Annotated in this window: 44 protein-coding genes and 1 tRNA gene (2 of these 45 cut by a window edge); 15 read left to right on the forward strand and 30 right to left on the reverse strand. The window is 56.5% G+C overall.

What is annotated here, in order from left to right; translation table 11 throughout:
• Nucleotides 1–1,595, forward strand: partial view of a penicillin acylase family protein gene (locus tag LNA76_RS13125; RefSeq protein ID WP_230019232.1) — the 3' portion only. 841 nt of this gene lie to the left of the window's left edge; 1,595 of the gene's 2,436 nt are visible here — the last part of the coding sequence; its start codon lies beyond the left edge, outside the window; it ends in the stop codon at nucleotides 1,593–1,595.
• A gap of 73 nt (nucleotides 1,596–1,668) precedes the next feature.
• On the opposite strand, the gene LNA76_RS13130 is transcribed toward LNA76_RS13125, so the two are convergent.
• Together LNA76_RS13130 and LNA76_RS13135 are read right to left on the reverse strand one after the other, a co-directional pair.
• Nucleotides 1,669–2,781 (reverse strand): GGDEF domain-containing protein, encoded by a 1,113-nt coding sequence (locus LNA76_RS13130; RefSeq protein ID WP_230019459.1) that lies wholly within the window; start codon nucleotides 2,779–2,781, stop codon nucleotides 1,669–1,671.
• A gap of 115 nt (nucleotides 2,782–2,896) precedes the next feature.
• Nucleotides 2,897–3,811, reverse strand: a complete 915-nt coding sequence (locus tag LNA76_RS13135) for a LysR family transcriptional regulator (RefSeq protein WP_094197622.1) — start codon at nucleotides 3,809–3,811, stop codon at nucleotides 2,897–2,899.
• Between the two features lie 106 nt (nucleotides 3,812–3,917).
• Between LNA76_RS13135 and LNA76_RS13140 the strand changes: the two genes are divergently transcribed.
• Complete coding sequence (locus LNA76_RS13140) at nucleotides 3,918–5,507, forward strand: sulfatase family protein (protein ID WP_230019233.1); 1,590 nt, start codon at nucleotides 3,918–3,920, stop codon at nucleotides 5,505–5,507.
• A 37-nt stretch (nucleotides 5,508–5,544) separates the two neighbouring features.
• Nucleotides 5,545–6,516 carry a Bug family tripartite tricarboxylate transporter substrate binding protein gene (locus LNA76_RS13145; RefSeq protein ID WP_094197624.1) on the forward strand — a complete coding sequence of 324 codons (972 nt, stop codon included), beginning with the start codon at nucleotides 5,545–5,547 and terminating at the stop codon, nucleotides 6,514–6,516.
• A 1,198-nt stretch (nucleotides 6,517–7,714) separates the two neighbouring features.
• On the opposite strand, the gene LNA76_RS13150 is transcribed toward LNA76_RS13145, so the two are convergent.
• From LNA76_RS13150 to LNA76_RS13160, 3 genes are all read right to left on the reverse strand, one after another.
• Nucleotides 7,715–8,689 carry a Bug family tripartite tricarboxylate transporter substrate binding protein gene (locus LNA76_RS13150; RefSeq protein ID WP_094197625.1) on the reverse strand — a complete coding sequence of 325 codons (975 nt, stop codon included), beginning with the start codon at nucleotides 8,687–8,689 and terminating at the stop codon, nucleotides 7,715–7,717.
• Nucleotides 8,690–8,711: 22 nt separating this feature from the next.
• Nucleotides 8,712–9,605 carry an MBL fold metallo-hydrolase gene (locus LNA76_RS13155; RefSeq protein WP_230019234.1) on the reverse strand — a complete coding sequence of 298 codons (894 nt, stop codon included), beginning with the start codon at nucleotides 9,603–9,605 and terminating at the stop codon, nucleotides 8,712–8,714.
• Between the two features lie 179 nt (nucleotides 9,606–9,784).
• Nucleotides 9,785–10,531, reverse strand: a complete 747-nt coding sequence (locus LNA76_RS13160; protein WP_094197627.1) for a GntR family transcriptional regulator — start codon at nucleotides 10,529–10,531, stop codon at nucleotides 9,785–9,787.
• A 195-nt stretch (nucleotides 10,532–10,726) separates the two neighbouring features.
• Between LNA76_RS13160 and LNA76_RS13165 the strand changes: the two genes are divergently transcribed.
• Entirely contained in the window at nucleotides 10,727–14,338 is a 3,612-nt protein-coding gene (locus LNA76_RS13165; protein ID WP_230019235.1) for an AAA family ATPase, read from the forward strand.
• 93 nt (nucleotides 14,339–14,431) lie between these two features.
• On the opposite strand, the gene LNA76_RS13170 is transcribed toward LNA76_RS13165, so the two are convergent.
• Nucleotides 14,432–16,036 (reverse strand): phospholipase D family protein, encoded by a 1,605-nt coding sequence (locus LNA76_RS13170; protein ID WP_094197629.1) that lies wholly within the window; start codon nucleotides 16,034–16,036, stop codon nucleotides 14,432–14,434.
• Nucleotides 16,037–16,188: 152 nt separating this feature from the next.
• On the opposite strand from LNA76_RS13170, the gene LNA76_RS13175 reads away from it, so the two are divergent.
• Nucleotides 16,189–17,112, forward strand: a complete 924-nt coding sequence (locus LNA76_RS13175) for an EamA family transporter (protein ID WP_094197630.1) — start codon at nucleotides 16,189–16,191, stop codon at nucleotides 17,110–17,112.
• Between the two features lie 3 nt (nucleotides 17,113–17,115).
• Here LNA76_RS13175 and LNA76_RS13180 read toward each other — a convergent pair whose 3' ends face one another.
• From LNA76_RS13180 to LNA76_RS13215, 8 genes are all read right to left on the reverse strand, one after another.
• A complete protein-coding gene (locus tag LNA76_RS13180) occupies nucleotides 17,116–18,600 on the reverse strand; it encodes an NAD(P)H-hydrate dehydratase (RefSeq protein ID WP_108728610.1) in 1,485 nt (494 codons plus the stop codon).
• Between the two features lie 188 nt (nucleotides 18,601–18,788).
• Nucleotides 18,789–19,811 carry an XdhC family protein gene (locus LNA76_RS13185; RefSeq protein WP_230019236.1) on the reverse strand — a complete coding sequence of 341 codons (1,023 nt, stop codon included), beginning with the start codon at nucleotides 19,809–19,811 and terminating at the stop codon, nucleotides 18,789–18,791.
• 15 nt (nucleotides 19,812–19,826) lie between these two features.
• Nucleotides 19,827–21,503 carry a TRAP transporter large permease gene (locus tag LNA76_RS13190; protein ID WP_094198425.1) on the reverse strand — a complete coding sequence of 559 codons (1,677 nt, stop codon included), beginning with the start codon at nucleotides 21,501–21,503 and terminating at the stop codon, nucleotides 19,827–19,829.
• An 11-nt stretch (nucleotides 21,504–21,514) separates the two neighbouring features.
• Nucleotides 21,515–22,123 carry a TRAP transporter small permease subunit gene (locus LNA76_RS13195; protein ID WP_162988186.1) on the reverse strand — a complete coding sequence of 203 codons (609 nt, stop codon included), beginning with the start codon at nucleotides 22,121–22,123 and terminating at the stop codon, nucleotides 21,515–21,517.
• Between the two features lie 255 nt (nucleotides 22,124–22,378).
• Nucleotides 22,379–23,566: a xanthine dehydrogenase family Fe-S subunit gene (locus tag LNA76_RS13200; protein WP_230019237.1), complete on the reverse strand. Its 1,188-nt coding sequence runs from the start codon at nucleotides 23,564–23,566 to the stop codon at nucleotides 22,379–22,381.
• A 3-nt stretch (nucleotides 23,567–23,569) separates the two neighbouring features.
• Complete coding sequence (locus LNA76_RS13205; RefSeq protein WP_094197635.1) at nucleotides 23,570–24,406, reverse strand: FAD binding domain-containing protein; 837 nt, start codon at nucleotides 24,404–24,406, stop codon at nucleotides 23,570–23,572.
• On the reverse strand, nucleotides 24,403–26,805 hold the full coding sequence (locus LNA76_RS13210; protein ID WP_230019238.1) for a xanthine dehydrogenase family protein molybdopterin-binding subunit: 2,403 nt from the start codon (nucleotides 26,803–26,805) through the stop codon (nucleotides 24,403–24,405). Before LNA76_RS13210 ends, LNA76_RS13205 begins: the two co-directional genes overlap by 4 nt.
• A gap of 24 nt (nucleotides 26,806–26,829) precedes the next feature.
• On the reverse strand, nucleotides 26,830–27,927 hold the full coding sequence (locus LNA76_RS13215; RefSeq protein WP_094197637.1) for a TRAP transporter substrate-binding protein: 1,098 nt from the start codon (nucleotides 27,925–27,927) through the stop codon (nucleotides 26,830–26,832).
• 380 nt (nucleotides 27,928–28,307) lie between these two features.
• On the opposite strand from LNA76_RS13215, the gene LNA76_RS13220 reads away from it, so the two are divergent.
• From LNA76_RS13220 to LNA76_RS13235, 4 genes are all read left to right on the forward strand, one after another.
• Nucleotides 28,308–28,622, forward strand: coding sequence for a non-heme iron oxygenase ferredoxin subunit (locus LNA76_RS13220; protein WP_094197638.1), 315 nt, complete (start codon nucleotides 28,308–28,310; stop codon nucleotides 28,620–28,622).
• 29 nt (nucleotides 28,623–28,651) lie between these two features.
• The gene (locus LNA76_RS13225; protein WP_094197639.1) at nucleotides 28,652–29,929 is read left to right on the forward strand and encodes an NAD(P)/FAD-dependent oxidoreductase; all 1,278 of its coding nucleotides are present in this window, start codon (nucleotides 28,652–28,654) and stop codon (nucleotides 29,927–29,929) included.
• A gap of 66 nt (nucleotides 29,930–29,995) precedes the next feature.
• Nucleotides 29,996–31,285 (forward strand): aromatic ring-hydroxylating dioxygenase subunit alpha, encoded by a 1,290-nt coding sequence (locus LNA76_RS13230; protein ID WP_094197640.1) that lies wholly within the window; start codon nucleotides 29,996–29,998, stop codon nucleotides 31,283–31,285.
• 13 nt (nucleotides 31,286–31,298) lie between these two features.
• Nucleotides 31,299–31,817 carry an aromatic-ring-hydroxylating dioxygenase subunit beta gene (locus LNA76_RS13235; protein WP_230019239.1) on the forward strand — a complete coding sequence of 173 codons (519 nt, stop codon included), beginning with the start codon at nucleotides 31,299–31,301 and terminating at the stop codon, nucleotides 31,815–31,817.
• 1,128 nt (nucleotides 31,818–32,945) lie between these two features.
• Here LNA76_RS13235 and LNA76_RS13240 read toward each other — a convergent pair.
• The 4 genes from LNA76_RS13240 to LNA76_RS13255 form a co-directional block, all read right to left on the reverse strand.
• Nucleotides 32,946–33,569: an N-carbamoylsarcosine amidohydrolase gene (locus tag LNA76_RS13240; protein WP_230019240.1), complete on the reverse strand. Its 624-nt coding sequence runs from the start codon at nucleotides 33,567–33,569 to the stop codon at nucleotides 32,946–32,948.
• On the reverse strand, nucleotides 33,556–34,608 hold the full coding sequence (locus LNA76_RS13245) for a 2,5-dihydroxypyridine 5,6-dioxygenase (protein WP_094197643.1): 1,053 nt from the start codon (nucleotides 34,606–34,608) through the stop codon (nucleotides 33,556–33,558). Before LNA76_RS13245 ends, LNA76_RS13240 begins: the two co-directional genes overlap by 14 nt.
• A gap of 80 nt (nucleotides 34,609–34,688) precedes the next feature.
• Nucleotides 34,689–35,513, reverse strand: coding sequence for an alpha/beta fold hydrolase (locus LNA76_RS13250; RefSeq protein ID WP_230019241.1), 825 nt, complete (start codon nucleotides 35,511–35,513; stop codon nucleotides 34,689–34,691).
• Between the two features lie 2 nt (nucleotides 35,514–35,515).
• Nucleotides 35,516–36,487 carry an amidohydrolase family protein gene (locus LNA76_RS13255; protein ID WP_094197645.1) on the reverse strand — a complete coding sequence of 324 codons (972 nt, stop codon included), beginning with the start codon at nucleotides 36,485–36,487 and terminating at the stop codon, nucleotides 35,516–35,518.
• Nucleotides 36,488–36,777: 290 nt separating this feature from the next.
• Here LNA76_RS13255 and LNA76_RS13260 point away from each other — a divergent pair, with 290 nt between their 5' ends.
• Nucleotides 36,778–37,338: a MarR family winged helix-turn-helix transcriptional regulator gene (locus tag LNA76_RS13260; protein ID WP_094197646.1), complete on the forward strand. Its 561-nt coding sequence runs from the start codon at nucleotides 36,778–36,780 to the stop codon at nucleotides 37,336–37,338.
• A 15-nt stretch (nucleotides 37,339–37,353) separates the two neighbouring features.
• Here the strand turns inward: LNA76_RS13260 and LNA76_RS13265 are convergent, their stop codons facing one another.
• The 4 genes from LNA76_RS13265 to LNA76_RS13280 are packed head-to-tail and all read right to left on the reverse strand — an operon-like array spanning nucleotide 37,354 to nucleotide 42,295.
• On the reverse strand, nucleotides 37,354–38,121 hold the full coding sequence (locus LNA76_RS13265) for an ABC transporter ATP-binding protein (protein ID WP_094197647.1): 768 nt from the start codon (nucleotides 38,119–38,121) through the stop codon (nucleotides 37,354–37,356).
• On the reverse strand, nucleotides 38,118–39,134 hold the full coding sequence (locus tag LNA76_RS13270; protein WP_230019242.1) for a FecCD family ABC transporter permease: 1,017 nt from the start codon (nucleotides 39,132–39,134) through the stop codon (nucleotides 38,118–38,120). Before LNA76_RS13270 ends, LNA76_RS13265 begins: the two co-directional genes overlap by 4 nt.
• Nucleotides 39,131–40,210 carry an ABC transporter substrate-binding protein gene (locus tag LNA76_RS13275; protein WP_230019243.1) on the reverse strand — a complete coding sequence of 360 codons (1,080 nt, stop codon included), beginning with the start codon at nucleotides 40,208–40,210 and terminating at the stop codon, nucleotides 39,131–39,133. The genes LNA76_RS13270 and LNA76_RS13275 overlap by 4 nt, the downstream gene beginning before the upstream one ends.
• Nucleotides 40,211–40,249: 39 nt before the next feature.
• On the reverse strand, nucleotides 40,250–42,295 hold the full coding sequence (locus tag LNA76_RS13280) for a TonB-dependent receptor plug domain-containing protein (protein ID WP_230019244.1): 2,046 nt from the start codon (nucleotides 42,293–42,295) through the stop codon (nucleotides 40,250–40,252).
• Nucleotides 42,296–42,653: 358 nt separating this feature from the next.
• On the opposite strand from LNA76_RS13280, the gene LNA76_RS13285 reads away from it, so the two are divergent.
• Nucleotides 42,654–43,967 carry a short-chain fatty acid transporter gene (locus LNA76_RS13285; RefSeq protein WP_094197650.1) on the forward strand — a complete coding sequence of 438 codons (1,314 nt, stop codon included), beginning with the start codon at nucleotides 42,654–42,656 and terminating at the stop codon, nucleotides 43,965–43,967.
• A 318-nt stretch (nucleotides 43,968–44,285) separates the two neighbouring features.
• Here the strand turns inward: LNA76_RS13285 and LNA76_RS13290 are convergent.
• From LNA76_RS13290 to LNA76_RS13315, 6 genes are all read right to left on the reverse strand, one after another.
• A tRNA-Val gene (locus LNA76_RS13290) sits at nucleotides 44,286–44,360 on the reverse strand.
• 95 nt (nucleotides 44,361–44,455) lie between these two features.
• Nucleotides 44,456–45,181, reverse strand: a complete 726-nt coding sequence (gene dnaQ, locus LNA76_RS13295) for a DNA polymerase III subunit epsilon (RefSeq protein ID WP_094197652.1) — start codon at nucleotides 45,179–45,181, stop codon at nucleotides 44,456–44,458.
• Nucleotides 45,182–45,267: 86 nt separating this feature from the next.
• Nucleotides 45,268–48,345, reverse strand: a complete 3,078-nt coding sequence (locus tag LNA76_RS13300) for an efflux RND transporter permease subunit (protein WP_094197653.1) — start codon at nucleotides 48,343–48,345, stop codon at nucleotides 45,268–45,270.
• 9 nt (nucleotides 48,346–48,354) lie between these two features.
• Nucleotides 48,355–49,401 carry an efflux RND transporter periplasmic adaptor subunit gene (locus tag LNA76_RS13305; RefSeq protein WP_230019245.1) on the reverse strand — a complete coding sequence of 349 codons (1,047 nt, stop codon included), beginning with the start codon at nucleotides 49,399–49,401 and terminating at the stop codon, nucleotides 48,355–48,357.
• 99 nt (nucleotides 49,402–49,500) lie between these two features.
• Nucleotides 49,501–49,944, reverse strand: coding sequence for a ribonuclease HI (gene rnhA / locus LNA76_RS13310; protein ID WP_042486244.1), 444 nt, complete (start codon nucleotides 49,942–49,944; stop codon nucleotides 49,501–49,503).
• Complete coding sequence (locus tag LNA76_RS13315; RefSeq protein ID WP_094197655.1) at nucleotides 49,941–50,702, reverse strand: class I SAM-dependent methyltransferase; 762 nt, start codon at nucleotides 50,700–50,702, stop codon at nucleotides 49,941–49,943. Before LNA76_RS13315 ends, rnhA begins: the two co-directional genes overlap by 4 nt.
• Before the next feature lie 23 nt (nucleotides 50,703–50,725).
• Here LNA76_RS13315 and gloB point away from each other — a divergent pair, with 23 nt between their 5' ends.
• The 3 genes from gloB to fabI are packed head-to-tail and all read left to right on the forward strand — an operon-like array spanning nucleotide 50,726 to nucleotide 53,774.
• Nucleotides 50,726–51,535: a hydroxyacylglutathione hydrolase gene (gene gloB, locus LNA76_RS13320; RefSeq protein ID WP_442778988.1), complete on the forward strand. Its 810-nt coding sequence runs from the start codon at nucleotides 50,726–50,728 to the stop codon at nucleotides 51,533–51,535.
• Between the two features lie 10 nt (nucleotides 51,536–51,545).
• The gene (locus LNA76_RS13325) at nucleotides 51,546–52,955 is read left to right on the forward strand and encodes a transglycosylase SLT domain-containing protein (RefSeq protein ID WP_199827837.1); all 1,410 of its coding nucleotides are present in this window, start codon (nucleotides 51,546–51,548) and stop codon (nucleotides 52,953–52,955) included.
• 33 nt (nucleotides 52,956–52,988) lie between these two features.
• Complete coding sequence (fabI, locus tag LNA76_RS13330) at nucleotides 52,989–53,774, forward strand: enoyl-ACP reductase FabI (protein WP_108728595.1); 786 nt, start codon at nucleotides 52,989–52,991, stop codon at nucleotides 53,772–53,774.
• Between the two features lie 165 nt (nucleotides 53,775–53,939).
• Here fabI and LNA76_RS13335 read toward each other — a convergent pair whose 3' ends face one another.
• A complete protein-coding gene (locus LNA76_RS13335; protein ID WP_230019247.1) occupies nucleotides 53,940–55,280 on the reverse strand; it encodes a sigma-54-dependent transcriptional regulator in 1,341 nt (446 codons plus the stop codon).
• Between the two features lie 2 nt (nucleotides 55,281–55,282).
• Nucleotides 55,283–57,139, reverse strand: a complete 1,857-nt coding sequence (locus tag LNA76_RS13340; protein ID WP_230019248.1) for a sensor histidine kinase — start codon at nucleotides 57,137–57,139, stop codon at nucleotides 55,283–55,285.
• A gap of 267 nt (nucleotides 57,140–57,406) precedes the next feature.
• Between LNA76_RS13340 and LNA76_RS13345 the strand changes: the two genes are divergently transcribed.
• Nucleotides 57,407–57,671, forward strand: partial view of a dicarboxylate/amino acid:cation symporter gene (locus LNA76_RS13345; RefSeq protein WP_230019249.1) — the start only. 1,127 nt of this gene lie beyond the right edge of the window; 265 of the gene's 1,392 nt are visible here — the first part of the coding sequence; its start codon is at nucleotides 57,407–57,409; its stop codon lies beyond the right edge, outside the window.

Consider the following 57,671-nt stretch of genomic DNA (forward strand, 5'->3'; position numbering starts at 1 on the left):
CCGTGCTGTACAACGGCCCGCAACAAGGCTGGTACACCCCATCCATTACCTATAGCGTCGGCTTGCACGGTGCCGGCTACGACCTGACCGGCAGCACCGCCGTTGCCCTGCCCGCCATTCTGTTCGGCACCAATGGCCAGATTGCCTGGGGTTCCACAGTGGGTTCACTGGACACCAACGACGTTTACCAACTGCGTTTGAAAGACGGTGATCCGCATAGCTACTGGTACAACAATGCCTGGCGCCCCATGGAGCACAAGCAGGTGCGCATCAAAGTGCGTGATCAGGACGATGTGACGCTGGACGTCTACCGTGCGGCTCAAGGTTATGTCAGCAGTTGGGATACGAAAAACAACACGGCCTACGCCAACCGCCGTAGCTGGCAGGGCCGGGAAATTGAAACCCTGCTGGGCTGGGCCCATGCGGCCAAGGCCAAGAACTGGGATCAATTCATGGCCCAGGCAGCCCACGTCAGCGCCTCCATTACCTGGTTCTATGCCGACACCCAAAACAATATCGGTGCTGCTGCCTTGGGACGGTTGCCCCAGCGCCCGACCAATCAGGCCATCCAGTTCCCGGCCGCAGGCGACGGCAGCATGGAATGGCAAGGCTTTCTGAGCTTTGAGCACAACCCCAAAGTGCTGAACCCACAGCAAGGCTATATCGCCAGCTGGAACAACAAGGCCTACAGCGCCCTGCTGGCTGACAATGCCAACTTCTCTTACGTGGATCGAGTGCAGGAACTGCTGGCACCGCTACAAGCCAAGCAGCGCCTAAGCGATGAGGAAATCTGGGGCATCGACTCCCTGGGTGCGCGCTCGGATCTGAATGCGCGCTACTTCGCCCCCATCATCCAGCAAGCCGCCAAGCTGCCACATGCCAGTGCCCTGGCCCGTCAGGCTGCCGAGCAGTTGAAAGGCTGGGACTACAAGCTGCACGTCGCCAGCAACGGCAAGCATTACGAAGGTAGCGCCCCGGCTGTGATGCAGGCCTGGATGCAAGCCGCAGTCCCTGTATTCCTGAAAGGTCGTTTGCCTGACAGCGTCTACCAGACCTACACGCAAGGCCTGTACCCGGCCATGAATGACCCGCGTAGCGCCCAGCCAGCCGCTGCGGCCAAGCTGATCTGGAACGCTATCCAGGGCCCGGCGGCCGGGGTGCCACAAACGATTGATTTCCTGCAAGGTCGTCCCGCCCAGGAGCTGGTGCTGGACGCACTGGAACAAGCAGCCGCCTCCTTGCAGAAATCACAAGGCGCGCAAGCCCAGCAATGGCGTGCCCCCTCTGTTTCCATGCTGTTCGCGGCACGCAATGCGATTGGGGTGCCCTGGTCCGACCCTGCGTACGAGCGCCGCATCATGCCTTATCTGAACACCGGCAGCGCCCGCTTCCAGTACGTGCTTGACCCTGCTGGCGTGCGTATGTGCTCGGTGATGGCGCCGGGACAAAGCGGTTTCATCAATCCCAAAGGCCAAGCCGACGTCCATCATTCGGATCAGCTTGAGATGTTTGCGGCTTTCAAGTGCAAGAGTGATGCCATCAGCGCTCAGGACATCGACCAGGCCAGTCAGGGCAGCCAAACCCTGCGCTACTAAGTAGTCCATCACAAACGGGGCCTGGAGCATTTGCCGCTCCAGGCCCCGTCTCTTTTTACGCAGTCCAGCACGCCTAATCCTTCGTCACCACCTGATTGCGACCAGCGCGCTTGGCGTCATACAAGCGCTGGTCAGCCTGCACCAGCGCCTCTTCAATGACCTGACCGGGTTGGCACACCGCCAAGCCCATACTGGCCGTAATCTGGAAAGACTCGCGGTCATGGTTGTAAAAGGTTTGTTCCTGCACCTGGCGCAAGAGCAAATCCGCAAAGCGCAACGCCTGCTCATCACTACGCCCGGCCAGAATCAACACGAACTCCTCGCCACCATAACGGGCAGCCAAGTCATGGGGTCCCAGATGCGCCTTGAATAAAGACGCGGTACGCGTCAAGACATCATCCCCTACCGAATGGCCGTGGGTATCGTTGATCTGCTTGAAATGATCCAGATCCACCATCAACACATGCAGTTTTTCCTGGACTGGCCCCTGCCCCAACTGACGACTGACCGCGCCCCGGTTCAGCAAGCCGGTCAAGGTATCGTGGGTAGCTTGTCGATATAAACGCAACAAAAGCCCCAGATGAAAATAATTGGCGGTCAGGGCAACAACCAGCAAGGCACTCAACAGCCAAAGATCCTGCAAACCTTTCGCGGTCATCCAGGTTCCCGAGCTGACGCTGGCCAAAATTTGCAAGGCAATCAACGCGCCCCCTACCAACGCAGATTCCAGCAAGGTAAAGGGAAAAATACTTAAGGTCGCGACCAACAGGAAAGGGATAAAACCGTAACCCAGAACCACGTAATGCCCAGCCCCCGAGAGCGTCAGCAGCATATACGCGTAAAAAGAGGCTGGCAAAATAAAGACTAGGCCACTCAACACATAAATACGGGTAATGCGCTGATGGCCATTAAACGCTAGCCATACACACGCGATCAGTCCCCCCAGGCTTAACACACGCACCGCCATTAAATGTGTAGGCCAGCCGGGCAAAACCAGCCAATCCATCAAAGTCCAAAGGGGAGTCAGCAAGGCAAATAGCAAGCCAACTAATACGACACGGCTGCGTAAATATTCCATTCGGGCATGAATGAAGTCACGAGAATGGTATTTCCCGCTCAGTGTGTCGCGCACCGAGCTGATACTGATCGCTTGCAAGTTTTTCCAACCTTCCAGAACAGTTCCCATCAATCAATTCGCCAAGAAGAAACAAAATAGCATGATGGCAATTTTTAGTTACATGCATTTAAAAAACAAGCTGTCAGTTCTTTCAGGGTCAGCCCATGCTGACCCCGGCTTACCATCACACCGTGTGAGGCTGCTTGCTCATCCAGCTAATGACCTCCTCCAACATCGGTTCACCCGAATCCTGGGGGCGCCACAACAAACCGAGCTGACCATGCAAACGCGGGTCGCTCCAGTCCAGCTCCAAGATACACAGCTCCGGGTAGACCGGCACCATGCTGCGCGTCATGGGCACTAAGAAATCACTGCCCACGGCTACACGCGCATTGGTATGCGCGTAGGCAGACTCGATCGCACAAGTGGGATACGACAGGCCTTTGGCATCCAGGCTCAGCTCGAAACTGCGCCGCATGGGACTGTTTTTGGGGGGCAATATCCAGGGATACTCCAGCGTCTGCTCCCAGGTCACTTCATTTTGCCGGGCCAAAGGGTGATTGCGGCAAGCGGCCACCCCCAAAGGCACCATCCCCAAGGGCAAATACGCCATCGCCGGGTTGCGACCTGCTTCGTCCACACGGCCAATGACCAGATCCAGCTCACCCTGCTCCAGATTGCGACTTAACACATCCAGCGTGCCTTCCTGAATCCGGATATGGCATTGCGGATCGCGCTCGTACAAATACACCAACAGTTGCGGCAAATAAACTGCAGCCACCATAGGCGATATACCCAAGGTAAATTGCTGGCGAAATCCCTGCCTGTATTGCTCCAGCGTCGCGTTCATGCGATCAAGGCGGTTGAGCACCCCTTGGGCCTGGGAGACCAGCGCCAAGGCTGCCGGCAAAGGCTCAATACCGCGGGCATGACGCTCGAATAAAGGCATACCGATACTGTCTTCAAAGTCCTTGAGCCATTTTGACAAAGCGGGCTGGGTCATATTGGACTGCCGGGCCACATCGCTCATGCTTTTCTGTTCGCACAAACGAATTAAAACCTGCAGATGCTTTAAGCGAATGCGTTCACTCCAGCTCATGGCTTACCTATATGAAAGAAGTATATATACCTGCAAGTTATTCAATTTAACATTATGGCTACTGCTTCCATAATGGGTATACCCGAAGCTACAAAATAGGCACGTCATGTCTCAGTCAGTACCCAATTTTTTATTAATCATTGCGGATCAACTCCGTGCGGACCATTTGGCGTGTTACGGCAATAAAGACATAAAAACGCCCAATCTGGATGCCTTGGCCGCTCGTGGTTGGAGTGCTGAGCGATTTTACGTCGCCACGCCGATCTGCATGCCCAACCGGGCTTCCCTGATGACAGGCCGCATGCCTTCGGTACACGGTGCGCGTCACAACGGCGTTCCCCTACCACTGGACTCCACCACTTTTGTCGATGTACTGCGTCAGGCAGGCTGGCGCACTGCGTTAGTGGGCAAGGCACATCTGCAAAATATAACGGATACCCCCCCGCTCTACCCACGCCCGGATGATCCGCCGACCAAGGGTGAAGCCCGCCCCCCCCTGCCAACCAACGATTACGGCCAGGAATGTGGGCAATGGTGGCGCGATCACGCCGATCACAGTGTGCAACTCCCCTTTTACGGCTACGAGCACGTGGACTTGGCCATCGACCACGGCGATCAGGTCTGGGGCGACTATGGTCGCTGGCTGCAAAATGAACATCCTGAAATTGCCGCCCTGTCCGGCCCTGAAAACGCCATCCCGACTCCCGACTACGCGCTAAGCCGCATTGGCCAAGCCTGGCGTACCCGTGTGCCAGAAGAGTACAGCACCACGGCCTGGATTGGTGAGCGCACCCGCGCTGTACTGGATAAATATGCCCAGGAACAACAGCCTTTCTTTATTCAGTGCTCCTTTCCCGACCCCCATCACCCCTACACGCCGCACGGTCAATACTGGGATATGTACAAGCCTGAAGAAGTCAGCCTGCCCGACTCCTTCCACCTAAGCCCCCACCCCCTGCCCGCACACCTGCAATTGCTGCACCAGTTGCGCGATGACGACAAAGCGATTAAACACACTCCCACACTGTTTGCCTGCTCCGAACGCGAAGCCCGCGAGGCGATTGCCTTGAACTACGGTTCCATCACGCATATCGATGCCGAGATCGGGCGCATTCTGGACCATCTGGAGCGCACCGGCCAGGCGGAGAACACCATCGTCATGTTCATGAGTGATCATGGCGACTTCATGGGCGACCATCAACTCCTGTTGAAAGGCCCTGTGCATTACCAAAGCATTATTCGCAGCCCCTTTATCTGGTTTGACCCAAAGGATGCGAAATCTCAAGGCACAAGCACGATGGTCTGTTCTACCATTGACGTCGCGCCTACGGTTCTGCAACGTGCAGGCCAGTTGCCCTACAACGGTATTCAGGGTCGTTCCTTGCTGAAAGTGATACAGAACGAAGCCGTGGATTGGCGAATAGGCGTATTGATTGAGGAAGAAAACCAGCGCAAGCTGTTCAATACGCCTATTCGCACCAAGCTGCGCTCGCTGGTCACACAGCAGCATCGTCTAAGTCTGTACGAGGGCGGTCAAATCGGAGAACTGTACGATCTGCAAGCCGATCCACTGGAACAACATAATTTGTGGAATGAACCTGACGCGCAAACGTTAAAAACAACGCTTTTGTGTCAATTGATCGACACCATGATGGCTCACAGCGAAACCAGCCCCCTGCCTTTGGCGATAGCGTGAGATAGACACTGTTACCTACCCCTATCTGGAGACCTCTATGCCCATCTTTTCCTTGCTGCGCAACGTAAGCATTTGTGCGCTGATCTTACCTTTGGCTACGCCAGTCCAAAGTGCCGAGGTGGCCACACTTGTTGTCAGCTCCGCTGCAGGCGGCCCGCTGGATGTCCTGGGTCGCATGTTGGCCCGCGAAGCCACGGCAACCACCGGCCAAACGATTGTGGTAGAGAACCGCGCGGGCGCAGCAGGCATGATTGCAGCCGAGGCGGTAGGCCGGGCCAAACCCGACGGCAATACCTTGTTGCTGACCCTGGACACCGTTGCCACGGCCAATCCGCATATTTACGTCAACAGCAAATTCAAGGTTGGGGAGTCTCTGGACCTGGTGTCTTTGCTGGGCACCTTTGACCAGGTTCTGGTGGTTCCCAGCAAGACCGGTATCACAACACCTGCCGAGTTTCTGGAGCGTGCCCGCGCCAAACCCATGAATTACGGCTCTGCCGGCATGGGCTCGCCAGGGCATTTGATGATGTCGGCCTTGACACAAGATAGCGGGATCAAGCTGGATCACATTCCATATCGCAGCAATAGCGCTGTGGTCAATGATATGTATGGCGAGCGTCTGGACAGCGGTTTTCTGACGATTGCCGGTGTTTTGGGGCCGATCAAGGAAGGTTTGCTCACGCCATTGGCGACTTCTGGCGGCAAACGCAATCCTTTATTGCCTGCAGTCCCTACATTGGCCGAAGCAAAGTTACCAGGCCTGGAAAACTTTAACGAGAGCTTCTCTTACCTGGTTTTCACCACCAAGGGTTCGCCTCCAGAGAAAATCAAAGCATGGAACGACTTGCTGAGCGATATCGTGAAACGTCCCTCTACCGCCGAGACTTTGCGGATGCTGGATATTCAAGCCTACGATTCGTCCAAGGTTTCTCCAGCCCAATGGGTGCAGCAGCGGAATGCGCGCTGGGAGCAGATTGTGCGGGATAACAATATTCGCTCTGATCAGTAATTGTTGGAATTACAGCCCCTGGTTTCAGGGGCTGTTTTTTTTGGGGCTGCGTAGGTGTTGCTGAGGGCAGGCTCAATGCTTGATGGCGAGGCAGCTCGCAAAAAGAAGGGAGCAGGAGCAGGGAGCCGGTTAGTGCAGGTGTAGCAGTGGTCGGGCTGAGCACTTGCCGGTGCTGCGCACCGGTGCCCTTGTCAGGAGATAGCTACGGGCGCATCCTGAACTCGCGGGGTGGTTCGTCCCCCGGACGATCCACAAGCGCCCCGCTCAAACAGCAGGATGCTTGCACCCCTACGCTATCTCCTGACCGCGGCAAGTACTCTGATCCGCCCGACCACTGCTACACCTGCACCAACCGGCAGACTCACACTACTCTGTTCCCTTCTTTTTAAGAGCCAACTGAATGGCTTAGTGCGGTATGAGATTTACTGTTTTTATGTCCCGTTGATAGTGCGAGGTCAATGGCGCCAGAAGTGACCACCGACAACAACAACAACAACAACAACAACAACAACAACAAATACCAAAGCCAAAGCCAAAGCCAAAGCCAAAGCCAAAGCCAAAGCCAAAAAGAGTAGCGCCCAAAAAACTTAAAGCCCCCTCCGGCATCATAAAAAAGCTACTTAACCCCCACCCACTTTTTCTTCAACTCCAATCACCTCGCCTATCACTCACGTATTCAAACCAAGCTCAAGGCCTGCCTGAAGCATCCCAAAAAACACGAAATCACCGTTCAACAAATCCAAACCTTTTCTCCTCTCCAGTGCTGTTTGGGCTATGTACACGATGTAGCTTGTTTTCTTGTGGGGCCCGTGTCCGGCTTGTCGGGCGAGTCAGGACTCTTGCCGCGGGCAGTGTGACGGGGCGGGATGCAAGGGTCGTGCTGTTTGAGGAGCACGCTTGCGGTTTGTACGGGGGACAAATCGCGCTCCGAGTTCACGACCCGCCCGCCCCGTCACACTGACAAGGGAACCCACGCGCAGCGTGGACAAGGGGCCCGCCAAGACAAGCCGGACACGGGCCCCACAAGAAAACCCTCTCGCTCCCCCGCATAGCCCAAACAGCACGATCAGAAGAAAGCCGCTGCATCGCCACAGCCCCAGTCACCTAAGTTCTGCCATGCCGCCGCCTTTTAGCTCATCAAGGTAATGACGCCCTTGTGGACCAACAGCAACAGCAACAGCAGAACCAGAAGCCAGCCTTAATCCAGGCTGATCCCCGCCCGAGTCACAATGTCATGCCAGTAATCCGCCTCTGCAGGCAGCCCCTTCCGAAACTCCTCGGCCGACACCTTGGACAGCAAATACCCCTGATCCAGTAACTTCTTACGAATCTCGGGATCAGCCAGCACTTTTTCCAAAGCCCCTTCAATCTTGGCAACGATCTCTGTATCCGTCCCGGCAGGCACAGCCAAAGCCCACCAGTTGCTGATCACCACATCCTTGTAGCCCAGTTCCTCCATCGTGGGGACATCAGGCAAGGCCGGGAAACGCTCCGGCAGGGCAACAGCCAAAGCCTTCAACCTCCCCTGCGGCAGGAAAGCCGCCCCCAAACCATAGCTGCTGACAAACATCTGCACTTCATTGCTCAACAAAGCCTGTATCCCCGGTGCCGAGCCTCGGTAATGAATCCCCAACATATCGCCTTCCAGAACTGCAGACAACTTCCAGGCCGACAGCTCGGGCGTCGTGCCTGCCCCCGGCGTCCCGTAGTTCACTTGCCCTTTGCGCTGCTGAACATAATCCCGGAATTCAGCCATATTCTTGACGGGCAACTCTCCATTCACATAAACAAACGCCGCCGCATCCGCCACCTTATTGATCACATACAAATCCTTGAATGGGTCATAGCCCATGTTCTTGTACAAGAACTGATTGATCACAAAATTATTGGTCGCCGAAAACAGCAAGGTGTAGCCATCCGGCTTGGAGCGCGCCACCATTTGCGTGCCGATATTGCCACCTGCGCCAGTCTTGTAATCCGTAATCACCGTCTGTCCCAACTCCCGAGACAGCTCAGGCTGCAAGATACGGAAAATAATGTCACCCGCCGCTCCTGGAGGGTAAGGAATCACTACCTTTACAGGTTGCTCGGGATAATCCGCCCAAGTCGGCCCTACCGTCGCCAGGCCAAGTGCCGCCGCAAGGCACGCCACAGTTTTCTTAATTACTTGCATCTTGTCTCCCTCCACGCGCCTTTTACAGGTCTATGCGCATCAAATCCGTTGCCAAGCGCAAATCGCCTTTGTAGCTTTTGCGAATATCCCGAGCTACTTCGTCCAGGCGCTCAGGCCCCATTAAATCAACCGGCAAATGATTACCCGCCGCACGTTTAATCACCGGACTGGTGGAGTCATAATGCCCAAAATGAGTGGCCACTAAACTCTTCACATTGGCTTTACAAGCGATTTCACCCAACTGCAAAGGGCTGGTATGCGCAAACGTTCCTACCCCTGACTCCTCACGATGCTTCAGGAAAGACTCGGGAAAGGTGCATTCATGTATCAGCAAATCGGCATCCTGCGCCAGCCGTATCATGGACTCGCAAGGAGCCGTATCGCCACTGAACGCCACAACCTTGCCTTCGGCCTCCATACGAATACCAAAACAATCCGTAATTTCCGTCGGAATGTGATCCACCACATCAATGTAGATTTTGACGTCCTCATCCTCGTACATCAGACCAGGCTCCACCTCGAACACCTCGGGGCGTACGGCTTCGATATTCTTTTTACGGGCGGGATACGCGGCACGGGCCTGAATATCCACACGAAACGCCCCGTTCTCGAAAGAATGATCCACAAAGTCCTGAGTCCCCTTGGGGCCAAAAACCTTCAGCCTGCCTTCGCGGTTGAAAACCCAGCTAGACAAGACAAAAAACGGCAAACCGCAGACATGGTCATAGTGCAGGTGACTTAGAAACACCCAAGGCACATCAGCCGGATTGATATTGGCCTTCACCATCTGACGCGTGGACCCTTCGCCGCAATCAAACAGGTAATTCTTGCCGTTATCCAGCGTCACCAAAATGGACGACTGGGCACGGTCCGGATCAGGCAACGCAGCGCCGGTGCCAAGCATGGTTATCTTCACGTAAAGCTCCTTCAAGCAGATAAAAACATCCGGCACCAGAACAGTGCCTCTTCGATAAAGTCATAAAGTTCTATTTTTAGGACTTTATCGAAAAAGTGTACACCTCGCCACTCAGCGGAATAACTTGGTGTTTTTACCTAGGAGTGTCGTAAAGGTGCGTTGCGCTTGCGATGACAGGCTTAAAAGCCAGGGGCCAGTTCAGTCTGGATACTGAGATATTTAGCGGGATAAAAGACCTGCGCCGCATAAACCAGTTGATTCGCACGGTTCATGATCAGGCGGATCACCCGCACGACCGGCATACCAATATCCATGCTCAAATGGCGCGCCAGATCGGCATCGGCTACCCGCACGGTAAGTGTTTGACGAACCGTATGAATCTGCTCACGAGCCAGACGATTCAACACCAGCAGCACAGGTTCCTGGCTCAATTCAGGTTGCAGTGTCTGAGCCAAGGTATTTAACACGTAGACCGTATTCAAGCTGTACGCCACACCATCGGCGTAATTGACGCGGCTGGTCCACCAATATTCATCAGGCAAGGACTGGCCCGTAATCTCTATGGGCAAGGCCCCTGCCCCGTGGCCCAGCTCCACCATGACCGAATCCAGACGCGTCAAATGCTCGATCAGAGCGTCCCAGTTGGTGGGTAGCATCAGCCAATGATCCTGAGCTACATCGCCAATGACAAAGGTCCCTTTGCCACGAGTGCGTTCAATCAGGCCTTCATTTTCCAGCTCGTCCAGCGCCGCCCGCACAGTTGCACGCGAGACGCCGTATTCCTGCATCAGCTCCTCCAGCGTAGGAATACGCGTCCCCACCGGCCATTCGCCACGCTCCAGGCGCGCTCGCAAGGTATATTTCACCTTGAGCGACAGAGGCAATTTGGACTGTTTGCGCAGTGAAGAACGTGTGGGATCAACCATACAAAAAGGCAACCGAGCACAGGAAAGTGACAAGTTCACATCATAGCCTGCGAGGCGATAAGCCGGAGATATCCCAAAAAGGTTTAATCTTGAACAAGCAAGGCGTTTATTTTCGCAAAAGTTGGCAAACGGAAATTAAACGGATCGGATACATTATCCCAATCATTGCTTAACTCTTGATACGAGCCCGAGCCCATGGATGTTTTGCCTTCCTCTGCCTCGCACTTGGCCCAAATTTACCTACTCGGTTCCTACCGACTCCTGGTTCAAGGACAATGCCGCGCACAAATCATTAATTACGATAAAGCGCGTATTTTATTGTCCATACTGGCTTTAGCGCAGGGAAAACCAATCAGCCGCAGCCGTCTGGCCGAAACGATCTGGCATGAAGACCCCATCAGTGTAGGCCGTGCTCGTTTGCGCCATGCGCTGCATGCCTTGCGCCGCGCCTTTGAGGGGTGTGACCAGGCCCTGCACATTACCAATGACACCCTGGCGCTGGACCCCAACCGTGCCCAAGTGGATGTGCTCAGCCTGCTGCAACACCCCAGCCAGCCCGCCCTTAGCGATCTGGAGCGTCTGAATCTGTATCAGGGCCCCTTGCTGGGACAAGTGAAACTGCATCATGGCGAACAGTTGCAAGACTGGTTGCAGGATACACAACACACTATTCGGCAAACCCTGTCTCAATGTCGTGACCGGTATATACAGTCCGGTCTGAGATCTTTGCCCACACCACAAGCAATCAGCTACCTTAAACGCTGGCTTGTGATCTGGCCTGAAGAAGAAAAACTGCACCAAGAACTAATTCGTCTGCTCAAACAAGAGGGCCAGCACGAAGCCGCCCTGCATGCTTACGAACAATGCTCCGTCTTGCTGGCCGACCGTCTGGGCTGCGAGCCCAGCGCCCAGACGCGCAACTTGGTGGATCTGCCCGTGCGCTCGGCGTCCAGCCCGGTCAAATCCTTGTCGACGAAAGTCAGCCTGCAGTTGCGTCCCTTGGCGGCAGTGGGTTTGTGCCTGCGCTTTGAACCCAGCCACCGCCACGCCCGCGAAAGGGGAGGTCAACTGCTGGAGCAAAGCCGCCAGACGTTGCGACATTTGATCGAACAACATGGTGCCTGGCCCTGTGAAGCTGGCCCCAATCAGTTGATCGCTTATTTTGGGTATCCAGAATTGCTGGAGTCACCCATCACTCAGGCGGTCGTATTGGCACGCGTTGCCGCGACCCTGCGCCTGGATGAGCACATTACGCTGAGCATCGCCCTTCATGCCGATCTGGCCATGGATGATCAAAGCGCCTGCCCAGACCCCTGGGGTCAATTGGCACAAGTCGTCTTGCCCTTGAGCTGGCAGGCCGCTCCCGGTGCACCACGCATCAGCGCACAGGCTGCCCTACGTCTGGCCAGCAAAGATATTCAACCCTCTGCAGGTCGCCAAAATGAGGCCCTGTGGCTGAACCTAAGCCCCTCCGACACAGACCACGCGCGTTTGACCAGCCGCGTTTATGGTCGGTCACAAGAGTTCGATCATCTGGTGCAAGCCTGGTCACATATCGGCTCGAATCGCACCTTGCATCACATCGCCATTCATGGTCGCGCGCATATTGGCAAAAGTCTGCTGGTGCAGTCTCTGGCGGACTATGTACAAAAAACCGCCCACCCCTGCATTATGCTCACTTGTCGTGAAGACAAGCGTCGTGTGGCCTGGCACCCAATTCGCCTCTGGCTGCACGAGCAAATTGCCGATTACATCACCTCGCAAAATGGCAAGCAGCACGATCCCTTTTCCGTTCAAATCTTGCAAGAAACGCTGGAAATCAGCCCCAAACAGGCCCAGTCCCTGCACCAATGGTTAAACCATGGCCCTGAAGAACAAGAACTAAACGAGCCATCCACCGCTCACATGGACTTGCTGTTCAACCTGCTCAGCGGCACAGGCAATTCGCCTCGCCGTCGCTTACTGATTATTGAAAACGTGCAATGGGCCGACCCGCCTACACAACGCCTGATCCGCTTGCTGGCACACACGGCCCCCCGTCACCCGACACTATTGCTCACGACCAGCCGCAAACCTGGTCATGGTCTGGAGCGTGCCGAGCACCTGAGCTTGCCTACGCTGGATCGCTCCAGCATCAACAGCTTGCTAAGCAATCAGCGCGGCCAGCGACTGGCGCGTGATAAACGCAGCCGCCTGGTTAAGTTAAGTGCGGGCAACCCGGGCCACGCCCATGAGCTGCTGCGCTGCCACGAACTCAATAGCGAATGCAACGATGCCTTGTGTCTGACCGACCTGATCTGTACCCAATACCACAGCCTCTTGCCCGCAACACGCCACATTCTGACCAGCATTGCCTTGCAGGAGGAACCCATCGCCATTGACGAGCTGGCCCTGATGTTGCGTCTGGAGGGCACAACCTTGAGCGGTGGCCTGGATACGCTGGCTACGCTGGATTTGATCGATGTACATGACAAGCAAGTATCCTGTCTTCCCCTTGTCTCCCAGGCACTGAAACGCGTGGCCATGCACGAAGAGTTGCGCCAGGCCCACTACGCCATTGCCCAGCACGGTATACGCCGTCGTCATGCACCCGAGCAAATTGCTTGGCACCTGTGCGAAGCTGACAGCGCGGAGGCCGCATTTTGGTGGCAACGTGCCGCCCGCGAAGCCTTGGCACAAGACGACCTGCGTCAGGCCAGCCAATATCTGCAACGCTGCTTGAACCGCAGCGACCTGATCGACGACCTGCAGGTACGCCAAACCCTGCAGTTTGAATGCCGCATGCTGCAAGGCGCCATTGAATCGTCCCTGTATGGCCCGGCCTCAGCGTCTACCGCCATGGCTTATGAATTGGGGCATGGCTTGCATGACGAGCATGACTCCGATCAGGTCATGATCAGTTTATGGACAGCCTGGACGGCCTTTCAAGCCCAAGGTAATTTTGAACAAGCTTTGCAAAAAGCGCGCCAACTGCTGGCCCTGGCCAATGAAACCAGCCACGATCAAAACCGCAGTTGGGCTTTATATGCAATTGGTCAGCACGAACTATGGAAGGGAAATGTCACCAATGCCATCCAGACACTGAACCTGAGCCTGGCCGTCTTTGATGACCTGAAGGAACAGAACAGCCGTCTGGCCATTGCCGAGCACTTCCCACAATCCATTACCTTTGGCACCCTGAGCGTGGCTTTGGCTTTGAAAGGCGATATGGAGGCGGCACAGCAGCACGCTCATCTCGCCTTGCAAAGTCTGCGTTCAGACACCGCATTTTCCCTGCGTGCCATCACTCATTTATTCGTGATGCAGGCCCACTATCTGATGGAACAGCTTGAACACTGTCAGCAAGTGGCCGAGCTGTCCTTGCAAGAGCTACAAAGGTCGCATAACCCCGAGCCATGGTCTGCGCTTAGCCGCTCTTACCTGCACTATTGCCAGGTGATGCTGCAGGGTCGGGAAACCAGCCTGCAATCACTACTCGATTGCGTACAGACGGCGCAGTACGGGCTGCCCATCAGCGCCGATGGTCTGATGTGCCGAATTGCCCGCGCCATGATCCGCCTGGGACGCAGCAATGAGGCCATGCCCTGGCTGGACAAGGCCGCCGCTCAGGGCCTGCGCTATGACACAAACAGTTTACGTGCGGAGCTGCACTGCGTACGTGGTGATGCCTGGATGGCGCTGGGTGAAAATGCACAAGCCTTGCAGGAATGGAATCTGGCTGAACAACACATGGAAAAATACGGCCTGCACCGCTACACAGACTGGATTCAGACACGCAGACAGGCGGTGCAAAGGCTCAAAGTCTAGTTAGCAAAAAATGCAGCCTGATTTACATGCCCCCAAGGACTTCGCCTTGTCCTTGGGGGCATGGCACATCAATAGTCGATAAACAAATCTGGCTTACAGCAGCCACTCGATCGGCAGGACAGACAAGACTCCGACTCCGGCTCGCCGCCAGATGCTGGCATTGGGCTCGGAGGTAAAAAAGCGCTCGGTACCGTCTTCGTTTAACTGAATCCATACCAGGTCGCCATTATCATCCAGTTCGACACGATAGCTACGGTAAGGCAAGACTTCCTCAAAGCTCCTGGACAAGGCTTGCGCCATTTCAGGGCTTTCGATAATAAAGCCCAGTTCCGTATTCAAATTGACCGAACGCGGATCGAAATTAAAGGACCCCACAAACAAGCGTTTGCCATCCACGGCAAAAGTCTTGGCATGCAGGGCCGAGCCCGAACTGCCAAATGGCCCCGAGCCATGACGGGTAGGTTTGTCCGTGGTGGGCCGCAGCTCCAGCAACTGCACCCCTGCCTCCAGCAAGGCTTTGCGTCGCTTCGCATAGCCCGCATGCACCGCAGCTACGTCCGTAGCCGCCAAAGAGTTGGTCAAAACACGCACCTTCATGCCAGGCCGTTGCATCATCGCCTCAAAAGCGCGTACGCCCGCCGCCGTAGGCACAAAATAAGAGGACACCAGATCGACCTGACTGGTGGGTTTGCCCAGCACATGGTCCATTTGCCAGACCATCAACTGCTCCGGATTGACCGGGCCCAAAGCCTTGGCCGGGTCATCACTGATCATGGTGGTACGCGCCCACTGGAAATCCAGCTCGCCGCGCACCAGATGGCTGACCAAATCCGATTCACGCAGCACCTGCTGATAATCCTTGGCGCGTGGCTGCTCCTGAGCCTCTTGCAACTGCGCCTGAAACGTCACCAGTGCTTGCGAATTACCTGTTTTGATCAGAGTATCGACCGGATAGGCCGACTGACTGGCCCAGTAGCGGTCGAAATCCTTGGAGACATCCTGTACCACGGCACCAATGGCCATCACGTCCAGGTCTGCAAACAACACGTCCTGGGTCGCGCCGAAATACTCATCACCCACATTGCGTCCACCAATAATGGTGACCTGGTTATCGACGGTAAAGGACTTGTTGTGCATGCGCCGGTTCAGACGGGAAAAATCCATCAGGAAGCCCAGGGATTTAGGCCAGCGCAACACAAAGGGGTTGAACAGGCGCACTTCGATATTGGGATGGGCATTCAAGGCAGATAAAGAATCATCCAACCCCGTAATGCCATTGTCGTCAATCAACAAACGTACGCGCACGCCACGCTCCGCCGCTTGCAACAAAGTGCCCAGCATCAAGGTGCCAGTGGTATCACCCCGCCAAATGTAATACTGCACATCCAGCGTTTTCTGGGCGGCAAAGGCCAGCAAGGCGCGGGCGGCATACGCGTCGTGCGGATCAAACAAAGGGTAAATGCCGGACAAGCCAGGATGCTGCTGAACCATGGGAGTCACCGCCTGGCCAATCATGGTGTTCCGGGCCTGATCCAGCGGCAAAGCCTCGCTGTGGCTACGGCCCTCCAGCGAGGGCAGAGCGCAGCCTGTCAGGCCGGCCAGCAAGGCTCCACCCGCCATCAGGCTGCGCCAGAAAAAGGACGGAGCCTGGCCCGTAGAACGGGGTATTGTCGGCTTGTTGGCGGGGTCGATTTTCATGGGAGCATCTCTGTGGTCATGGACATCGCTCCACATAGTAGCACCGCCCACCCAAGGCATATTGACCACGATATGCAAGCAATACTTGCAGCCAGTGACAGAGCGGACAACAATAAAGCAACCCCTCGCACTTTAAACTTGAAATAAGCAGCATGCCCCCCGCAACATCCCCTACCTTACTGCCCCGCCACCTTGCCATTATTTTGCTGTTAATGCTGGGCAGCTCCTTTGCCGCCAACCATATTGCAGCAAAAGTCGCACTGGACCATGGTACCGGGCTGATCATCTCGGTTATTTTCCGCTCCGCCGTGGCTACTCTGGCCTTGAGCATGCTGCTCATCTGGCGCAAACAAGCCTTGCATGTGCCGCGTCAATATCTGGGCTGGCAACTGTTGCTGGGCGCGCTGATCACCATGCAGTGCATGCTGATCTACTCTTCCATCGCGCGTATCCCCGTGGCCCTGGCCTTGCTGGTGGCCAATATGTACCCGATTCTGTTGGCCTTGTTGACCTGGATACTGGGCGGGCACAAACCGACTCGCAAGACCTCCATCATCATGGTGGCCATTCTGATTGGCCTCTTGCTGGCGCTGGACACCCCCAGCCTGATTCAGGGCGCAACGCTGGATGGGCAATGGGTGCTGGGTGTGGTGTGCAGCCTGCTGACGGCCCTGACGTTTGCCATGGGTCTGTGGGTTACAGAAAATAAACTGGCCCCTCTGCCCGGTCTGGTGCGCAGTTTCTGTACCATCAGCCAAACGCTGGTCTGCCTGATTGCGCTCAGCCCCCTGGGACTGCTGCCCGGTGGTTCTGCCTTGCCCCATGACGCCACAGGCTGGATTGCCCTGTCACTGGTCTGTGTGCTGTACACCACGGGCTTTGTCACCCTGTTTGTGCTGGCTCCCCGACTGGACATGACACGCAATGCCCCCTTCATGAACATGGAGCCGGTGGCATCCCTGATTCTGGGCTGGCTGATTTTAAAACAGACCTTGAACTCCACTCAATTGCTGGGTGGAGCGGTGGTGCTAAGCGGGATTGTGGCGCTGGCCTACCAACGCTCCCCACGCAAGTAAGCCTTAGGCCCTGGATAAAAGGCGCTGCCAAACACGCGGCAGCACGGCGATCAAATCCTCCGGAATCAGGCCGGGACCAAACTCCAGGGCGGCTTGTGAATGCAGCCAAACAGCGGCACCCGCTGCCTCAAAAGCAGGCATGCCCTGGGTCAGCAGACCGCAGACAAGGCCTGCCAAGACATCCCCGCTGCCCCCAGTGGCCAGCCAGGGCGGTGCGCAGGCATTGATCAAGGCCCGCCCATCCGGCGCAGCGATGACAGTATCCGCACCCTTCAGAACCAGCACGGCACCGCATTGTCGAGCGGCCAAACGCGCCGCCTCCAACCGATCCGGTGCAGTTTCAAAGACGCGGGCGAACTCTCCTGCATGAGGGGTCAGTACACACTGCTCATGCAAGGCATCGAGCAATTCCTGCGGCTGCTCTGCAAAGCTGCTGATGGCATCGGCGTCCAATACACAAGGCCGCTCGGTAGCCAGCAAGGCCAGGGTCAGGCGACGGGTTTGCTCGCCCAAGCCTGCCCCCGGCCCGATCAGCCAGGCGCGAATACGCTCGTCCGTGGTCAAGGTGTCATCAAGGGGAGCCACCATGATGCTGTCCAATGCGCCGGCATACACCGGCCAGACCGAAGGTGGCACGGCCATGCTGACCAGCCCTGCCCCTGCGCGTTGCGCGGCACGCGCTGCCAGACGGCTGGCTCCGGTCATCTGTTCGCCCCCGACCACCAAGGCATGCCCACGCGTGTACTTATGGCTCTGGGCCCCCAACTGCGGCAGATGAGCCTGCCACAAGGCCGGTTCATTCAACCAGGTATTGGCCTGTTGCAAGGCTGGCGCTGGCATACCGATGTCGGCCAATTCCAACTTGCCGCATAGGGTTCGCCCCGGATACAGAACATGGCCCGGCTTATAACGGACAAAGCTGACCGTCACCGTGGCAGGGGCGAGCACACCGCGTACCTGCCCGCTGGCACCATCCAGACCCGAAGGCACGTCAATGGCACAAACAGGAACCTTGGAAGCCGCCAGGGACTGGATCAAGGCGGCGGTGTCGCCTTCTACGTCGCGGTCCAAACCCGCACCCAGTAAACCATCGACCACCACGGAAAAACGTCGGAAATCCGGACATTGTCTTTCCCAGCGGCCTTGCCACTGGCTTTGCGCCCAAGCGGCTGTCCCCTGTCGCACGGACGGGTCCACCAGGCTGAACACGGAAACCACTCGCCCTTGCTCACGCAGAATCTGCGCGGCCACCAAGGCATCACCGCCGTTATTGCCCGGCCCGCACAAGAACAGGACGGCTCCTTGCGGCCAGTGTCGCTGCACGGTACGCGCCACTGCACTGGCAGCGGCCTGCATCAATTGCTCGATAGATACCCCAAAACCCGGTGCCGCCGCATCCATGCTGGCGCACTGTGCCGGGTTGTACAGAGCCTCCTTTCCTGGGGGGGCACTCAGGGGCAAAAAACCATACTGGGACACAAAGGGCATGAGGGGCTCACAAAGACAGAAATCAAAACGTCCCTACGCTGCACGGGCTTGTCACCCGCTGGCGGCCTGCTGACAACAGCAGGCGTCAGGTCCTGGGCGGCCCGGACACAAAAAAAGAACGGGTCGCCGCCCGTTCTCTTATCTTAGTGCGAATTGTCTGAATGCAGAACTGTCACGCAAGCCCGTCTCTAGGCCGACAACTGCTCTTGTCTATCCTTGACAGAGCCTACTGACAACTCGCTTGGCACCTGCACCCCGTTCTTGACCGCAATGATCTCGGCCATGATGCTGACAGCAATCTCCGCCGGGGTCTTGCTGCCTATGTACAAACCAATCGGGCCTTTGAGCTTGTCGATCTCCTGGGCCGTCAGGTCAAAGTACTCGGCCAGGCGCTCACGACGACTTTGGTTATTACGTCGTGAGCCAATCGCCCCCACATAAAAGGCACTGCTTTTGAGCGCCTCCAGCAAGGCCATATCGTCCAGCTTGGGATCGTGCGTCAGGGCCACAATAGCCGTGCGCCGATCCGGCACGCAGGCAATCACCTCGTCATCCGGCATCCCGCTGACCACGCGTACCCCCGCCACGCTCCAGCCTTGAATATGCTCACGGCGCGGATCGCAGACCGTCACATCAAAGCCATTGAACAAGGCAATGGTCGCCACGTATTCAGACAGTTGCCCGCCGCCGATCAACAAGAGTCGATAAGACGGCCCAAAGGTCACAGACAGACAATCCTGGCTTAACTGCAAAGCCGCCGGAACACGGGTGGCACTGCCCCAGGCACGACCAGTGTGCAGGTCCACATGGCGTTGCACCAGATAACGTTGCTCCAGCAAACCGAGCAGGTCCGACAGCGCTTGGGGGCAGGGATTGAACTCCACCAGCAGCCGGATCGTCCCACCGCAAGGCAGGCCAAAGCGATGCGCCTCATCCGCACTGACGCCATACGTTAGCAACTGGGGACGGCCATCACCATGCAGGCGTTTATCCGCCCCGTCCGGGTCGTGATAGGCGCGGATCAGATCATCCTCGATACACCCACCTGAAACCGATCCGACCACCGCCCCGCCCTTCTCCAGAGCCATGATGGAGCCCTCTGGACGGGGGGACGAGCCCCAGGTCTGCACAACCGTGACCAGGATCGCATCACGTCCTTGTGCGCGCCACGCGTGCAACTGGCGCAATACCCTGACATCCAGACTCTCCATAGGTGTCTCCTGTGTTTACTTGAATACCGGCATACCGCCGCCGTCACCCGAATCACCAAACGGATTCAAGTCCGCACCGTATTCAGCCTGCATCTCGATCTTGACCGTGCTAGGGTCCACGGTCACACCCGTGCCCTTGTAATGCGTCACCATGCCTGGGAATAGCAACACCACGGCAATCATGACAATCTGGATGCAGATAAAGGGTACGGAGCCCCAGTAAATATCGCCTGTGGCCACACCTGGAATCTTCTTCTGGGTCACTTTATCGACGTACTCATCCTTGGGCGCCACCGAGCGCAAATAAAATAGTGAGAAGCCAAATGGTGGATGCATAAAGGATGTTTGCATATTAACGGCTAAGAGCACACCAAACCAGATTAAATCGATGCCCATCTTGTCGGCCACCGGCCCCAACAACGGCACGATGATAAAAGCCAGCTCGAAGAAATCCAGGAAAAAAGCCAGTACAAACACCAGCACACTGACCAGAATCAGAAAGCCGTATTCACCGCCGGGCAGGTCAAGCAGCAGGTGCTCCACCCACAGATCGCCATCGACACCCCGGAAGGTCAGCGAGAAAATGGTGGAACCGATCAGAATGAACATCACAAAGCAAGACAGCTTGGCGGTGGTATCCATGGCTTGCTTGAGCAGATCAATACTCAAACGACGACGGCTGACCGCCATCAGGATCGCACCCACCGCGCCCATGGCCCCCCCTTCGGTTGGCGTTGCGATACCCAGAAAGATGGTCCCCAGCACCAGAAAGATCAGGCCCAGGGGCGGAATCATGACAAACACCACGCGTTCGGCCAACACCGACAGCAGGCCCAGCTTCAGCCATTTGTTGATAAGCGCCATGACAAAGGCCACGCCGCCCACCAGCAAGATGCAAATAACGACCTTCTCGTCTACCGGACCATTGGGATCAACCCAAAACTCATCCAGCACATAACCGGCCACCAGCGAGATCAACAACAGCACGCACAAGGAGCGTGTACCCGAACGGCCATTGGCCTGCGAGTAAGTACGATGCTCGGCAGGAATCGGAGGCACGTCCTTGGGGCGCAAGACAGCCAGAATCAAAACATAAAGCAGATAAGAGCAGGTCAACACCAAGCCTGGCACCATGGCTCCACGGTACATATCGCCAACCGAGCGACCCAACTGATCAGCCAGCACAATCAGCACCAGAGAGGGCGGAATGATCTGCGACAAGGTCCCTGACGCCGCAATTACCCCGGTCGCCAACCGTCGGCTGTAGCCGTAACGCAGCATGATGGGCAAGGAGATCAGGCCCATGGAAATAACCGACGCCGACACCACCCCCGTGGTGGCAGCCAGCATGGCCCCCACAAACACCACAGCAATGGCCAGGCCACCCGGCATGGAGCCAAAGAGCTGACCAATCGTATCGAGCAGGTCTTCGGCCATGCCCGACCTCTCCAGAATCAGCCCCATGAAAGTAAAGAAGGGAATCGCCAGCAAGGTATCGTTGGCCATGATCCCAAATACCCGCAGCGGCAAGGCCTGGAACAGGGACCAGTTGAACAGGCCCATTTCCACGCCGATCAGACCGAACACCATCCCGTTGGCGGCCAGCGCGAAGGCCACCGGAAAGCCCAGCAGCAAGAAAACAATCAGTGATGCAAACATCACCGGCGCCATATTAGCGATAAATAAATCCATCATGATCGGGTTCAGCCTTTGTGTTGATGCGCTAACTTGGCCTGGGCTTGCCGTGCAATTTCTTCAGCCAGCAATTCTTCAGACGTTTTGTTCTGCAACTTCTTGTTGGGGTTGGGACAAGCGCCACGCAAAAAACCAATGCACTTGATCAGATGCGAGATCCCCTGCAGCGAAATCAGGGCAAAACCAATGGGAATAATCAATTTGGCGGGCCAGCGAATCAAGCCACCGGAGTTGGAAGACACTTCCTGAGTCAGGTAAGAGTCCATGAACACCGGCCAGGACAAGATCATGATGGCAAGACAGGCAGGCAACATGAACAGCACCACACACACGGCTTCGATCACTATTTGTTTGCGCTCGGACAGGCGTGAGGCCAGCACATCGACGCGTACATGCTCATTGCGCAAGAAGGTGTAGCCGCCCGTCAGCAGAAAAAGCGCACCGAACAGATACCATTGCACTTCCAGCCAGGCATTGGAGCTGATATCGAAAAATTTGCGCGCAAAGGCGTTATAGGAGCTGATCACCACAACCAGCAGAACCACCCACATGACCACTCGGCCACAGAGCTGATTCAGGCTGTCGATCGCCCTTGATAGTTTGAGTAGTAATTGCATCAATCCCCCAGATTTTCTGCGTTGAAATAAGGGTCTGTTCACACGATGTAAGCAAAGCGCGTTAACAGGCCCTAGTTGGTATCCACCAAGACCGAAACGGGTGGCGCACTCTTGTAGGGCTTGGCCGGCCATACCCCAGGCGCCTGACAAGCAGGCGACCCCGATTGACAGGCGCCTGCGCCTGCCCACAGCGATACGCCCCGCCCTCTCTTTCCTTGCCCCCGTTCTATTTATCGTCTTGCGTCGTCTACGCACTTAGGCGCGCCGGAAAAGTCCCTTGAAGCGGTCCCACAAAATGCTGAAAAACATCTTGACCGGATTGAACTCGGCCACGACGGGCTCCTCGCCTTCTGCCAGCGGTTTTTCCAGGCGCAGGTTTACGTTCTTGCCGAACTCCGCAATCATGCGGCGCACGAAATCCTGAACCAGCCCGGAGCGCGAAAACTGCGCCAGTGGCCCTTGCAGCGAATACACCAGTTCCACTTCCACGCGGCTGCGCTCTGGGCCATCCGGATTGACCTGAAAGCTGACATCGCCACGCGCACGCGATTGGCTCAAGGAGTCCACGCCCTCACCGCGCAGCACGGCGGCACGGCGTTCGTTGTCTTCTTCCAACGTGGCATTGCCCTTGAAGGCAGCCGACATGGGGCCAAACTTGATGGCGATCTTGCCTTGTACCGTGGCCCCTTCCTGAGACTCGATCATCGCGCCGGGCAGACAGCCCGCCACTTTGGGCAAATCCTTCATGAAAGCCCACACCTGATCGGCCGGGAAACGGGCATCAAAACCACCTTGAATGGCTTGGCCTTTGCCCTTGTCGGCACGACCGGACGCGGCGGGTGCTGCAGCGGCCACCGGAGCGGGCGCTTGCACGTCTTCCTGGACAGCGTCAAACGTCGTAAAACCGTTCTGGTTCCAGTCTTGCTGCACGTTTTGCACCACAGCGGCGCGCAAGGCGTCTACCTGGGCATCGGGCTGATCGCGCAGGGCTTGCAGCACGGACAGAATGGCAGCCGTAATGCCTTGATAGCCGGTACAGCGGCAAATATTGCCGGACAGTTCAATGCGCACACGGGCTTCGTCTGCGTCGGGCAAACGCAGCACGATATCGCGGCTGGTGGCCAACATGCCAGGCGTACAGAAGCCGCATTGCAAAGCATGTTTTTCCGAAAAAGCGGTACGCAGACGGCTCATGATCGGGTCGTCGTCGTAGCCCTCTACGGTGGTGACTTCGTGCCCATCGCAAGCGCCGGCAAAAGTAATGCAGGAGCGCACCGGACGACCATCCACCAGCACCGTACATGCACCGCACACACCGTGCTCACAGCTCAGATTGGTGCCGGTCAAACGGCTTTTCTCGCGGATGAAATCACCCAGATGGGTACGCGGTTCGGCCTCGTGCTTTTGCTGGCGACCATTAACTTGAATCGAGATTTCTGCCATGTCTTACCCTTTCACGCCCAGCGCTTGCTTCAGGCTGCGCTCTACGACCGTACGGAACAGCACCTGATGGGCCTCGTCCCGTTGTGCCAGATACGGCTGCAGGGCCGCTTCAATCGTGTCCCCTTCCAGGACGGCGGCCCCTTGTGCAGCCACTTTCACGGCCAGCTCGGGCAAGGAGCGCGGTGCGCCTTCCATGGCACCAATCACTACGCGCGCCGTGCGCGTGGCCGGGTCGAAGTAACAGGCACAACTGGCATCGGCAAATTCACCCACTTTGCGGGTGAATTTGTAGTAACCCCAGCGGGCCGAACCGGACACCTCAGGCACATCCACAGACTCAATAAACTCACCAGCTTCCAGCACCGTGGTGTAGGCGGCCAACATGAATTCGCTCATGGGAACAGTGCGGCTGCCTTGGGTTCCACGCACATTGATGCGTGCGCCCAAAGCGACGCAGGTCAGCACCCAGTCTGCCGCCGGGTCCGCATGGGCCAGGCTGCCACCCAAAGTGCCGCGATTGCGTACACCCCGGTAAGCAATGCGGCCCGCCACTTTCTGCATCATGTGACCGCGCAGCAATTCGTGAATACCATCTTCAATCTGAGCGTGGGTCACGGCTGCGCCGATACGCACGTGTCCTTTAATGGCCGTGACCTGACGTAGCTCGGGCACGGCCGATACATCCAGCACACGACCTGGACGCACCAGCCGCAAATTCAACATGGGGCCCAGGGACTGGCTGCCGCCCATCAGGCGCAGCGCTGAAGGGTCGCTGCCATAGGCATCCTGGATCTGTTGCAGGCTCTGGGCCTGTTCGTATTCAAACTTGGCGGCCTTCATGCCTGAACCTCCGACACGGGCTGTTTATCTTGTTGATTGACGGGCTGTGCGGCAGCGCGAATGGCGCTTAGCAGTCGATGCGGCGTCACGGGCGTATGCGAGACCTGGGCTCCCGTAGAGCGCAAGGCATTGTTAATGGCCGACATGATGGCAGCGGGAGGGGCAATTGCGCCGCCCTCGCCCATGCCCTTGGCACCAAACTCCGTATTGGGCGACGGGCTTTCCATGTGTTCGATATGAATATTGGGCACTTCGCAGGCACCGGGCATCACATAATCGGCCAAGGTCGATGCCAACGGCTGGCCAAACTCGTCATAAGGCATTTCTTCATACAAGGCGGTGCCAATCCCCTGGGCAATCCCACCAATCGTCTGGCCTTCCACAATCATGGGGTTGATCATGATGCCGCAGTCTTCCACCACCACGTACTTGAGCACTTCCACGCCACCGGTACTCGGATCAACCGCCACCACCACGGCATTGCTGGCGTAGGTGAAGCTGCCTGTATCGACTTTGGGCTTGTAACCGACGGACAGTTCCAGACCTTGCGGGTCCACATCCTCGGGCAAATGCTGCGGGTTGATGTACCAGGCATCGGCCACTTGGGCGATGCTGATCTGCCGGCCATCGGCACTAAAGGTATCGCCTTGGTGCTGCATGTGGTCCACATCCGTTTTCAGCATATGCGCGGCAATCTTGCGTACGCGTGGCAGCAGCTCTTTGCAGGCCTTGGATACCGCACCGCCCGACATCACCAGGGAGCGCGAGGCGTAAGTGCCAGTAGAAAAGGGCGTGCGGCCCGTATCACCGTGCACCACTTTGATCTTGGCCACGGGAATACCCAGAATTTCGCTAGCGATCTGGGCAAACGAGGTTTCCATGCCCTGACCGTGCGAGTGCACACCCACACGCACTTCCAGACCGCCGTCCGGGGTCATGCGTACAAACGCCTGATCGAAACCAGGAATCACCGCTGTGCCCCAACTGGCGAACACGGAGGTGCCGTGTGCGGACTGCTCGGTATAGGACGCCACACCCAAACCAATCAAACGACCATCGGGCTCGCCCTTGGCCTGACGAGCCAGCACAGCATCCACATCCACCGCAGCCAAAGCGCGACGCAAACTTTCTGGATAATCACCCGAGTCGTAATGCTTATTGGCCACGTTGATGTAAGGCATTTGCTCGCCTTGCACCAGATTCATCAAGCGAATTTCCCAGGAGGGCTTGCCGACCGCCAACGCGATCTGATCCATCATTTGTTCAATGGCCAGGCAGACACCCGTACGGGCAACGCCGCGATACGGCATAAAGCCTGGCTTGTTGGTGCCCACACCGCGTGTGCGGCAACGGTAGCCACGGAAATCGTACGGACCGGGCAAGTTGCCCAGGGCCTGGCCTACTTCCAGACCCACGGTAAAGGGCCAGACCGAGTAAGCGCCACCATCAATATCAATTTCAGCGTCCAGCGCCAGCAGGCGGCCTTCATTGCTGATGTGTGCTTTCAGTCGGTACTGGTGTTCACGGGTATTGGCGCCGGCAATCAAGTGCTCACGGCGATCTTCCATGAAACGGAACGGCTTGCGGAAGGTCTTGGCTAACCAGGCCACACATAGCTCTTCCTGGTGCAGCACACATTTATAACCAAAGGCGCCGCCCACATCGGGGGAAATCACACGCACCTGAGCCTGATCCATACCCAGAAACTGGGCAATGCCGGTACGGTGCATGTGTGGGATCTGACTGCCGCAATACACCACCAGTTGATCAGCCTGGAAATCCCAATAGGCCAACACCGCCTTGCCTTCCATCGGCAACATGCACTGCCGCGACAGGCTGACAGAATGCTCGATTACGCGGTCAGCACGGGCAGCGTGCTCTTCAAAGGCCACGTCCGAGCGCAAGGTCACAAACACATTGTCCTGCCAGCCTTCATGCAACAGATCCCCCTGCGCGGCCAGCGAGGCCGGCACACTGCCATAAACCGGCAGCTCGTCATACAGGGCTTCGATCTCCTCCAGAACGTCCTCGGCCACGGCGCGGCTCTCACCAAAGGCCAAGGCAACCGGTTCGCCCACATAACGCACGCTGCCCGAGGCCAGCGGCGGCATGCTGGAGGCCTGATAGCTGGGCAAGGTGGACGCGGCGTAAATATCCTGACAGTCCGGCATATCGGCGCGGGTAATGACCTGTGCGCGTGCGCTGTCTTCAATATTGATCTGACGGATGCGGGCATGCGCCATGGGGCTGCGCAAGAAGGCGACTTCCTGTAGCCCCGGCATGGTCATGTTTCCGATGAAGTTGCCCTGGCCATTGAGATGGCGCGCATCCTCCTTGCGAAGGATACGCGCACCCACTCCTTGGCCACCCGGGCGTGACGGGTGACTGTGCTGACTCATTTCACTACCTTAATAATGTGCTGCTTAACTGCGCTTGCCCAACTCGCTGAAGGTGAAGTTGTCCAGGGCGCTTTCGGCAACCCGGAACCAACTGGCCTCCTGCTCCTGGAAGGCTTTCCAGCCTGGATAGATCTTGGCAAAATCAGCGTTGCTCTCGGACAGTTCCTTCCACAGCTCCTGAGACTTGTCGTAAGCGGCCTTCATGACGTCCTTGGGGAAGTAACGCAGCTTGGCACCATCGGCCACCAGCTTGCGCAAGGCACTAGGATTCAAGGCATCGTATTTGGCCAGGCTCAGCATGGTCTGCTCGTTACAGGCAGTCTCGAAAGCAGCCTTGAAATTGGCAGGCAGAGCTTCCCAGGCTTCTTTGTTCACCATGGAGGTCAAGGATGCACTGCCTTCAAACCAACCGGGGGAATAGTAAAAAGGAGCGACTTTGTTCAAGCCCAGCCTTTCATCGTCGTAAGGGCCAATCCATTCGGCAGCATCAATCGTGCCTTTTTCCAGCGAGGAGTAAATATCGCTGGGGGGAATCTGCTGGGGTACGGCACCCAGTTTGGACAGCACCATGCCACCAATACCGCCAATACGCATTTTCAGACCTTGCAGGCTTTCCAGGTCTTTGATTTCCTTACGAAACCAGCCCCCCATCTGCACGCCCACATTACCGGCCACAAAGTTCACGATGTTGTATTGGCTGTACATATCGCGCAGCAATTCCAGACCGCCACCGAAGTGGATCCAGGAATTGTGCTGACGGGCGTTCATGCCAAAAGACAGGCCAGTGTCAAAGGTCACGGCGGTGTTCTTGCCCACAAAAGCGGTACTGAGCACGTGGTTACATTCGACAGTGCCATTGCTGATGGCATCCATATTCTGCGCGTAAGGCACCAGTTCACCACCGGGGAACGCGCGAATTTCAAATTTGCCCTCGGTCAGTTCGCTGACACGTTTGCACAATGCTTCGGCCGAGCCGTAAATAGTGTCCAGACTTTTGGGCCAGCCGGTGGACATGCGCCAGCGCACGGTGGGGCTGCTTTGTGCGATTGCAGGGGCAGCGACCGCTGCCAGACCTGCACCTGCGGCCGTTGCCGATTTCAGCAGAAAACTACGACGCTCCATCACTCACCTCTTTGTATTTTTTAGTGTATTGACACCCCTTGCTCGATAGGGGCCTGGGTAGCTGCCCGCCAGTCTGACCTTATGCTCGGACAACTGCTGTCTGAACCTTGCCAAACCGTCCCCCCAAGGGGCCAGACGGACGTTCAAAGCAGTGTTGCTACGCTGTAAAATTCACAATCACCGCCTCAATAATAGTAAGTGTGCTGATTAATTAATTTTTGGTCAAGCAGGGAAACTACTGACGCATGTCCTTGATGAGATAAAGGAAAGCACCATCAATAGCTTAAACCTAAACTAGCGCAATCCCTTATAAAAACGATATTTTATTTTATAATTTATACAGTATACTGACTAATTGAAAGCACAACCTGGAGACAGCTTTGAACTGGATAAAAATTTCCGAAACCGATGCCATCGACAACGAAGAGTCCCTGGCCATCGAGTGGGAAGGCAAGAAACTGGCCCTGCACAAACTGGACGACGAGTTCTACCTGACCGACAACGTCTGTACCCACCAATATGCCCTGCTGTCCGACGGCTATCTGGAAGACGGTTGTGTGGAATGCCCCCTGCATCAGGCCAAGTTCTGTTTGCGAACCGGCAAGGCCATGAACGCCCCGGCCACGGTGGATATCAAGGTCTATCCGCTGCGTATTGAAGGCAGCGATATTCTGGCTGACTTTAGCCAGGCCTGAGCTTTTTTCTGCTGACGAGACGCAACATCATGGCACACCACACTTCCGTATTGATCATCGGCGCTGGCCAAGCGGCTTCGGTGCTGGCGCGTGAACTGCGCAGCCTGGGCTATAACGGCAGCATTACCTTGGTAGGCGACGAAACTCATCTCCCTTACGAACGTCCGCCACTGTCCAAAGACGTGCTCAAGTCCAGCGCGACCACTGACAGCGTGTTTTTGCAAAAAGCCGAGTTCTATCAAGAACAACATATTGAACTCTTGCTGGGCACCCGCGTGCTGTCTCTGGATTGCACCGAGCGTCAGGCAACATTGAGCAATGGCCAGACCTGGCGCTTTGAGCACGCCGTGCTGGCCACAGGCGGCGCGGCTCGCGAACTGGCCCTGCTGCCCGCCAGCCAGGCCAACGCCTTGTATCTGCGCACGCTGGACGATGCCCTGAGCCTGCAAGCCCGTCTGCATCCCGGTTTGCGCACCCTGGTTATAGGTGGTGGTTTCATGGGTCTGGAACTGGCCTCTACCGCCAGCGAAACCGGCGCACAGGTCACTGTCATTGAAGCGAATGAACGTCTGCTGGCGCGCAACGCCCCTACCCTGCTGTCGCAATGGTTGCTGGAGCGTTTCGAGTCACAAGGCATCACGGTGCGTCTGGGTCAGGGTGTGCGCCAAGCTCACTTTGTGGCACAGAACGAGCATCCCGTTCAGTTGGAACTGAATGATGGCCAGATCCTGAATGGCGATCTGGCTATTGTGGCAGCCGGTCTGACAGCGAACTCTGCCTTGGCCCGGGCCAGCGGCATTGCGGTAGACGAGATGACGGCTGGGATTATTGTGGATCGCCAGGGTCGCACCAGTGTGGCGGGTATTTATGCCGCCGGTGATTGCGCCACACAAATTTGCCCCGACACCGCCGTGCGCACGCGCACCGAATCCTGGCAGAACGCCAATGAGCAAGCCCGTCAGGTGGCCCACGCCATTGTCGGGCAGGATGCCCCTACTGCACCCATTAGCTGGTTCTGGACGGATGTGCTCGGTTGCAATATTCAGATGCTGGGCCAAGGCAGCCCGGATCTGCACTATCAGGTACGCGGCGTCATGGACAGCCAGGGCGATGCCATCAGTTTCATGTTGCTGGCATTCGAGGGCCAGCATCTGCGCCACGCGATTGCCGTCAATGCTGGTGCAGATCTACGCGCCTTACGCGGTGTCATGGAACAGAACCTGCCTGTCGATCCGGCCATCGTGCTGGACCCGACAACAAAACTGCGCCAGTACGTGAAAGAAGCCGCTCGTACGGCCCAAGTCTAAGAAAGAGAAGCGGCCTGCGCCGCCTCGTCATCACGAATCATTAAAGAGTTATCAGAGGAGAACCCCATGTATCAGACGCAAACGGTGATAGGCCAGACGGTCGGGTCCAAAGACCGCCCTGTCGAGCAATGCACCTGGCCCGAGGATGTGCTCAACACCATTCCGGATTGGGTCTACACCAGCAACGACATCTACAACCGCGAGATGGAACGCATTTTCCACGGTGACACCTGGAACTTTGTCGCCCTGGAAGCGGAGATCCCCGATTCGGGCGACTACAAGCGCTCATATGTGGGTTCCACGCCGGTGGTGGTGGCTCGTGCAGAGGATGGCAGCATCAACGTGTTTGAGAACCGCTGTGCACACCGGGGCGCCGAGTTCTGCCGCCACAACCAGGGCAACACCAATGAGTTTGTGTGCCCGTATCACCAGTGGTCTTACAGCCTGAAGGGTGATCTGCAAGGGATTCCTTTCAAGCGCGGTGCGAATAAAGAAGGCGGCATGCCGCGCAGCTTCAAGAACTCCGAACATGGCCTGAAAAAACTGCATGTGACCACGCACAATGGCGTGATTTTTGCATCCTACAGCGACCAGGTCGAACCGATTACGGAATACCTGACGCCTGAAATCCTGAAGGATTTCGAGGCTATTTTCCCCGGCAAAAAACTGAAGATTCTGGGTTACTACCGTAACGAGTTGCCTTGCAACTGGAAGATGTATCACGAGAACCTGAAGGACCCCTACCACGCAACCTTGCTGCATTCTTTCCTGGTGGTATTTGGTTTACTGGTTGCAGGCAACAAGTCGCAAATGTATGTGGACCCTGTGCACGGTCGTCACGGCTATATGGCCTCGGCCAAGTCCGAGGACAAGTATGCCGAGGTCAGCGAGGACAACAAGAAGGAAATGCGTTCCTTTGTGGACGATATGCGTTTGCGCGATGAGCGTTTCCTGGACTACATCAAAGAGTTTGATTCGCCTTGGTCGGTCACCATGCAAACGATCTGGCCCAACCTGATTGTTCAGCGCGAGATGAATACCTTGGGTGTGCGTCAGATTGTGCCCAATGGCCCGAACAGCCTGATCATGCAATGGACCATGTTTGGCTATGAAGACGATACCGAGGAGATGACTCGTCACCGTCTGCGTCAGGGCAACCTGATGGGCCCTGCCGGTTTCCTGGGTCTGGAAGACAACGAGGCCATGAAGTTTGTGCAGGAAGGGGTACGTCGTTCCAGCAGCGAGGTGAACATCATCAAGCTCGATGAAAGCAAGCTGGGTACGTCCAATACGCTGATCTCGGAAGCGGCTATTCGCTCCATGTACCAGTACTACCGCCAAGTGATGGATCTGTAAGACGAGCTGACTTATGAAAATGGATTTTTCTTTCAAACCCGCCCAGATTGCTGTTGAGCGTGCTTTGGTGTTGAAGGCGGAAATTGAGCTTTTCAATGCCGAGTACTGTGCCACTTTGGATCGTGGCAATGTTGAGGACTGGCCCATGTTTTTTGTGGAGGACGCGGTTTACCGGGTTACTTCACGCGAGAACGCGGATCTGAATTTGCCGGTGGGCCTGGTCTATGCCGAAGGGCGCGACATGATGCACGATCGTGCGGTGGCGATTGCCCGCACGCAGATGTATGCCCCACGCTACATGCTGCATCTGGTCACGGATGTTCGTGTGATCAGCGAGGCGGACAATGGTGACATTGAGGCCGAGGGTAATTTCATGCTGATGCAGACCTTGGTGGAAGGGCCTTCTACTGTGCATCTGGTGGGTAATTATTTTGATACGTTCACGCGTATGGAGGGTCGTTTGATGCTCAAGGAGCGTCAGGTGATTTTTGATACGTCCATCCTGGCGAACGATCTGGTGTTCCCGGTATAAGTCCGTGGTTTGCATCTGATTTTAAAACTGTTTTTTGTGTGCTGTTTCCGAGCCACTTGAGTCAGAAGGTCTTCTGATTCCTTTGAGCACCCTTCTTTGTTGAGGGGTGCTTTTTTTTCTTATTTATTGGGCAGAGGGCTTATGTCTGGCGCAATGTCAAAGATATGAGACCTTAGGGCTGGTAACGCAGGCTTGGGGGCCTATCAGGCCTGGAGGAATTCAGGTTAGTCAGGGTGGGGGGTAAAGGAAGTCTCTGTGAAAACGCCATTCAGTCAACCTGCTGGGGTGTTGGGCTGAGCACTTGCCGGTGCTGCGCACCGGTGCCCTTGTCAGGAGATAGCTACGGGCGCATCCTGAACTCGCCGGGTACTTGGTCCCCCGGACCAAGTACAAGCGTCCGGCTCAAACAGCAGGATGCTTGCACCCCTACGCTATCTCCTGCCCGCGGCAAGTACTCTGATCCGCCCCTACACCCCAGCAGGCTGACTAAACGGCTCACAATGGCTTTTTATCTACCAAGCACTTACTGACTTTTTGAACAGACAGGGCCTCTTTCCTTGCTCTTCTGCATTTCCTAAACGCCCATCGTTTTGCTCTTTTTCACTCTCCTCTGCAAGTGCCGTTTGGGCTTTAAACCATGTTGCTTGTTTTCTTGTGCGGCCCAGGTTCGGCTTGGCGGGTGAGTCAGGGTTCTTACCACGGGCAAATTAACGAGGCGGGATGCAAAAGGCGTGCTGTTTAAGGAGCACGCCTGCGGTCGGTCCGGGTGAGCAGTCGCGCTCCGAGTTCACGGCCCGCCCGCAACGGCGCACTGACAAGGGCACCCACGCACGGCATGAGCAAGGGATCCGCCAAGACAAGCCACACAGGGGCCCTACAAGAAAACGTTCCACCGCAATCCTTGCGGCCCCACGCCGCTGCCAGAAATAAAAAAGCCCCCGAGAGCCATCCGGCTCCCAGGGGCACAGGTCCGATAGCCTGCCCCCAAGCGGCAGACCACCGATACTCAATCACAAGGCTATCAAAACAGACTTGTTAACGACGAATCATGTCCATCAAGCAGGGACGCCCATCCAGGCCATGATGAAACACATCGTTCTTCTCAAATACTCAAGAGCTTGAATCGCTTTAAAGACCAATCAACTTCATCGCTTCTTCCCGCGTTGCCACGGTGGCGTACTTCTGACGCATATCGAACAAGTTGGCCTCATGCGGGCCAATTGCACGGTCACCCACGCAGTCCGACACCACCAAGGGGCGGAAGCCCAGTTGCATCGCATCGACCACGCTGGAACGTACGCAACCGCTGGTAACCGCACCGGCGACCAGCAGTGTTTGCACACCACGTTGGGTCAGCCACGCCGCCAAGGGCGTACCAAAGAAGGCCGACGGCACGTTCTTGCGAACAATAAATTCACCGGGTGCAGGAGCCAACTCCGGCACGATGTGGCTGTTATGCGCATCTTCGGTCAGACCCAGCATGCCGGGGACCTTAATGCTGAAAATGTTGTTATCTGCACCATCATCGGCATACACGATACGAGTGTGCGCCACCGGCCAGCCCTGCTCACGTGCCGTTGCCAGCAAGGTCTGCGTGTTCTCGATGGCTTCAGGGATATTGCCACCACCAAACACGGCAGGATCAGCAAAACCATTCACCAGATCAATAATCAACAAACCGTAAGGAGCTTTAGGCTCCAGCGTCGACCCAAACCCTTGTTGAGCGTAAACCGCTCCTTCATTCGTACTCACCAACACCTCCGTCCAGTACTTTGCCATCACGCACGACGGCGCGGCCATCCAGGCTGACCGTGCAATGTCGCAAAGGAATATCAATGTGGCAGGCCGTCGTGCGATTGCCGCCTGCCTCGTTGTTTGGCCCCAGGGAGAACAGGAAGTTACCCTCGAAGGCACGAGCATCCATACCAATGGTGTTCTCGCGCGAGTACAGGCCCAGCGTGGACCAATGACAACGTGGTTGCAGACCCCAGCCGATATGCGAAATCGCGTAACCCTCGGGATCGTTGAAAGTCTTCATATATTCGTCCAGCAGTTCGGCTTCAATACCACCTTCAATCTTGGTGGCGTAGCCGTTTTCCACGGTCAGAATGATCTGCTCGGTCGAGTATTTCTTCTGTGGCAACAGGATGTCGCCCTTGTCGATCACGATGGTGCCGTTGGTGCCCAACTCATTAGGCCAGGTCAGCACAAAACCGCTGGGCCAGTGATCCCAACGACCGGGTTCATCCACAAAACCGTATTCACGAATCGCAGGGAATTCACCCAGTGGGCAACGCAGATTAGTACCAGCAGGTGAGGTAATGCTCATTTCCTTGGCGGCCTTGATCAAGGCGGCCGCCGCTGTCACGCGTGCGCGATCTGCTTCGGTTGGCACGGTGCGAACCAGAATTTCGGGTGGCTCCACGGCCAACAGAATCTTGGTACCCGACTTCAAAATGTCGATCTGCTCGGGCGAGAACAACAGGGTCATCAGGTCCAAAACCAGATCGCTGGCCTTCAAAGCGGCAATCGCTGCTTCGTTGCCCGTCAGCGGGGTCGTACCCAAGTACGCCAGCGAGTCACGGCTCAAGGCTTTTTCCGCATTGACCGGCAACAAGTCCAGACGATTGACAATCGCGCCCATGGACTGAGCGGCAATCTGCGCGCACTGCATGGTCTGGGGGTGCGTGGTCGAGCTAGTCAGCAAGGTCACGGTTTGACCCGCTTGCAGCTTGGACAGACGTAACACCTCTTGCCATGCTTCGATAAGTTGATAATCACTCACTGCCATTTTGTCTCTCCTTGTAAGGCAGCTCGGCTTCAAACCGACATGCCTAATCACGACAGGGCCACCTTGGTGGCCCTTCAACATCACACCAAGCGCTGGCCCAGGAAGTCACCGAAGGCTTCGTAAAAGCCGGCTTCGTTGTCCCAAGGAATCATGTGACCGGCGTTCGGCACACGAACGTGCTGAACGCCCGACGCCAACTGCTGAATCTCGGCCACATCCTCATCACGCACCACATCGCCACGCTCGGCGGTCATCAGCAAAGCAGGCACCTTCAAATGCGGGAAGTCGACGTGAATATCGTCGGTGTGGAAACCTTCAAAGCTGGCCAAAATCGCAGGCTCGTGGCAGGTATGCAGCCACTGGGCACGCAATTGCAATTGCTCTTCGGTCCAGGTCGGGCAGAAGGCACGCATGTCCTCTGCGGTGCAGCCCTTGCGAGCCATGGCCATGGAATCCACATACCAAGGCAGCTTGGAAGGATAAGCACGGCGATCCGGGCCGGAGACGGGAGGATCAACCATCACCAGACGGTTCAGACCATCGCTGTTCTTGTGAGCCGCACGCAAACCGATACGAGCACCCATGGAGTGACCGACCACGATGTAGTCTTTAAGACCCAGGGCTTGAGCCAGGGTGATCAAATCATCGGCCTGTGCATCCAGGCTGTAATCCATGCCCTCGGCGGCTTCACTCAAACCACGACCACGCACGTCCTGAATGTAGGTGTCAAAGTGCTTGCCGAACTGCTCACCCACAAAACCCCAGGTCACCGCCGGGCTGGTAATGCCAGGCACGATGATGACGGCAGGACGCTGATCGCGGCCCTGGCTGGAACCGCCGTAGCGCAGGTAATGCTGACGAATACCATTGGCGTGCACATGAGCGCCATACAAAAATGTGCTCATGCTTAGCTCCGGTCCAGCTTGAACAGACGGGCCGCGTTGCCGTAGCACACCAGCTCGCGTGTCTTGTCATCCATAGGCGCTGCTTCGATGAAATCAGCAGCCAGTTCCGTGGATTCATAGGGGTAGTCCACCGAGAACAACACGGCTTCGGCACCCATTTCACCAATTGCGCCCATCAGCGTCGGTGCGGAACAGACCCCCGAAGTGGTGATCAGAATATTGCTGCCGATGTACTCGGACGGCTTGCGCTTTAAGGTGACACCGTGCGGATAGACCGCAAAACGGCTGTCGTAGCGCCAACGCTGGAATGGCAGGCCTTCACCCATATGACCCAGCACCAGCTTCACTTCCGGGCAACGGTCAAACACACCACCGAACAACATGCGCAGCGCGTGGGTGCCGGTTTCTACACCCCAGCCCCAGGTCGCCCCCACCAGCTCCGGGTGGCCTGTGTAAGCGTGTGGCATTTCGTAAGCATCAAAAGGATGCAGGTAGAACGGCACATCCAGCTTCTGCACGGTTTCCCAGAAGGCATCGTATTCGCGGCCATCGTAGTACACGCCATGCGTGTGACCGTTGACCAAAGCGCCTTTCAAGCCCAGATCCTGCACAGCGCGCGTCAATTCCTGCGCGGCGGCAGCCGGGTCCTGCATGGGCAAGGTAGCAAAGCCGCCCAGGCGATCGGGATGGTGTGCAATTTGCTGCGCCAGGAAATCGTTGTTCTGACGCGCGCGCTCGATCGCGACGGACACATCTTTTTCCACCTGTACCCCAGGGCCGGTCTGCGACAGCACGACGTACTCGATACCGGCACGGTCCATTACCTCTAGACGCTGCGCGTCGAAGTCATGCAAACGAGCCATCAGTTCACGTGCGTCGGCACTGTCAATATGTTTGACAAAGGCCTTGGAATAATCCTCAAAGCCAACGGCGTTGAAGTGCTCCTCCAGTGCTATTTTTTTAATACGTTTCACCGTAAATTTTCCCTAAATTATTGATTTACATAAGGTCAATCGTTTGACCCCCCAACAATATCTATCAGTATGCTGATTATTATTGTTTTCAGCAAGTCGGGAAATCACATATACTTTGGGGCGTGGACAGCGCCTGTAGACAAGACTACAAATCAGAAATCGGGGCTTCTGTTCACGCTAGCGTAGCCCTGCTTTCCTTGTAGACGCCGACCTTGCTGCCGTACCCTTTGCAGGTCGTCCCGCTTTCCGTGTGCTGCCCTTTTGGCAACAGGCTGAAAGCCACTCAATCGATGACTGACTTATCCATGAAGAATCACGCCGAGCTAAAGCAAGAAGAACGACTGGAAGCCGACGAGGCCGACATCCTGGGTCCAGTGGAAGAAGAAAATGCCGAGCTGTATCGACACAAACTGTGGTCACGGCCCGGTTTTCTGGTTCGCCGTCTTAACCAGATTCACTACGCCATGTTTTACGAGGAATGCAAAAGTGACCTGACCCCGGTTCAGCACGGTGTCCTGTCTGTGTTGATGGGTTCACCCTGGCTGGATCAAACCACGATCGGCTACGAGCTGGGGCTGGATCGCACCACCTCGGCCGATGTCATCCGCAGGCTGGAGGAAAAAGGGTTGCTGGGTCGTCGTATCAACCCCGACGACCGCCGCTCTCGCCAGACCTACATCACCGAAGCCGGTCTGGCAGCCATGCAGGAAATCAGTAGTGGCATGAACCGCGCCCAGGAACGATTGCTGGACCCGCTAACCGCCAAGCAGCGTCAAACCTTTATGTCCATGCTGACCCGCGTGGTGGAGCACAACAACCAATATGGCCGTGCTGCCCTGAAAAACATGTGACCAGTTCGGGGGGTATCAGCCCCCTCGCGCATACCAATCCGGTAGTTCAAAAGCATGCGCTGGTAGTTGATACAGCTGGCGCAAACGGGCCTGACTGAGCATGTCGCAGGGCTGGCCCTGCGCCAATATGCCCCCATCGCGGTACAAGATCACCCAGTCCGCCACGCGGGCCGCATGTTCAGGTTGATGCGTACACAAGAGCACACCCAGGCCCTCCTGGCGCAAATGCGAGACTTGATCGAGCACGCGCAATTGATTCGCAAAGTCCAGGCTGGAGGCAGGCTCGTCCATAATCAGAAACTGTGAACGCTGCGCCAAGGCACGTGCAATCACACACAGTTGACGCTCCCCTCCGCTGATCTGATCAATACGTTTTTGAGCCAGTTGCCCGATACCTAAACGCTCCAGGCAAACGCCCACCCATTGCCGGTCGGCTGCCCGTGGTTGGCTATACCAGGCCAACTCACTGGCACAGCCCAGCAAGACCCACTGCTCTACCGTGAAAGCAAAGGCAGAATCCTGCGCTTGCGGTACATAGGCCAGTTGCCTGGCCAAGGCACGCGCACGCCACTGTTCCAAGGGCTTGCCCTGCACCTTCACCTGTCCTTCTAAAGGCGGCTGCAGGCCCAGCAAGGTGCGCAGCAAAGTGGACTTACCGCTGCCATTGGGTCCAAGCAAACAGACGACCTGCCCGGTCTGTACACGCAGATTCACATTGCTGGCGACTTGCTTGCGCCCATAGCCCACGGCCAGCTCAATTGCTTCCAAGCCTTGTTCGCTCATCGCTGCCTCGCACCACGAGCCAGCAACAACAAGAAGCCGGGAGCCCCTACCAGAGCCGTCAACACACCCAAGGGCAATTCCAGCGTGCCTATGCTGCGCGCCAAGGTATCGGTTAACAACAGAAAGGCGGCGCCCACTAACAAGCAGACAGGCAATAGACGGGAGAACTCCGGGCCGACCAATAAACGAGCCGCGTGCGGAATCAACAAACCGACCCAGCCTATGATGCCCGCCAAGGCCACACATACCGCCGTCATCAAGGTGGCGCAAACAATCAGCAAACAACGCAAGGCAGAGACGGGCATGCCCAGGGAACGGGCCTCGTCATCTTGCAGAGCCAGGACATTGATACGCCAACGCAAAAGCCAAACCGGGATAATGCAGGCCGATACCATCAACGCAGCGGGCCAGACTTCGTAAGAGCGCACTGCGCTTAAGCCGCCCAGCAGCCAAAAGGTCATGGAGGGCAATTGGGAATAAGGGTCGGCCAGAATTTTGATAAGCGATAAGGCTGCGCCGAGCAAGGTGCCGACCGCCATCCCGGCCAGGACCAAAATCAGGACAGGTGGATGATGACGCAGCATGCGTGCCAGACTCAAGACAATGCCCACCGCCAGCAAACCGCCCACAAAGGCCGCCATCTGCACGCCAAACAAGGAGAAGTTCAAGTAGATGGCCAGAATCGCCCCCAGACCTGCGCCCGAGGACACCCCCAGAATATCGGGTGACACCAGGGGATTGCGGAACATGGTTTGATACGCCGCGCCTGCCGTTGAGAGCGCGGCCCCCACCAGCAAAGCCGCAGCAATACGCGGCAAGCGTAAATCCCAGACAACGCGTACCGCCTGACTTTGCGAGGTATCCGGGTCACTTGAAAAACCAGCCGCTAAAGCTCGCAGTACATCCGGCCCCGACAAAGGGTAAGCCCCCTGCCCCAGCGCAAACACCACCAGGACGGCCAGAATCAGTCCCAGAAAAAGCAGCAACAGCCCGTAGGGCAAACCCAGCTTCATGAATTTTGCGTTGAACCCAAAGGGTCCAGCCCTTGCACCAGTCGCTTGATCTGCTCGCTGTCCAAAGACATGCCGTAAAAGGCCGAGTAGAACGCCTGCAACTCTGAATACATGTGCGGCACGGCAACACTGCCTTCCAACAAGGCATTCAACCAGATCACACCAGCTAAGCGATTGATTCCCGGCGGGCCATCCAGCCAGCCAAAAGGTAAAGCAGGCACACGGTACAAACGCCCTTCCTGCACCGACTTGAGCTGATTCCAGGGAGCTTGGGTACGCGCCAATTCAAAGAAAACGTCGTCCTGGGCGAACAGAATGTCCGGGTCCCAGGCCAATAATTGTTCGTAGGAAATACGGCCCAGACGATTATCGGTTTTCTCGTCACCCATGACCGTCAGGCCGCAAAGCCGCAGCACCTCGGTATGAATGGACTGCCCCATACCAGTTTCCAGGCCATCATTACCGCGTGCCAAATAGGCTTTCAAGCCCTTGGCTCGGGAGCTGGCGGCTTGATGTGCGCTGCCTAAAATGGCTTGGGCGCGCAAGGCCAATTGCTGGCCGCGCTCGGCTTGCCCCAGAATCTGCCCGGCCTGACGCAACTGCGCCGGGCTGTCGTTCAAACGACCATCCAGCAAGACATAAGGCACGCCCGTCTGCTCTTGCACGGACTTGGCAGCCGACTCGTAATAAGGATTCACATCGCCTATATCCAGCACCATATCGGGTTTTAAGGCCAGCAGGCTTTCCAGGGACAAGGTACTGCCCCGACCGGCCAAACGGCCCAGATAAGGCAAAGAAAAACCAGCGGCATCCATCATGCTGCGCGCAGCCGGAGCCAATTGAAAAGGCCACCCTAAAAGCGTATGAGGGGCCAGGCAATACACCAGTACCGAAGCGGGCGGACCAGCGGCCACCACTCGGCCTACGTAGGCCGGATCGGGCAGTTGACCCGCCACGCTGACAGGCAGACTGATCGGGGTGCTGGTCCCGGCCTGCTCAGACCGGGCCTGCAAACGGGCAGAAGGCGCCACAAGCGGCAGTGCCGCCAAGGCACGTACTATGTCACGACGCTTCATCCCGGCCTTCCCCCTTTTTCTGCCAATAACAGCACTGCTTTAGAAACGATAGCTTCCACCCACAAACCAAACGCGTCCGGGCATGGGGTAGCCTTCTTTATATTGGTACAGCTTGTCACCCAGATTACGCACACCGGCTTCCAGGGTGATATCCGAGTTAGGACGCCAGATCCCCTTCAAACCCAGCAAGGCAAAGCCGGGGGTTTTTTCGTAAATCTGGTCACCCTTGTTGTTCGCGTAGGAGTAGTAACGGCCACTTTCAGTTTCCACCGAACCCATCACTTCCCACTGTGCATTAGGCTTCCAGCTCAGGTGAGCGAACAGACGGTGATTGGGCGTGTCCACCAGTTTGACGTCTGGATCAGACTGATTGCGACGGTTCAAATACGTATAGGCCAAGCCAGCGGACCAGTGAGCAGAAAACTCCTGCTGCAAGGACAGTTCCAGACCCATTTGACGGGCCTTGCCCACGTTGGTGGCCTGATCACAAAAACCCACTGGGCGGTACTTGTCGCAGCCTGGTGCCTGGATAACGGTGCTTTGAATCATGTCGCGCACCTGGCTCAGGAACAGAGCCGATTCCAGTTGCGCCCCCTGCCAAGGTTGACCACGCAAGCCCAGTTCATAGTGAATGGCGTGCTCCGGTTTCAGATCCGGGTTGGGTTGGGCGTAACCCATGCGGCTGGAATAACGGTCTTTAATCGTAGGAAAACGAGTCTTGTAGGCCACACTGCCGTAGACCTGCATGGCCTGGCTCCAGTCGTAGCCCAGCTCCAGCAAACCGTTAGTGGCGTCGGTATCGCCAGTTTCAAAATTGTGCGCTTCTTTGGCTTTGCGACGCTCATGACTGGCGCCCACACGCAATTGCCACTGATCGCCCAAAGCGATGCGATCCTCAAAGGCCAGTGAAGTGGTCACGTCCTTGTAGCGTTCAGTGCCCGATGACTTGGGATCACGGTGCTGATCTTGCTTGTAATGCAAGGCAAAGTGCAGCTCGTGATCATCCAGACTCGTATTGACCCACTCCAGAGCAGCGCCACGCGTGCGGTCCGTGTATTCACTGGTCGGGCCAGTCAGGGTGGCGTATTGGCCATCGCTATACATATCCAGACCATTTTTGTACTTATCCTCGTACACACGTGTCTTGATGGTGTTGTTCTCGCCAACCCGGGTAGAGCTCAGAAAGTACAGACTTTCCTTGTCCCAGTAGGGCCAGCGCCAGTAGCGTTTACCCAGCTTGGCATCGTTCACGCCGGTGTAGACCGGATTGTCTTTCTGACCTTTCTGATTCACATAGCCGATCACGTACTCATCCGTCGCATTGGGAGTGATACCCAATTTGAAGGACGCTTTCTTGTCCATTTGCGAGGCATTGCTGCGCATACCGCCCGTATCGGTAGGACGTGCTTTTTGATCTTCAAAGCCACGGCCCAAGGGGAAGGTACGTTCGCCCGACCAGGACAAGCCAGCCTGCAGGTACCAGGAACCCTGATTGGTACCCACGTTCAAGGCGCTGTAGCGTTGATCGCCCGTGGCGTAACCGGCACGGAACTCACCCTCAAATGCTTTGACCGGCTTGCGGGTAACCAGGTTGATGGCACCACCCATAATATTGGGGCCATACAGTAAGGAGGCTGCACCCTTGGCCACGCGAATTTCACTCAGATCCATGGTGGTGAAACGAGTAAAGTCCACATAGCCGTCGTACGGTACGTACTGTGGAATACCATCCAGGAACAAGGGCACCTGACGCGAATCGAAGCCGCGCACGTAGACCATTTGCTCATTACGGGCACCGCCTGCCGAAACCGTGACACCCGCTTGCACGCTGACAGCCGCACCGACATTACGCAAGTCAAAAGCCTGCATTTTTTCCTGGCTGACTGCGCTCTCACCCAAAGGCGCCTCTCGATCCAAGCTGGATTGAACAACCACTTTGCCCAGTTGAAACACACGGTCCTTGTTGTCCTGAGCATGGGCTTGGTTAAGGGCCACAGCCCCCATCATGCTCAAGACCAAGGCGCGCGGTACTAAACAGACAAACTGCTGACGCGCTGCTGTGGCGCGGTTGGACGGATGTCTCATTCCACTTCCCTATTCGATCTTTCTAATTGGTTTATGAATTAACACCACACGGTGGTGCAAAAAAAATGGGCCCCAAGGGGCCCATAAATAGAACCCATCATCGAGCGATGAGTGATGGTTCTTTCGAAAACACCGCTATATAGTAGAGCATATAGCGAAAGATGACAAGCAAGCAAAAACTTTAAGGTTCAGGTTTTCCCGTCTTCACAATTTGCAACTTCTCGCCAACAATACGGCTGCACTGAGCATTTTTATCAAAATGCTGCCAGAAGAACGCCCATATAAACGGGCATTAACTCCAATTCCAAAACATCAGGACCCGCGCAATTACTGGCGCAAATCCACAGGAGCACAATGTATGTTTAAAGCCATGACGCGCGGTTCAGTCCGCCTGGTTGAACGCTATCTGCCCGATCCGTATATTTTCGTCATCCTGCTCACGCTGATTGCCGGTGTCTCGGCCATGGCGTTCGAACAGCGCTCTCCGATGGAGGTCATCCAATTTTGGGGTAATGGCTTTTGGGGGCTGCTGACCTTCGCCATGCAAATGCTGCTGGTCCTGCTAACAGGTCACATGCTGGCCAGCACCCCCTTGGTAAAAAGCTGGTTGCGTGGCCTGGCCTCCTTGGCGCACTCGGCCGGTTCGGCCATTATTCTGGTCACCCTGGTCTCGCTGGCAGCCAGCTGGATCAACTGGGGGTTCGGTCTGGTGGTCGGTGCCCTGTTCGCCAAAGAGCTGGCCCGCCAGGTTCGTGTTGACTACCGCTTGCTGGTTGCCAGTGCCTACTCAGGCTTTCTGGTCTGGCACGGCGGCCTGGCCGGTTCAGTGCCTTTGACCATTGCAACCTCAGGGCACTTTTCCGAGAGCAAGATCGGCATCATCAGTACCTCAGACACCATCTTCGCCTTCTTTAACCTGGCCATTGTGATCGCCCTGTTTATCCTGGTGCCGCTGGTCAACCGCTTGATGCTACCCAGCGACAAGGAAAGCATCTATGTCGACCCCAAGCTCTTGAAAGAGGCGCCGGATGACGTCAACCAATCCACAGATCGTCCTGCAGACCGTCTGGAAAACAGCCGCCTGATTTCCATTGTGATTGGTGTGGCAGGCCTGACTTACTTGTTTGACTACTTCGTGCTACGTGGCGCAACGCTGAACCTGAACGTGATCAACTTCACCTTCCTGATTCTGGCCATCTTGCTGCACGGCACCCCTCGTCGTCTGCTGAAAAGTCTGAATGAAGCCATTCGCGGCGGGGCCGGAATTGTGATCCAGTTCCCCTTTTACGCGGGCATCATGGCCATCATGATCGACTCCGGTCTGGCGACCAGCCTGTCCGAGTGGCTGGTGTCTTTTGCCACTGCCACTACCCTGCCTTTCTGGACTTTCTTGAGCGCCGGTCTGGTCAATATTTTTGTGCCTTCTGGCGGCGGACAATGGGCCGTTCAAAGCCCGGTTGTCATTGCCGCCACCCAAGCGCTGGATGCCGATATCGCGCGCACGGCCATGGCCGTTGCCTGGGGTGACGCCTGGACCAATATGCTGCAGCCATTCTGGGCCTTGCCCGTACTGGCCATTGCCGGTCTGAAAGCCAAAGACATCATGGGTTTTTGCCTGATTCAATTGATTGTCTCGGGTATCGTGATTTCGATTGGTTTGACCTGGTTGTAAGAGGCAGGCCGATGCCTTTACTGGCATCGCCGTTTCCCTAGCTATAAAAAAACGCCCAATGAGTATTCATTGGGCGTTTTGCAATCAACAATCAACAATCAACAATCAACAATCAACAATCAACAATCAACAATCAACTAAAGAATAGCTATTTTGTTTTAAGTTCCCCCCAGCTCGTCTCTTTCCTGCCGAACGACGCTGCCTGCACAAGTTATAGCCATAGTCAGCGCGGCGCTCAACACAAAGACAAGACGCGAACAGACCGCCCAAGACAAAGGCAATAGATAAACTGCAGGGGGAAATAGAAGAAGGAAGAGATGGTGGGCGGTACAAGGTTCGAACTTGTGACTTCCACCGTGTGAAGGTGGCACTCTACCACTGAGTTAACCGCCCGAAGCTTTTAAGAACTGCAAAAGCTGCGAAGAAAAAAACTATAGCACGGCCCTGCTCGATTTACAAGATCAGGGCCGGCTGTTTTTCTGGAACAGTTACTCTGCTGCTGGATTGAGCATCTCGCGCCACATGGGCGGCTTCTTGTTCTGTTTTTCCAACACGTCCATGTATTTCTCGTGCTCGGCCTGATCAGCTTCGGACGCACGCAGCACTTTGAGCACACTGGGATCAAACTTGCCCAGGCTCAAATCGCTGCCGTCACCACCTTGACTGTCGGACTCGTCAAAGTCCATCAACAACGCATCCTGACCCCGCGTCATGGCCAGCCAGACGTCGGCCAACAATTCCGAGTCCAGCAAAGCGCCGTGCAAGGTACGGTGAGAGTTGGAAATACCGTAGCGTTCGCACAAGGCATCCAGAGAGTTGCGCTTGCCGGGGTGCATTTCCCGCGCCACCAGCAAGGAGTCAGTAATGCTGTCGCAGTATTGCGAGAACGGTCCCTTGCCTACCTTCTGCAATTCAGCGTCCAGAAAGCGGGTATCAAAGGAGGCGTTATGAATAATGACTTCCGCGCCCTGCACAAAATCCAGCACCTGATCGACTACATCCTTGAAACGTGGATGACCGGCCAGAAATTCCGTGGTCAGACCATGAATGGCCAAGGCCTCGGGATCAGAATCCCTATCCGGGTTCAGATACAAGTGCAGATGGCGGCCCGTCAATTTACGGTTGAACAACTCGACCCCACCCACTTCAACAATTCGGTGCCCCTCGCGTGGCTCCAGACCGGTGGTTTCAGTATCCAGAATAATTTGACGCATTCACTTTCCCTACAAATTCAATCACGGTAATGGCACTGAACAAGGAGGCTGTACGAGCCGCTTCCCCGCAGTCCAGAACCACAGGTTCAGACAGAGGCCTGGGGCTTGTCAATCAATTCCAGTTGCTTGTCCTGCCCTTCTTGCTTGCCTGCAATCAGCGTGTAGGCCACGGGCACCACAAACAAGGTCAGCAAGGTACCCAGGGACAAGCCGCCTACCAGCACCCAGCCAATTTGCTGGCGGGATTCGGCGCCTGCCCCGGAAGCATAGGCCAGCGGCAAGACGCCCAGCACCATCGCGCCGGTTGTCATCAAGATGGGACGCAGGCGCATCTCGCAAGCGCGCACCACGGCATTGTACAAACTGGCCCCCGCTTCGCGTTGTTGGGTGGCAAATTCCACAATCAAGATACCGTGTTTGGTAATCAGGCCTACCAGGGTAATCAAACCGATCTGACTATAAATGGACAAAGTCCCGCCCGACAGCCACAGGGCCAGCAAGGCCCCGGTCATGGACAAGGGCACGGACAGCATGATGATGAGCGGATTGCGCCAGCTTTCAAACTGCGCGGCCAGCACCAGATAAATAAAGGCCAGAGCCATCAGGAACACGACATAAATGCTGCCCGAGGAGTCCCGGAACTCGCGTGACTGCCCGTCCAGATCCGTCTGCACGGTTTCAGGCAAGGTCTTGCGAGCCACCTCATTCATGTGTTCAAGAACTTCACCCAGGGCATAGCCGGGTGCCACCGAGGCTTCCACAATCACGGCCCGCAAACGGTTGAAGTGGTTCAGCGATTGCGGTGACACGCTTTCTCGCACTTTCAGGAAGTTGGAAGCCTGCACCATGCCACCGTCCTGGGTACGCACGTAAATATCGAGAATATTTTGCGGACTGGAGCGAGCCTGTTTATCCACCTGCACAATCACATCATATTGCTCGCCGTCACTCTGGTAGCGTGTGACCTGACGCCCACCCAGCATGGACTCCAGTGTGCGGCCTACAGCATCCACCGAAACACCGGTATCAGCCAGCTTGTCGCGGTCTACATCAATACGGATTTCTGGCGTATTCAAGCGCAAGTCCGTATCCACATTCAACAACCCTGGGTAGTCTCTTAACTCGGCCAGAAAATTGTCCACGATCTTGGCCAGCTCCGGATAAGGAGCCTGACTCATGATCACAAACTCCACCGGCTTGGAGGTCGCGCGCTGCCCCAGGGAGGGCGGATTAGTCGGAAAGGCACGCGCACCAGGAATGGCCGAGAAATGCGGCTGTAGCTCACGCGCGATGGACTGCTGGCTACGCGTGCGCTCCTCCCAAGGCTTCAAACGCAGAATCGCAAAGGAGTCGGTCACGGTTGGGAAACCAATAATGGACTGGTAACCCTCGGTCTCCGGTATGCCGCGATACAGCGCTTCCACCCGTTCCACATTGTGCAAGGTGTAATCCAGCGTGGCGCCTTCAGGCGAATTCACAATCCCGAAAATGACCCCCCGGTCTTCAATCGGAGCCAGCTCGCTTTTGATAACCGTAAACAGCAGCGCACTGGTGGCGGCAACGGCCACACCGATCAACAAGACCAGCCAGCGCCAACGCAGAGCGCGAATCAGGACACGACGATAGCCACGCGTCAGCCAGACCAGAAAGTTCTCGATCCCCTGGCTGACACGGCCCACTTTGGTGCCGTGCGGACGCAACATGCGCGAGCACATCATAGGGGTCAAGGTCAGGGCCACGAAACCGGACACCAGTACGGCAGCCGCCAAGGTCAGGGCAAATTCGATAAACAATCGCCCGGTACGGCCTGTAGCAAAAGCCAACGGCGCATACACCGCCACCAATGTCAGCGTCATGGCAATCACGGCAAAGGCAATTTCACGCACGCCCAAAAAGGCCGCCTGCATGGCCGTTTTGCCTTCTTCAATATGGCGATAAACGTTCTCCAGCACCACAATCGCATCGTCCACCACCAGACCAATCGCCAACACCATGGCCAACAAGGTCAGCGTGTTGATGGAAAAACCCAGCATGTACATGATGGCAAAGGCTCCGATCAGAGAGATCGGAATCGTCACGATAGGGATGAGGCTGGCACGGAAACTGCGCAGGAAAAACACGATCACCAGCACCACCAGCAAAATAGCCTCGGCAATGGTGGTGTAGACCGAATCAATGGATTTCTGAATGAAGATGGAGCTGTCGTAAGACACGGTCAGCTTCATATTGCCCGGCATGCTTTCGTTGATGCGCTCCACCTCGGCACGCACCGCTTTGGACAAATCCAGCGGGTTGGCGGTGGACTGTTTGGTCACACCAATATTCAAACTGTTTTGCCCATTGAAACGGGCCAGCACCCGTTCCTCGGCAGGCCCAATACGCACTTGAGCAATGTCGGAGATACGCACCGGATACCCGGCGGCCTGACTGATGATGATGTTGCGAAACTCCTCGGGCGTTTCCAGATCGGTAGAGGACACCACGGAAAACTCACGCGCATCGGACTCGATACGGCCAGCCGGAATCAGCACGTTTTGCTTACGCAACGCATCTTCCACGTCCTGCACGGTCAACTGATAGGCCCCCAGTCGGGTACGGTCCAGATCGATCCGCATGGCGGGCAGGCGCTCGCCAAATACGCGCACTTCTGCTGCTCCGGGCAAGACGGATAAGCGCGTTTTGATATAGCGCTTAATGTAGTCCGAGGCCTCCAGCATGCTGTAGTCGCCGGTATCCACACCGACATAAATAATCGGGGTGGAGTCCGCCTCTACCTTGTTGATAATCGGCTCGTCCACCTCATCGGGCAAGAAACGGCGGGCGCGCGAAACCTTGTCACGCACGTCAGCGGCGGCCGCATCGGGGGCTCTGTCCAGATTGAATTTAATGTTGATCAGGCTGCGCTCGGAACGGCTGCGCGAGGTCATCACGTTCACGCCCTCAATCCCGGACAACTGGTCTTCCAACGGCTTGGTCACCTGGGACTCGATCACCTCTGGTGAGGCCCCTTTATAGTTGGTGATGACCGAGACCACCGGTTCATCAATGGCAGGATATTCGCGTACGGTCAGGCGTTCATAGGAAATGAAACCGACCAGCACAATCACCAAAGACAGAACCGTGGCAAAAACCGGGCGACGGATACATAAATCGGAGAGAACCATGACTGTGCCCTAGCGCTGCGGCTGTGTTTGGACGTCGATCACTTCCTGGATATCGACTGGTACGCCATCACGCACCTTTTGCAATCCGGCCACCAGCACATTGTCGCCGGCTTTCAGATCGCCAGTTACGTGCACCCAGCCTTGTTCGCGGACTCCAATCTGCACCTGTCGACGCTCTGCCCGGCCATCTTTCACAATATAGATATACTGATCCTGCCCCGAAGGAGCCAAGGCGGTTTCAGGCACCATCAAGGCCTGATAGCGAGACAGCTCCAGGCGTACGCGGCTGAACAAACCAGGGCGCAAGACACCATCTTCATTGGGCACCTGCGCGCGTAATAAAATCGAACGGCCTGCCGTATCCACTGCCGGGCTGACCGCCAGAACCGAACCCTGGCGGGTTTGGCCCTGGAACGCATCAAAGCGCAGCTCGACCGGCATGCCAGCCTTCACATCGGCCAGATATTGTTCAGGGATACGAAAGTCCACGTTCAAGGTAGAAACCGCTTCCAACTGCACCAGATCCGTGCCGGGTCCAACATAGTCACCCACCGACACATTGCGCAAGCCGGTGACACCATCGAACGGCGCACGGATACGGGTCTTGTCCAGATGCACGCGCGCCAATTGCACTTCGGCTTGCTGGACGGCCAAACGACTGCCCGACTCATCTTTTGCCTGCTGACTAATAAAGCCCTGACGGCTCAGCTCCGAAGAGCGCTTGTGCTGGCTATTCGCCAGATTCAAATTTGCCTGTGCCTGATTTAACTGCGCCTGCGCCATGGCCGGGTCCAGCTGAATCAGTACCTGCCCTTTCTTGATGGGCTGGCCCTCTTCAAAACTGATGGCTGAAATACGACCACTGATCTCGGGGCGCAACATGACGGACTCTCTGGCAACCAGGGTCCCGACCGCCGCCACATCACGAATCAATTCAGTTTGCCGCACTGGCAGCACTTCCACCCGCGTGGCGTCAGACTGCGCCCAACTGGGCGTACTACTGGCAAACAGTACGATGAACAAAGAAAAAATCGTGAGGCGCAGCGTGAGAATCATGGGCGGCTTATCCTGACCGGCCAGGCCGGTAAAGCTATCTGACAAAATATGACGGGTGGCTAATAGTACTATCAGCGGGTTCGACCTTCGCCCGGGCCTTTATAACTGCCTGGCTATTTCCACCCCTTCATTGGCCAATTGGTCCGCCCGCTCATTACCGGGGTCGCCTGCGTGACCACGCACCCATAACCAGGTCAACTCGTGCTTGGCCGCCTGTTGCTCCAGTTCCTGCCACAGATCGGCATTTTTGACGGGTTTTTTATCCGCAGTACGCCAGCCACGCGCTTTCCAGCCGGGCAGCCATTCATTCATCCCTTTTTGTACGTATTGCGAATCAGTGTGGACTCGCACCTGACAAGGGCGCTTCAAGGCCTTGAGTGCCTCGATCACCGCCATCAGTTCCATACGATTATTGGTGGTATCCGCCTCGCCGCCACAAATGGCTTTTTCTCGGCCGCCATGACGCAGCAACGCCCCCCAACCACCCAAACCCGGATTGCCCTTGCAGGCGCCATCGGTCCAAATATCAACAACATCTGTCATGTCTTGCTTATTCCTTCATCGGCAGCGCGTCCTGCTACCACCATAGGCCGACGCACACGCCGACGGTTTTTCTTCCACTTAGGCCCAACCAGGCGCAAGGCAGGCGTGCGTTTGACCGCACTAATCATATAGACGGCGCCCGCAAAGCTCCACCAGCGCGCTCCGCTTTGCTCTATCCAGGACCAGCGATCCAGCCATGCCTGCTGACGACACAACGGTGCATAACAGCCCATCTGCGTGCTTTGCACATCAAAGGACAAGAGCTTTAACCAGTCGCGCAAACGCGAGGGGGACATCACATCTCCCGGCAAGGTCGGCGTGCCCCGCTCCAGCCCTGGAATCCAGTCATGGGCACCCCATAAGCTCAAGGGATTAAAGCCCGTCAGAAGAATGCGCCCTTCCGGCACCAGCACGCGTTCAGCCTCTCGCAACACCTGATGCGGGTCACTGGCGCTCTCGAGCGTATGGGGCAGAATTAAAAGATCAATGCTTTGCGTATCAAAAGGCAGATGCTCGGGCTCGGCATACACCAGGTTTTGCTGCTGGGCAGGCAAGACGCCGGACTGAGCCGTACATACCTTGCAAGAGATGCGGCTTTGCGCCAAGAGGTCCCAATGCGGCAATCCAATTTGTATGGCATGATACCCGAAGGTGTTGACCACCTCCGCATCGATTCCGGCTTGTTCCCAAGCCCGCACATATCGCCCCGGTACGGTTTCCAACCACTGGGCAAATTGATCATTCAAAGTCTGCTCCACTGGCGCTTTCTCCCTCTACCATGATGAATGCATTTACCTGGCCTGTGCCAAGCGATGTTCGCCTGATTCCACTACCTGCCCTGAACGACAACTATATATGGGCGCTAAGTCGAAACGGTCACGCCCTGGTGGTGGACCCCGCCCAGGCCGCTCCGGTTCTGGATTGGCTGGAGCGCGAGTCCTTACAACTGGATGCCATTTTACTGACACACCACCATGGTGACCATGTTGGTGGTGTCAAAGATATCCTGGCTAAGCATCCGGCCCGCGTGTGGGGCCCGGCCCATGAGCCTCTACCCGCCTGTGATGTCCGAGTCGGCCAGTCCGACAAGGTCGAATTACCTACTCTGGAACTGACGCTGCACGTCCTGGACATCCCCGGCCATACCGCCGGACACGTTGCGTACTTTGGTCAAAATGAGGTAAAACAGCCCTTTGTTTTCTGTGGTGATACCTTGTTTGCTGCTGGTTGCGGACGTCTCTTTGAAGGCACCCCGGCACAAATGACGGATTCCCTGGGCAAGTTGGCGAAACTGCCATCGGACACCCTGATCTGCTGTGCGCACGAGTACACCTTATCCAATTTACGTTGGGCTCTACAGGTAGAGCCGGACAATCCCCAACTGCACCAACGTTGGGAACAGGATACCCTCAAACGTCAGCAAAACTTGCCTACGGTGCCCTCCACCTTGAAAACAGAATTGGCTACCAATCCCTTTCTGCGTTGCGAGACGACTGCTGTTATTCAGGCTGCCGAGCACTATGGCGCCCAATCCCTGAATAATCCTGTCGAGGTATTTGCCAGCCTGCGCGACTGGAAAAACAATTTCTAAAGATTCCGCAATGAACCTAATGAGACTTTTTGCGCTGCTATGCGCTTTCGTGCTGGCAGGCTGCGCCACAGGCCCCAAGGTCAGCCCCCAGAAAGCCGCCAAGACCTCCACCAGCATTGCCGCCGATACGTCTCGCACCATTGATCTGACCCACCCACCCAAAGACGCGTGGGACCGGATGCGCCGGGGTTTCTCCATCCCCAACCTGCATACCGATCTGGTTGATTACTGGACCAATTACTACGCGTCGCACCCCGAATCCATCCGTACCATGAGCCAGCGCGCCTCGCGCTATCTGTACCACATCATGGACGAGCTCGATGCGCGCGGCCTGCCCTCCGAACTGGCCTTGCTGCCTTTTGTAGAAAGTGCCTATAACCCGGGAGCCTATTCCCGCGCCCATGCAGCGGGCCTGTGGCAATTCATCCCCAGCACCGGAACGCAGTACAAGCTGGAGCAGAACTGGTGGGTAGACCAGCGACGCGACCCAGTCGAATCCACCCGCGCTGCCTTGGACTACCTGTCTTACCTGTACGAATTCCAGGGCGACTGGTATTTGGCTCTGGCTTCCTACAATTGGGGGGAAGGCTCCGTGCGCCGCGCCATGGAACGCAACGAACAGGCTGATTTGGGCGTTGACTACTTATCCCTGAAAATGCCGGACGAAACGCGCAATTACGTCCCCAAACTGCAAGCGATCAAGAATATTGTGGCCAACCCGGAGCGTTACGGCATTACCCTGCCCCCGGTCAGCAACACCCCGTATTTCACTGCTGTGCGCAAGAACAAGGACATTGACGTTGCCCTGGCTGCCGAGCTGGCCGAAATCTCTGTGGACGAATTCAAAGCCTTGAATGCCGCCCACAATCGCCCCACCATCCCGGCAGATCGCGGCACCTTGCTGTTGCCTGCCAACAAGGTTGATATTTTCAATGCCAATCTGGCAGCCTATCAGGGCAAGCTCAGCAACTGGAAGGCCTACCAGTCCAAGCGCGGTGAAAGCTACCTATCCATTGCTCAGCGCCACGGCATTACCGTGTCGCAACTGCGCTCCATCAATGGTTTAAGCCGCAAGAGCACCAAAGCCGTTGCCCAGACGCTGCTGGTGCCCAGCACCACCCTGGGTGAAGGCAGCCTGCAACTGGCCTCCCTGACCAACACACCGGCCGCGCCGGTCGCGCAAAGCACACGCCGGGCGCGTACGCAAACGGCCAGCGTCAACCGCAAAAACGATACCGTTGTTTTGCGTCGTGGCGCCAACGTGCGTACCCATACCGTTCGACGAGGCGATACACTCTACGCCTTGGCCAAACGGTACGACACGTCGGTGGCTGAACTGCGACGCTTGAACAATATCAAAGGCAGCACTCTTTCCAGGGGTACACGTTTGCGTGTTCCCGGTTCCAATATTCGTGGCTAAGTCCACCCACTAATTACATAAAGGATTTTCAGCATGGGTTTCCTGCAAGGAAAACGCATCCTGGTCACAGGCGTCCTCTCGAATCGCTCTATTGCTTACGGGATTGCGCAAGCATGTCGCCAACAAGGTGCTGATATTGCCCTGACTTATGTGGGCGAGCGTTTTAAAGAACGTGTTGAAGGCTTTGCTCAAGAACTGGGCACGGATATCGTCCTGCCCTGTGACGTGTCCGAAGACGATCAGATCGAACAAGCCATGGCTTCGCTGGGCGAGCGCTGGGATGGTCTGGACGGCCTGGTTCACTCCATCGGCTTTGCGCCTCGTGAAGCCATTGCAGGCAACTTCCTGGAAGGCCTGTCGCGCGAATCGTTCCGTGTTGCTCACGACATTTCCGCCTACAGTTTCCCCGCGCTGGCCAAGGCTGCTCTGCCTTTGCTCAAAGGCCGCAAGAGCTCGGTGCTGACCCTGACTTACCTGGGCGCTGAAAAAGCCATCCCCAACTACAACACCATGGGCGTGGCCAAAGCCGCCTTGGAAGCCTCCGTGCGCTACCTGGCTGTAGCGCTGGGCGAATACGGCATTCGTGCCAACGCCATCTCGGCCGGTCCCATCAAAACCCTGGCTGCCAGCGGCATCAAGGATTTCTCCACGATCCTGAAATTCGTCGAGACGCACGCTCCCTTGCAGCGCAACGTCACTATCGAAGAAGTGGGCAATGTGGCCTCCTTCCTGATGTCCGAATTGGCCAGCGGTATCACAGGCGAGATCACGCACGTTGACGCCGGCTTTAACTGCATCGTTCCGGGTATGCAGGAATAAGGCTTCACGCCTTGGTAGCAATAAAAATAGCGGCTAAGGCCGCTATTTTTATTGCTTACGTACTTTTGCAGACCCTACGCAGCTTGCTGTGTGTCGCTGGGAGTAGAACCCAGACACCGCCAAACCCAACAGGACAGACAAAAAATCCTCTGAAGCGCTCAGGATTCAATCGCCCTGCCCCCCTTCTTGCACAAAATCGCTACGCAAAATGCCATGCCGTTGCAGCTTGTCGTAAAAGGTTTTGCGCGGAATACGCAGATCCTGCAAGGTCGCCTTGATATCGCCACGATGACGCGCCAGAGCCTGACGTATCTGTTGGGACTCGAATTGCTCCACACGGGCAGGCAAACTCAAATCCTCGCTTTCCAATTCCTTGATCTGCGGATGCTGCACACCCAGCACTTCACGTTGGGCAAAGTGTGCCAATTCGCGCACATTTCCCGGCCAGTGATGAGACTGCATATAGGCCAGGCTACGCGCATCGGGCATCTTCTGAGGCATGCCGTACTTCTTGGCGGCCAGCGCCGCAAAATGGGCGAACAGCATGGGGATATCCTCCTTGCGCTCCCGTAAGGGTGGCAGGCGCAAGGTGACCACATTTAGCCGGTAATACAAATCGGCGCGGAAGTTCGCGCGCTGAGCGGGGTCGGACAAATCCACCTTACTGGCGGCCACGACGCGGATATCTACCGGGTGCTCTTCGTTGGAGCCCAGGGGAGTGACACAACGCGTTTCCAACACGCGCAGCAAGCGCACCTGCGCAATCATGGGCATGCTTTCGATTTCATCCAGAAACAGTGTGCCCTGATGCGCATGTTCGACACTGCCCACACGTTTGCGCTGCGCGCCGGTGAACGCCCCGGCTTCGTGACCGAACAGCTCGCTTTCAATAATGGTTTCGGGCAAGGCACCACAGTTCAGCGCCACAAAATGATGCTGTGCTCGGGCGCTCCAGCGGTGCAGCAACATGGCCACGACTTCCTTGCCTGTACCGGTTTCCCCTTCCACCAGCACGTCCACATCGGACTGAGCCAAATGCCGCAAAGTGGTTCGCAAATTGACCATGACCTCTGAATTCCCCAAGAGCGCCGGGCCTTGGCCGTCCTCGTCCAACTCCTGGCGCAAGGCACGGTTTTGCAAAACCAGGCTGCGCTGCATGGCGGCATGGCGTATGACCGTCAGCAAGCGTTCGGCTTGGTAAGGCTTGGCCAGAAAATCAAAGGCGCCATCGCGCATGGCTTGCACGGCCATATCAATATCCCCGTGGCCGGTAATCAGCACGACGGGCTGCTCGGGATCGCGAGCATGCAAAGCCTGCATCAGCGCCAACCCATCCATACCCGGCATGCGAATATCCGTTACCACCACGCCGGGATAGTCCTTGGGCAGGCGGCTCAGGGCCTCCTGCCCGCTGGCACAGGCCACCACCTTCAGACCCGCCAGTTCCAGACTTTGCACGACCGCAGCACGCAGATCCGCATCATCATCGACAAATGCGACTTCCATTCTTATCTCTCTCCCTGGTCCAGCTTGCTATCGGCATTGCGCAGCACGATATGAAATGTGGCTCCCCCCAGGCGCGAAGGCCCCTCTTCCAAACGGCCACCCAGGGCCGCAACAATATCGTGCGCGATCACCAGCCCCAAGCCCAGGCCTTGCCGACGGCTGGAACTAAAGGGGGTAAACAGACGCTGGCGGATGTCCGGACTCAGGCCGGGGCCGTTGTCGGAAACCACAATGCGCACATGCTGCTGCTCGCTCATAACTTCAATACGAATGCGCCCCTGACGGCTCCCTTCCAGAGCATCGAGCGCATTACGCAATAAATTCACCAGAACCTGTTCTAAGCGTACGGGCAGAGCCCAGACACGGACAGATTCGTTCACACCTTCCAGCTCCAGGTCTACCCCTTGGGCCCGTGCCCGGTGCTCCAGCAATTGCCAGGCACTGTCCACGGCCGAGCGCACCTGTACCGGACCTTCCTGCTCTTGCGGCTTGCGGGCGTAATGACACAGCTGAGAGGTGATACTGCCTATGCGCTGAGTCAGCGTCTGGATGCGGGACAGGTTTTGACGCGCTGTTTCCGTCTGGCCCTGCTCCAGCAAACGCAAGGTGTTGTCGGCGTAGACCTCAATTGCCGCCACGGGCTGATTGATCTCATGGGCGACCCCGGCGGTCACCTGCCCCAGAAAGGACAATTTCTCAGCCTGCTCCAATTGTTCACGCAGATCGCGGGCACGCGAGCGCGCCTCTTGCAGGGCCTGCATCTCCTGCTCCAGGCGACGACGTGCCACCTGCAACTGGGCCGTGCGAGACTCCACCGCTTCTTCCAGGGCATCACGAAGTAACTCCTGGCGTGCCTGAGCTTCGCGTCGCTGTTGATTGCGTTGCAGCGCCAGTGCCGCCAGAACCAGCGCCGCGCATAACAGCCCCATCACCATCAAACGAGATTGAACCGCCTGCGTTTGCAAGGCGGCATCCATCGGTGCCATCGCGTGCAAGGTCCAATCGCTGCCCACCACCGGCTGTTGCACATGCAAAAAGCGTTCCTGCCCCAGTTTCCAGAAAGAGGCCCGTTCGCCGGAATCCGACATGCTCAAACCCACCGGCCTCAACGGCTCATCACCAAACTGCTGGCTAGCCCGAAGCTTGGCCAAGTGCTCGGCCGAGGTTTGATCCAGGCTATGCAAACGCCAGCCCGGTTCACCACTTAACAAGATCACACCGTTTGGATCGCTGACAAACATGCGATCCCCATAACCTTCCCATTCTTTTTCCAGCAGATCGAACACCAGCTTGATCACAACGACGCCAACGGCTTCGCCGTCCTGGCCCGGCACCATGCGGGAGATATACAAACCCGCCTTGCCGCTGGAGGTCCCCAAGGCGAAGTATTCAGCGTGCCCCTGCTCCAAGGCTTTGGTGAAGTAAGGCCGAAAGCCGTAATGATTCCCCACAAAGCTGTCGGGCGCCTGCCAGTTACTGGACACCAACGTCTGCGAGTGCGTATCCAGCAAGTACAGAACGGGAGCACCCGTATCTTCAGCCAACTGCTCGAACTTGCGGTTCAACGCCTGGGCATCTCCATAAGCAGGATTGCCCATCAGATATTGGCGCAGGGCCTCGTCCTGGGCCAGGGCAAAGGACAAAGTACGGAACTTATCGCGAATCGTCCTGATCCAGCCCGCGTTCCCGCGCATCAAGGAATCCAGCCGCTGTTCGCTTTGTGTCAGCAGGCGGGCCGTACCCAAATCGGCCGAACGCCAGAAGGCAAACAGTCCCAGCACCACGGCCAAGCTCAACAACAGCAACCATTCAAGCCTGAAGCGCCGCCGCATGCCCGAAGAAACTGGATTGGAATTCATGAAATTTGTGCGAAATATCGCCAAAAAAAATAATGATTGTGCGGATTTTCGCACACATTAGCAGCAAGCGGGCAAATCTCCTGCCTGCAAGCCGCTTGCTTGCTGACTTCCCCGCTAAGCACAGATTGGCACGGATGTTGCTTTAGTCATGAGCTTATGGGCCGGAACAAGGATTCCGGCGAGCGTAAACCGCCTGCCTACACACAATTCCAAGCAGGCCTGCCGCCGACTGCCAGGTCGGCAACATCAAGTCACGGAGACGACATCATGATGGATATAAGCACAGGAGACCGTCCGGTACCGCAGATCATCAAAATCAAGTGGTATCGGATTTTGTACGTGCAGGTCATCATCGCCATCACTATCGGGATTTTGCTGGGCCATTTCTACCCCTCGCTGGGCGAGAGCATGAAGCCCTTGGGCGATGCCTTCATCAAGCTGGTCAAGATGATTATTGCGCCCGTTATTTTCCTGACGGTGGCCACCGGCATTGCCGCCATGACAGATTTGCAAAAAGTCGGTCGTGTGGTGG

Origin of the sequence: Alcaligenes sp. MMA (genome assembly GCF_020907215.1) — a bacterium.
GTDB lineage: Bacteria > Pseudomonadota > Gammaproteobacteria > Burkholderiales > Burkholderiaceae_B > Alcaligenes > Alcaligenes aquatilis.

What these genes read in the sequence shown, in the direction of transcription:
- LNA76_RS13230 (WP_094197640.1), top strand. Translation starts at nt 29,996, where the DNA reads ATGTATCAGACGCAAACGGTGATAGGCCAGACGGTCGGGTCCAAAGAC.
- LNA76_RS13335 (WP_230019247.1), bottom strand. Translation starts at nt 55,280, where the DNA reads ATGGAAGTCGCATTTGTCGATGATGATGCGGATCTGCGTGCTGCGGTC.
- LNA76_RS13185 (WP_230019236.1), bottom strand. Translation starts at nt 19,811, where the DNA reads ATGGAGAGTCTGGATGTCAGGGTATTGCGCCAGTTGCACGCGTGGCGC.
- LNA76_RS13150 (WP_094197625.1), bottom strand. Translation starts at nt 8,689, where the DNA reads ATGCAAGTAATTAAGAAAACTGTGGCGTGCCTTGCGGCGGCACTTGGC.
- LNA76_RS13280 (WP_230019244.1), bottom strand. Translation starts at nt 42,295, where the DNA reads ATGAGACATCCGTCCAACCGCGCCACAGCAGCGCGTCAGCAGTTTGTC.
- LNA76_RS13175 (WP_094197630.1), top strand. Translation starts at nt 16,189, where the DNA reads ATGCCCCCCGCAACATCCCCTACCTTACTGCCCCGCCACCTTGCCATT.
- LNA76_RS13325 (WP_199827837.1), top strand. Translation starts at nt 51,546, where the DNA reads ATGAACCTAATGAGACTTTTTGCGCTGCTATGCGCTTTCGTGCTGGCA.
- LNA76_RS13305 (WP_230019245.1), bottom strand. Translation starts at nt 49,401, where the DNA reads ATGATTCTCACGCTGCGCCTCACGATTTTTTCTTTGTTCATCGTACTG.
- rnhA (WP_042486244.1), bottom strand. Translation starts at nt 49,944, where the DNA reads ATGACAGATGTTGTTGATATTTGGACCGATGGCGCCTGCAAGGGCAAT.
- LNA76_RS13285 (WP_094197650.1), top strand. Translation starts at nt 42,654, where the DNA reads ATGTTTAAAGCCATGACGCGCGGTTCAGTCCGCCTGGTTGAACGCTAT.
- LNA76_RS13270 (WP_230019242.1), bottom strand. Translation starts at nt 39,134, where the DNA reads ATGAAGCTGGGTTTGCCCTACGGGCTGTTGCTGCTTTTTCTGGGACTG.
- LNA76_RS13160 (WP_094197627.1), bottom strand. Translation starts at nt 10,531, where the DNA reads ATGGTTGATCCCACACGTTCTTCACTGCGCAAACAGTCCAAATTGCCT.
- LNA76_RS13145 (WP_094197624.1), top strand. Translation starts at nt 5,545, where the DNA reads ATGCCCATCTTTTCCTTGCTGCGCAACGTAAGCATTTGTGCGCTGATC.
- LNA76_RS13300 (WP_094197653.1), bottom strand. Translation starts at nt 48,345, where the DNA reads ATGGTTCTCTCCGATTTATGTATCCGTCGCCCGGTTTTTGCCACGGTT.
- fabI (WP_108728595.1), top strand. Translation starts at nt 52,989, where the DNA reads ATGGGTTTCCTGCAAGGAAAACGCATCCTGGTCACAGGCGTCCTCTCG.
- LNA76_RS13215 (WP_094197637.1), bottom strand. Translation starts at nt 27,927, where the DNA reads ATGGAGCGTCGTAGTTTTCTGCTGAAATCGGCAACGGCCGCAGGTGCA.
- LNA76_RS13340 (WP_230019248.1), bottom strand. Translation starts at nt 57,139, where the DNA reads ATGAATTCCAATCCAGTTTCTTCGGGCATGCGGCGGCGCTTCAGGCTT.
- LNA76_RS13135 (WP_094197622.1), bottom strand. Translation starts at nt 3,811, where the DNA reads ATGAGCTGGAGTGAACGCATTCGCTTAAAGCATCTGCAGGTTTTAATT.
- LNA76_RS13245 (WP_094197643.1), bottom strand. Translation starts at nt 34,608, where the DNA reads ATGGCAGTGAGTGATTATCAACTTATCGAAGCATGGCAAGAGGTGTTA.
- LNA76_RS13275 (WP_230019243.1), bottom strand. Translation starts at nt 40,210, where the DNA reads ATGAAGCGTCGTGACATAGTACGTGCCTTGGCGGCACTGCCGCTTGTG.
- LNA76_RS13210 (WP_230019238.1), bottom strand. Translation starts at nt 26,805, where the DNA reads ATGAGTCAGCACAGTCACCCGTCACGCCCGGGTGGCCAAGGAGTGGGT.
- LNA76_RS13200 (WP_230019237.1), bottom strand. Translation starts at nt 23,566, where the DNA reads ATGGCAGAAATCTCGATTCAAGTTAATGGTCGCCAGCAAAAGCACGAG.
- LNA76_RS13265 (WP_094197647.1), bottom strand. Translation starts at nt 38,121, where the DNA reads ATGAGCGAACAAGGCTTGGAAGCAATTGAGCTGGCCGTGGGCTATGGG.
- gloB (WP_442778988.1), top strand. Translation starts at nt 50,726, where the DNA reads ATGAATGCATTTACCTGGCCTGTGCCAAGCGATGTTCGCCTGATTCCA.
- LNA76_RS13180 (WP_108728610.1), bottom strand. Translation starts at nt 18,600, where the DNA reads ATGCCCTTTGTGTCCCAGTATGGTTTTTTGCCCCTGAGTGCCCCCCCA.
- LNA76_RS13190 (WP_094198425.1), bottom strand. Translation starts at nt 21,503, where the DNA reads ATGGATTTATTTATCGCTAATATGGCGCCGGTGATGTTTGCATCACTG.
- LNA76_RS13130 (WP_230019459.1), bottom strand. Translation starts at nt 2,781, where the DNA reads ATGGGAACTGTTCTGGAAGGTTGGAAAAACTTGCAAGCGATCAGTATC.
- LNA76_RS13225 (WP_094197639.1), top strand. Translation starts at nt 28,652, where the DNA reads ATGGCACACCACACTTCCGTATTGATCATCGGCGCTGGCCAAGCGGCT.
- LNA76_RS13250 (WP_230019241.1), bottom strand. Translation starts at nt 35,513, where the DNA reads ATGAGCACATTTTTGTATGGCGCTCATGTGCACGCCAATGGTATTCGT.
- LNA76_RS13165 (WP_230019235.1), top strand. Translation starts at nt 10,727, where the DNA reads ATGGATGTTTTGCCTTCCTCTGCCTCGCACTTGGCCCAAATTTACCTA.
- LNA76_RS13195 (WP_162988186.1), bottom strand. Translation starts at nt 22,123, where the DNA reads ATGCAATTACTACTCAAACTATCAAGGGCGATCGACAGCCTGAATCAG.
- LNA76_RS13260 (WP_094197646.1), top strand. Translation starts at nt 36,778, where the DNA reads ATGACTGACTTATCCATGAAGAATCACGCCGAGCTAAAGCAAGAAGAA.
- LNA76_RS13205 (WP_094197635.1), bottom strand. Translation starts at nt 24,406, where the DNA reads ATGAAGGCCGCCAAGTTTGAATACGAACAGGCCCAGAGCCTGCAACAG.
- LNA76_RS13170 (WP_094197629.1), bottom strand. Translation starts at nt 16,036, where the DNA reads ATGAAAATCGACCCCGCCAACAAGCCGACAATACCCCGTTCTACGGGC.
- LNA76_RS13235 (WP_230019239.1), top strand. Translation starts at nt 31,299, where the DNA reads ATGAAAATGGATTTTTCTTTCAAACCCGCCCAGATTGCTGTTGAGCGT.
- LNA76_RS13140 (WP_230019233.1), top strand. Translation starts at nt 3,918, where the DNA reads ATGTCTCAGTCAGTACCCAATTTTTTATTAATCATTGCGGATCAACTC.
- dnaQ (WP_094197652.1), bottom strand. Translation starts at nt 45,181, where the DNA reads ATGCGTCAAATTATTCTGGATACTGAAACCACCGGTCTGGAGCCACGC.